This window comes from uncultured Faecalicoccus sp. (genome assembly GCF_944325745.1).
Lineage (GTDB): Bacteria > Bacillota_I > Bacilli_A > Erysipelotrichales > Erysipelotrichaceae > Faecalicoccus.
In genome coordinates, this window is record NZ_CALVBG010000001.1 from 1 (window position 1) to 57,671 (window position 57,671).

At 39.5% G+C, this 57,671-nt stretch carries 57 protein-coding genes and 1 other annotated feature (1 of these 58 running past the window's edge); of the genes, 11 read left to right on the forward strand and 46 right to left on the reverse strand.

Annotated elements, in window-relative coordinates; translation table 11 throughout:
* Positions 1-415: 415 nt before the first annotated feature.
* Genes Q0J48_RS00005 through Q0J48_RS00015 form a run of 3 tightly spaced genes read right to left on the reverse strand, consistent with a single transcriptional unit; the run spans position 416 to position 3,423 of the window.
* Positions 416-1,345: a hypothetical protein gene (locus Q0J48_RS00005; RefSeq protein WP_296240117.1), complete on the reverse strand. Its 930-nt coding sequence runs from the start codon at positions 1,343-1,345 to the stop codon at positions 416-418.
* An 18-nt stretch (positions 1,346-1,363) separates the two neighbouring features.
* Positions 1,364-2,110, reverse strand: a complete 747-nt coding sequence (locus Q0J48_RS00010) for a glutamine amidotransferase (protein WP_296240124.1) — start codon at positions 2,108-2,110, stop codon at positions 1,364-1,366.
* Positions 2,107-3,423, reverse strand: a complete 1,317-nt coding sequence (locus tag Q0J48_RS00015) for a Mur ligase family protein (protein ID WP_296240128.1) — start codon at positions 3,421-3,423, stop codon at positions 2,107-2,109. Before Q0J48_RS00015 ends, Q0J48_RS00010 begins: the two co-directional genes overlap by 4 nt.
* Positions 3,424-3,546: 123 nt before the next feature.
* On the opposite strand from Q0J48_RS00015, the gene purC reads away from it, so the two are divergent.
* Both purC and purB read left to right on the forward strand, forming a co-directional pair.
* Positions 3,547-4,260: a phosphoribosylaminoimidazolesuccinocarboxamide synthase gene (purC, locus tag Q0J48_RS00020; protein ID WP_296240135.1), complete on the forward strand. Its 714-nt coding sequence runs from the start codon at positions 3,547-3,549 to the stop codon at positions 4,258-4,260.
* A 2-nt stretch (positions 4,261-4,262) separates the two neighbouring features.
* Positions 4,263-5,693: an adenylosuccinate lyase gene (purB, locus tag Q0J48_RS00025; protein WP_296240141.1), complete on the forward strand. Its 1,431-nt coding sequence runs from the start codon at positions 4,263-4,265 to the stop codon at positions 5,691-5,693.
* A 20-nt stretch (positions 5,694-5,713) separates the two neighbouring features.
* On the opposite strand, the gene Q0J48_RS00030 is transcribed toward purB, so the two are convergent.
* The 16 genes from Q0J48_RS00030 to truB are packed head-to-tail and all read right to left on the reverse strand — an operon-like array spanning position 5,714 to position 20,010.
* Complete coding sequence (locus Q0J48_RS00030) at positions 5,714-6,337, reverse strand: SprT family zinc-dependent metalloprotease (protein ID WP_296240143.1); 624 nt, start codon at positions 6,335-6,337, stop codon at positions 5,714-5,716.
* Positions 6,325-7,173 (reverse strand): Mrp/NBP35 family ATP-binding protein, encoded by an 849-nt coding sequence (locus tag Q0J48_RS00035; RefSeq protein ID WP_296240148.1) that lies wholly within the window; start codon positions 7,171-7,173, stop codon positions 6,325-6,327. The genes Q0J48_RS00030 and Q0J48_RS00035 overlap by 13 nt, the downstream gene beginning before the upstream one ends.
* 4 nt (positions 7,174-7,177) lie before the next feature.
* Complete coding sequence (locus Q0J48_RS00040; protein ID WP_296240158.1) at positions 7,178-8,080, reverse strand: tyrosine recombinase; 903 nt, start codon at positions 8,078-8,080, stop codon at positions 7,178-7,180.
* Positions 8,081-8,092: 12 nt separating this feature from the next.
* A complete protein-coding gene (locus tag Q0J48_RS00045) occupies positions 8,093-8,743 on the reverse strand; it encodes a methyltransferase (RefSeq protein ID WP_296240163.1) in 651 nt (216 codons plus the stop codon).
* Entirely contained in the window at positions 8,736-9,908 is a 1,173-nt protein-coding gene (gene dinB / locus Q0J48_RS00050; RefSeq protein ID WP_296240164.1) for a DNA polymerase IV, read from the reverse strand. Before dinB ends, Q0J48_RS00045 begins: the two co-directional genes overlap by 8 nt.
* Complete coding sequence (locus Q0J48_RS00055) at positions 9,901-11,550, reverse strand: DNA repair protein RecN (RefSeq protein ID WP_296240165.1); 1,650 nt, start codon at positions 11,548-11,550, stop codon at positions 9,901-9,903. The genes dinB and Q0J48_RS00055 overlap by 8 nt, the downstream gene beginning before the upstream one ends.
* Positions 11,547-12,278, reverse strand: coding sequence for a TlyA family RNA methyltransferase (locus tag Q0J48_RS00060; RefSeq protein WP_296240173.1), 732 nt, complete (start codon positions 12,276-12,278; stop codon positions 11,547-11,549). Before Q0J48_RS00060 ends, Q0J48_RS00055 begins: the two co-directional genes overlap by 4 nt.
* Positions 12,265-14,124 (reverse strand): 1-deoxy-D-xylulose-5-phosphate synthase, encoded by a 1,860-nt coding sequence (gene dxs, locus Q0J48_RS00065; RefSeq protein WP_296240195.1) that lies wholly within the window; start codon positions 14,122-14,124, stop codon positions 12,265-12,267. The genes Q0J48_RS00060 and dxs overlap by 14 nt, the downstream gene beginning before the upstream one ends.
* Before the next feature lie 13 nt (positions 14,125-14,137).
* A complete protein-coding gene (locus Q0J48_RS00070) occupies positions 14,138-14,986 on the reverse strand; it encodes a polyprenyl synthetase family protein (RefSeq protein ID WP_296240200.1) in 849 nt (282 codons plus the stop codon).
* Positions 14,970-15,191, reverse strand: coding sequence for an exodeoxyribonuclease VII small subunit (gene xseB / locus Q0J48_RS00075; protein ID WP_296240205.1), 222 nt, complete (start codon positions 15,189-15,191; stop codon positions 14,970-14,972). Before xseB ends, Q0J48_RS00070 begins: the two co-directional genes overlap by 17 nt.
* Positions 15,173-16,522: an exodeoxyribonuclease VII large subunit gene (xseA, locus tag Q0J48_RS00080; protein WP_296240230.1), complete on the reverse strand. Its 1,350-nt coding sequence runs from the start codon at positions 16,520-16,522 to the stop codon at positions 15,173-15,175. Before xseA ends, xseB begins: the two co-directional genes overlap by 19 nt.
* Positions 16,519-16,896, reverse strand: a complete 378-nt coding sequence (gene nusB / locus Q0J48_RS00085; RefSeq protein WP_296240236.1) for a transcription antitermination factor NusB — start codon at positions 16,894-16,896, stop codon at positions 16,519-16,521. The genes xseA and nusB overlap by 4 nt, the downstream gene beginning before the upstream one ends.
* Positions 16,893-17,795 (reverse strand): 5'-nucleotidase, encoded by a 903-nt coding sequence (locus Q0J48_RS00090; RefSeq protein ID WP_296240248.1) that lies wholly within the window; start codon positions 17,793-17,795, stop codon positions 16,893-16,895. The genes nusB and Q0J48_RS00090 overlap by 4 nt, the downstream gene beginning before the upstream one ends.
* A gap of 39 nt (positions 17,796-17,834) precedes the next feature.
* Positions 17,835-18,167, reverse strand: coding sequence for an Asp23/Gls24 family envelope stress response protein (locus Q0J48_RS00095; RefSeq protein ID WP_296240269.1), 333 nt, complete (start codon positions 18,165-18,167; stop codon positions 17,835-17,837).
* 42 nt (positions 18,168-18,209) lie between these two features.
* Entirely contained in the window at positions 18,210-19,181 is a 972-nt protein-coding gene (ribF, locus tag Q0J48_RS00100; protein WP_296240276.1) for a riboflavin biosynthesis protein RibF, read from the reverse strand.
* 1 nt (position 19,182) lies between these two features.
* Positions 19,183-20,010, reverse strand: a complete 828-nt coding sequence (gene truB / locus Q0J48_RS00105) for a tRNA pseudouridine(55) synthase TruB (protein ID WP_296240285.1) — start codon at positions 20,008-20,010, stop codon at positions 19,183-19,185.
* An 81-nt stretch (positions 20,011-20,091) separates the two neighbouring features.
* Between truB and Q0J48_RS00110 the strand changes: the two genes are divergently transcribed.
* Positions 20,092-20,832: an ATP-binding protein gene (locus Q0J48_RS00110; RefSeq protein ID WP_296240289.1), complete on the forward strand. Its 741-nt coding sequence runs from the start codon at positions 20,092-20,094 to the stop codon at positions 20,830-20,832.
* Positions 20,833-20,843: 11 nt separating this feature from the next.
* Here Q0J48_RS00110 and Q0J48_RS00115 read toward each other — a convergent pair whose 3' ends face one another.
* The 12 genes from Q0J48_RS00115 to Q0J48_RS00170 form a co-directional block, all read right to left on the reverse strand.
* Positions 20,844-21,428, reverse strand: a complete 585-nt coding sequence (locus Q0J48_RS00115; RefSeq protein WP_296240291.1) for an HD domain-containing protein — start codon at positions 21,426-21,428, stop codon at positions 20,844-20,846.
* Positions 21,429-21,920: 492 nt separating this feature from the next.
* Entirely contained in the window at positions 21,921-23,666 is a 1,746-nt protein-coding gene (aspS, locus tag Q0J48_RS00120; RefSeq protein WP_296240295.1) for an aspartate--tRNA ligase, read from the reverse strand.
* A gap of 9 nt (positions 23,667-23,675) precedes the next feature.
* Positions 23,676-24,974, reverse strand: coding sequence for a histidine--tRNA ligase (hisS, locus tag Q0J48_RS00125; protein WP_296240301.1), 1,299 nt, complete (start codon positions 24,972-24,974; stop codon positions 23,676-23,678).
* A 34-nt stretch (positions 24,975-25,008) separates the two neighbouring features.
* Positions 25,009-25,198, reverse strand: a binding site (T-box leader).
* Positions 25,194-25,919, reverse strand: a complete 726-nt coding sequence (locus Q0J48_RS00130) for a YebC/PmpR family DNA-binding transcriptional regulator (protein WP_296240302.1) — start codon at positions 25,917-25,919, stop codon at positions 25,194-25,196. Its footprint overlaps the feature before it by 5 nt.
* Before the next feature lie 42 nt (positions 25,920-25,961).
* Positions 25,962-26,912 (reverse strand): PhoH family protein, encoded by a 951-nt coding sequence (locus Q0J48_RS00135; protein ID WP_296240305.1) that lies wholly within the window; start codon positions 26,910-26,912, stop codon positions 25,962-25,964.
* Between the two features lie 42 nt (positions 26,913-26,954).
* Entirely contained in the window at positions 26,955-27,134 is a 180-nt protein-coding gene (gene rpsU / locus Q0J48_RS00140) for a 30S ribosomal protein S21 (RefSeq protein ID WP_016318853.1), read from the reverse strand.
* Positions 27,135-27,230: 96 nt separating this feature from the next.
* The gene (locus Q0J48_RS00145; RefSeq protein WP_296240314.1) at positions 27,231-28,691 is read right to left on the reverse strand and encodes a UDP-N-acetylmuramoyl-L-alanyl-D-glutamate--2,6-diaminopimelate ligase; all 1,461 of its coding nucleotides are present in this window, start codon (positions 28,689-28,691) and stop codon (positions 27,231-27,233) included.
* Positions 28,682-29,980, reverse strand: coding sequence for a tRNA (N(6)-L-threonylcarbamoyladenosine(37)-C(2))-methylthiotransferase MtaB (mtaB, locus tag Q0J48_RS00150; RefSeq protein ID WP_296240318.1), 1,299 nt, complete (start codon positions 29,978-29,980; stop codon positions 28,682-28,684). Before mtaB ends, Q0J48_RS00145 begins: the two co-directional genes overlap by 10 nt.
* Entirely contained in the window at positions 29,981-30,709 is a 729-nt protein-coding gene (locus Q0J48_RS00155) for a 16S rRNA (uracil(1498)-N(3))-methyltransferase (protein WP_296240325.1), read from the reverse strand.
* Positions 30,706-31,434: a pseudouridine synthase gene (locus Q0J48_RS00160; protein ID WP_296240335.1), complete on the reverse strand. Its 729-nt coding sequence runs from the start codon at positions 31,432-31,434 to the stop codon at positions 30,706-30,708. The genes Q0J48_RS00155 and Q0J48_RS00160 overlap by 4 nt, the downstream gene beginning before the upstream one ends.
* Positions 31,434-31,982, reverse strand: a complete 549-nt coding sequence (scpB, locus tag Q0J48_RS00165) for an SMC-Scp complex subunit ScpB (RefSeq protein WP_296240350.1) — start codon at positions 31,980-31,982, stop codon at positions 31,434-31,436. Before scpB ends, Q0J48_RS00160 begins: the two co-directional genes overlap by 1 nt.
* Positions 31,979-32,713 (reverse strand): segregation/condensation protein A, encoded by a 735-nt coding sequence (locus Q0J48_RS00170; protein WP_296240364.1) that lies wholly within the window; start codon positions 32,711-32,713, stop codon positions 31,979-31,981. The genes scpB and Q0J48_RS00170 overlap by 4 nt, the downstream gene beginning before the upstream one ends.
* A 110-nt stretch (positions 32,714-32,823) precedes the next feature.
* Between Q0J48_RS00170 and Q0J48_RS00175 the strand changes: the two genes are divergently transcribed.
* The 5 genes from Q0J48_RS00175 to Q0J48_RS00195 all read left to right on the forward strand — a co-directional run bounded on the left by Q0J48_RS00175 (position 32,824) and on the right by Q0J48_RS00195 (position 37,181).
* Positions 32,824-33,543, forward strand: a complete 720-nt coding sequence (locus Q0J48_RS00175) for an N-acetylmuramoyl-L-alanine amidase (RefSeq protein ID WP_296240369.1) — start codon at positions 32,824-32,826, stop codon at positions 33,541-33,543.
* A 64-nt stretch (positions 33,544-33,607) separates the two neighbouring features.
* Entirely contained in the window at positions 33,608-34,126 is a 519-nt protein-coding gene (locus Q0J48_RS00180) for an NUDIX hydrolase (protein ID WP_296240377.1), read from the forward strand.
* Positions 34,123-35,343, forward strand: a complete 1,221-nt coding sequence (locus tag Q0J48_RS00185) for an ATP-grasp domain-containing protein (protein WP_296240385.1) — start codon at positions 34,123-34,125, stop codon at positions 35,341-35,343. Before Q0J48_RS00180 ends, Q0J48_RS00185 begins: the two co-directional genes overlap by 4 nt.
* Complete coding sequence (locus Q0J48_RS00190; protein WP_296240397.1) at positions 35,327-36,091, forward strand: alpha/beta hydrolase-fold protein; 765 nt, start codon at positions 35,327-35,329, stop codon at positions 36,089-36,091. The genes Q0J48_RS00185 and Q0J48_RS00190 overlap by 17 nt, the downstream gene beginning before the upstream one ends.
* Positions 36,084-37,181 carry a metallophosphoesterase gene (locus tag Q0J48_RS00195; protein ID WP_296240402.1) on the forward strand — a complete coding sequence of 366 codons (1,098 nt, stop codon included), beginning with the start codon at positions 36,084-36,086 and terminating at the stop codon, positions 37,179-37,181. The genes Q0J48_RS00190 and Q0J48_RS00195 overlap by 8 nt, the downstream gene beginning before the upstream one ends.
* On the opposite strand, the gene Q0J48_RS00200 is transcribed toward Q0J48_RS00195, so the two are convergent.
* The 7 genes from Q0J48_RS00200 to Q0J48_RS00230 all read right to left on the reverse strand — a co-directional run bounded on the left by Q0J48_RS00200 (position 37,178) and on the right by Q0J48_RS00230 (position 44,517).
* A complete protein-coding gene (locus Q0J48_RS00200; protein ID WP_296240404.1) occupies positions 37,178-38,215 on the reverse strand; it encodes an aminotransferase class V-fold PLP-dependent enzyme in 1,038 nt (345 codons plus the stop codon). The two genes, Q0J48_RS00195 and Q0J48_RS00200, sit on opposite strands and share 4 nt — an antisense overlap.
* 48 nt (positions 38,216-38,263) lie before the next feature.
* The gene (locus Q0J48_RS00205; RefSeq protein WP_296240405.1) at positions 38,264-39,817 is read right to left on the reverse strand and encodes an acyl CoA:acetate/3-ketoacid CoA transferase; all 1,554 of its coding nucleotides are present in this window, start codon (positions 39,815-39,817) and stop codon (positions 38,264-38,266) included.
* A gap of 11 nt (positions 39,818-39,828) precedes the next feature.
* On the reverse strand, positions 39,829-40,608 hold the full coding sequence (locus Q0J48_RS00210) for an enoyl-CoA hydratase-related protein (RefSeq protein ID WP_296240408.1): 780 nt from the start codon (positions 40,606-40,608) through the stop codon (positions 39,829-39,831).
* A 68-nt stretch (positions 40,609-40,676) separates the two neighbouring features.
* Positions 40,677-41,513, reverse strand: coding sequence for a 3-hydroxyacyl-CoA dehydrogenase NAD-binding domain-containing protein (locus Q0J48_RS00215; protein ID WP_296240409.1), 837 nt, complete (start codon positions 41,511-41,513; stop codon positions 40,677-40,679).
* Positions 41,514-41,527: 14 nt separating this feature from the next.
* Positions 41,528-42,556 (reverse strand): electron transfer flavoprotein subunit alpha/FixB family protein, encoded by a 1,029-nt coding sequence (locus tag Q0J48_RS00220; RefSeq protein ID WP_296240416.1) that lies wholly within the window; start codon positions 42,554-42,556, stop codon positions 41,528-41,530.
* A 13-nt stretch (positions 42,557-42,569) separates the two neighbouring features.
* Positions 42,570-43,361, reverse strand: a complete 792-nt coding sequence (locus tag Q0J48_RS00225; RefSeq protein WP_296240424.1) for an electron transfer flavoprotein subunit beta/FixA family protein — start codon at positions 43,359-43,361, stop codon at positions 42,570-42,572.
* Between the two features lie 16 nt (positions 43,362-43,377).
* Complete coding sequence (locus Q0J48_RS00230) at positions 43,378-44,517, reverse strand: acyl-CoA dehydrogenase (protein WP_296240431.1); 1,140 nt, start codon at positions 44,515-44,517, stop codon at positions 43,378-43,380.
* 287 nt (positions 44,518-44,804) lie between these two features.
* Here Q0J48_RS00230 and Q0J48_RS00235 point away from each other — a divergent pair, with 287 nt between their 5' ends.
* On the forward strand, positions 44,805-46,010 hold the full coding sequence (locus Q0J48_RS00235) for an acetyl-CoA C-acetyltransferase (protein WP_296240448.1): 1,206 nt from the start codon (positions 44,805-44,807) through the stop codon (positions 46,008-46,010).
* 38 nt (positions 46,011-46,048) lie between these two features.
* Here the strand turns inward: Q0J48_RS00235 and Q0J48_RS00240 are convergent, their stop codons facing one another.
* From Q0J48_RS00240 to Q0J48_RS00275, 8 genes are all read right to left on the reverse strand, one after another.
* Positions 46,049-47,125: a radical SAM protein gene (locus tag Q0J48_RS00240; protein ID WP_296240453.1), complete on the reverse strand. Its 1,077-nt coding sequence runs from the start codon at positions 47,123-47,125 to the stop codon at positions 46,049-46,051.
* 45 nt (positions 47,126-47,170) lie between these two features.
* On the reverse strand, positions 47,171-49,318 hold the full coding sequence (gnpA, locus tag Q0J48_RS00245; RefSeq protein WP_296240454.1) for a 1,3-beta-galactosyl-N-acetylhexosamine phosphorylase: 2,148 nt from the start codon (positions 49,316-49,318) through the stop codon (positions 47,171-47,173).
* Positions 49,315-50,799 (reverse strand): UDP-glucose--hexose-1-phosphate uridylyltransferase, encoded by a 1,485-nt coding sequence (locus Q0J48_RS00250; protein ID WP_296240455.1) that lies wholly within the window; start codon positions 50,797-50,799, stop codon positions 49,315-49,317. The genes gnpA and Q0J48_RS00250 overlap by 4 nt, the downstream gene beginning before the upstream one ends.
* Positions 50,800-50,809: 10 nt before the next feature.
* Positions 50,810-51,901 (reverse strand): sn-glycerol-3-phosphate ABC transporter ATP-binding protein UgpC, encoded by a 1,092-nt coding sequence (ugpC, locus tag Q0J48_RS00255; protein WP_296240460.1) that lies wholly within the window; start codon positions 51,899-51,901, stop codon positions 50,810-50,812.
* Between the two features lie 12 nt (positions 51,902-51,913).
* A complete protein-coding gene (locus Q0J48_RS00260; protein ID WP_296240468.1) occupies positions 51,914-52,087 on the reverse strand; it encodes a hypothetical protein in 174 nt (57 codons plus the stop codon).
* Positions 52,088-52,100: 13 nt separating this feature from the next.
* The gene (locus Q0J48_RS00265; RefSeq protein WP_296240475.1) at positions 52,101-52,976 is read right to left on the reverse strand and encodes a carbohydrate ABC transporter permease; all 876 of its coding nucleotides are present in this window, start codon (positions 52,974-52,976) and stop codon (positions 52,101-52,103) included.
* Positions 52,977-52,987: 11 nt separating this feature from the next.
* Positions 52,988-53,869 carry a carbohydrate ABC transporter permease gene (locus tag Q0J48_RS00270; RefSeq protein ID WP_296240489.1) on the reverse strand — a complete coding sequence of 294 codons (882 nt, stop codon included), beginning with the start codon at positions 53,867-53,869 and terminating at the stop codon, positions 52,988-52,990.
* Positions 53,870-53,945: 76 nt separating this feature from the next.
* Positions 53,946-55,298, reverse strand: a complete 1,353-nt coding sequence (locus Q0J48_RS00275) for a carbohydrate ABC transporter substrate-binding protein (RefSeq protein ID WP_296240491.1) — start codon at positions 55,296-55,298, stop codon at positions 53,946-53,948.
* A gap of 207 nt (positions 55,299-55,505) precedes the next feature.
* On the opposite strand from Q0J48_RS00275, the gene Q0J48_RS00280 reads away from it, so the two are divergent.
* Positions 55,506-56,960: an arylsulfatase gene (locus Q0J48_RS00280; protein ID WP_296240496.1), complete on the forward strand. Its 1,455-nt coding sequence runs from the start codon at positions 55,506-55,508 to the stop codon at positions 56,958-56,960.
* 144 nt (positions 56,961-57,104) lie between these two features.
* On the forward strand, positions 57,105-57,671 hold the 5' portion of the coding sequence (locus tag Q0J48_RS00285) for an acetyl-CoA C-acetyltransferase (protein WP_296240507.1). It continues 618 nt past the right edge of the window; 567 of the gene's 1,185 nt are visible here — the first part of the coding sequence; the start codon lies at positions 57,105-57,107; its stop codon lies off the right edge, out of view.

The window sequence follows — 57,671 nt, forward strand, 5'->3', positions numbered from 1 at the left end:
CGGGTGCTTTTATTTTATTATAAAAGGGTAAAAGAACCGAATGGTAAATAATAGAATATATTTACAGTTATGTTGTATAACGACACATCAAAGGATGACAACTATACAATTAAATGCCATTTACTTCGCATAATGTATATTATGTAATTTATATGATTCTTAAAATAAGCTGTAAAATACATGAATTCATATAGAGATATGTGATCGATAATTCGTATTAATCTATAATTCTTATATATTTAATCCCTATACAGTTTATTCTCTATTTATTTTCAATATGATTACTTTGTTCAGATCTTTTGTGTTTCTCTGATTTGCATTTATATGTATAAGTATCCATAAAAGTGATTCTCGATGCATTTCAGAGGATCTCCATAAATCGATTGATTTAAAAAAAGCATCACAAGAGATGCTTTTAGTCTGAATATGAAACTTCCATGGAATGTGTGATTCCAAAAGCTCTGGATACTAAATCTAGATCAAAACAATCTTTGGTTCCGCTTTTATAATTGATGGCAGCATTCTCAAATGTAAATCCCACATTACAATCTATGGATTGTTCAGGATCTAAATATTCAACAATGTACCCATAGGCTTGACCTGTAATCTCAGATGTTTTAGGTTCTAAACTATTTTTAGTAAAATCAATCTTTTTGATTTGATCTTCATTCATTTTAGAAAAATCACCTAATGATTCAAATTCAGCGAGGTCTAATCCTTTTAAAGTTGCTTGCGGTTCAAAATAAGGAACCGTTATTTGTTGTTCTGTTTTATTCGTGTACGTAATTATAAAATTAGACAATGTTGTTGTTCCATTTTCGAAAGTGGCATCGCACTGACTTGCATCAATATCAATTTTTAGAGCTTTGTCTTCATAAATTGTGAATTTAAGCTTATCCGATTCTTGAATATCGTGATTATCTGCTTTTCGGATATCAACACTTTCAAATGATACAAACTCATCTAAACCATTAAAGTAAAATCCCATATCTTCTTGATTTGAATTTGGGAATCCAATATATCCATAGATATATGCAGTTTGTTCTGGCAATACTGTCGAAATTGGCATGGATTCATGTTCATCAATCGGATTGATCTTATCATTTCCTTGGTCAGTGATCGAATAGATGACTTCATCTGTTGTATATGTTTCTTTTGAATCATTTGCAATCTTTGCCATATAGTAGTAATAGATCGAATTACTTTCGTCGTTTGTAATCGTCATAACATCCATTAATTCAAAGCTAACATCATCTGCAATCTCGATAGTCGGTTCTTTGGGTGTGCATCCGACAAAAACAAAACAACAAAATATAGCGCAAATGAATGAAATCATTTTTTTCATTTTATCTTCCATCCTTACTTATTTGACTTGAAAACGTTGTAATAAGACTTCCCTTGCTTTAGTTTCAAAAGGATTGTCAATAGGATCTAAATCAGAATACGAAAAAGATCGATTTCTTTTCTGCAAAGCTTTGGTAATGACAAAATCTGCAACTTCCGGATTTTTCGGTAATAAAGGTCCGTGCAGATATGTTCCCAAAATCTTTCCATCATAATATCCTTCATAGCCTGCATCAAAAGAATTTCCGCATCCTCTCAAGACTTTTCCCAAAGGAGAGTTCACATTCCTTGTTTGCCCGCCATGATTCTCAAAGCCGATGATCTTGGTCTCTAAATCATCTAATTTTGCATCAATAACAATATTGCCAATGCATCGTTTCCCTTGCTCTCCAGTATCCGTAAAATAGGGGTAAAATCCTAATCCGTTGATTTTTGATCCATCGGCAGCGATATAATATTGGCCAAATAATTGATATCCGCCGCAAATTAAGAGAATAAATGTATTTTCGTCCATGGCTTTTTGAAGATTGTCTTTTCTTGATAATAAGTCAGGAATCAAGCTGATCTGTTCTTTATCAGCGCCGCCTCCCAAGAAAATCAGATCATAAGTAGAGAGGTCTTTCTCTTCCTGGATCCCGCAAGTATCTAAGTTAAATTCAATGCCACGATCCTCGCATCTCTTTTTTAAGACCATCATATTCCCTTTATCACCATAAAGATCCATGATATCATGATACATCCAACATACATTTATGGAGTAATTCATAGACCCATCTCCTTTACAATAGTGCTTCTAGTAGGATACAGTGCCGTATATGTTGCGATGACATATGTTTTTAGCCTTGGTTTGAATGATGCTTGAAGGGCTTTGTCCAACGCTTCTACAACTTCAATATCTCCCTTATAGTTTTCATAATAAATACGCAAGGCCATATCATAGGCTCTGGTTCCGGTACATACGACTTTTTTTGTGGAATCTTTGCATATTTTCTCAAAGAAAGTATCATAGATCCAGCTGACATCCGTACCATCTTGTTCATGATCATTTAAGACAATACAGACAACTTTATCCTCATTGTCTTTATCTATGACTTTCATGACCTCATTGGCCCCTGTCGGATTTTTGACAAGATTCAAGATGCATTGAAGTCCATCTTTAGTAAAATGCTCATTGCGTCCTAAAGGTTGAGGAGCATTTTTGAAGACTTGGATCGCTGCATCAAGATCAAGCTGAAAGACTTCTTTTACCGCTAGAACGGCAGCGCAATTATACATGGAATACATTCCTTCATATGGAGATTGAATTTGTTTTCCCTGGTAATAAAATGTTTCCTTTTCCAAATCAATGTTTTGTAATGGATATTTGATTTCCGGTGTTTTAAAATCACAGTTCGTACAAGAAAAAGAGCCAATATGTGAATACTGATAATAATCGTAACGTAATTTATGACCACATACTGGGCAAAACTTCCCTTCACTGGCTTCGTTGGTCTTGGATTGAGAATATTGATTTTGATCAAGGCCAAAATAAGTACAATGTGCTTTAGGCGCTTTTAAAGAAAGGCGTACAACATTTGGATCATTTCCATTTAAAATCAATTCGCCTGAATAATCTGGCAATACATTTTCAATGGATTCGATCAATTGTTCCATTTCACGAGCACGATCTAATTGATCGCGAAAAAAATTATTGACCACAAAAGCTTTTACAGGAAGATAAGGTAAAATATGTCGAACATTGAGTTCGTCGACTTCCAAGACACAAACAGAACCTTTGATCGTTCCCGATAAGGATGAATTCTTTAATAATGCGGTGGTGATTCCCGCTTTCAAATTATCCCCTTTTCGATTGGTTACGACATGGTAGCCAGCGTTTTGAAAAAGATCAGCAATCATATTTGCCGTACTGGTTTTTCCGTTTGTTCCAGTAACCAGAATGACCGGCCCCTTAAAATGAAGCTTAGAAAGAATATTCGAATCCAGTTTCAGGCCAATCGAACCTGGCATCGAACCTCCCCGTCCGATGATCTTCAATAAACTGGCGCTTACTTTTGTTGCGAGTATAGAAAGAGTTTTCATAAAATTCACTCCTTAGGCTTCATTATACCTTATGAAAACAACTGAATCAATTTCAAGAAGGTTTCACATTGAATTGCTTCTATAGCTAAAGTATAATGATACTGTTATGGGAGGAATTTAGACATGAAACAAATGGACATGATTTATGAAGGTAAAGCAAAAAAGGTGTATGCAACCGATGATCCTAATTATGTGATCGTCGATTACAAAGATGATGCCACTGCTTTTAACGGGCAGAAAAAAGGTACGATCGTAGGAAAAGGTGCCATCAACAACCGCATGACGAACTATTTGATGAAGGTATTAGAAACAAAAGGTGTTCCAACACATTTTGAGGAAGAAATCGATGATCGCCGGACTGTTGTTAAAAAAGTGGATATCATTCCCTTGGAAGTCATTATCCGCAATAAAGCAGCTGGAAGTTTTTCAAAACGTTTAGGGATTGCGGAAGGTACGGAATTAAAATGCTCTACTTTAGAATTTAGTTATAAAGATGATGATTTAGGAGATCCACTGATCAATTCTTATATGGCTAGAGCCATTGGAGCTGCTACGCAAGAAGAAATCGATACAATCACGAAATATGCATTTACTGTTAATGAAGTTTTAAAAGAATTCTTTGCAGGAATTGGTATTGAATTGATTGATTTTAAACTTGAATTTGGAAAAACTTCAGATGGTACGATTGTATTAGCCGATGAAATCAGTCCAGATACATGTCGTTACTGGGATATCAAAACTGGAAAACACTTAGATAAAGATACGTTCCGTCGCGATCTGGGTGATCCAGAAGGTGCTTATCAGGAAGTCTTCAGACGAATGGGATTTGGTGAATAGTGATGAACGAATACTATCAGTCTCCCCTGTCTCAACGTTATGCTTCCAAAGAGATGCAGGCATTGTTTTCAAACGATAAAAAATTCAAAACTTGGAGAAGACTGTGGATCGCATTAGCACAGAGTGAACAAGAATTGGGTTTGGATATCACCGATGAACAAATCGAAGAATTGATTGCTCATAAGGACGAGATCAACTACGACGTTGCCAAGGAACGAGAAAAAATCGTTCGACATGATGTAATGTCGCATGTCTATGCTTACGGACAACAGTGTCCTAAAGCGAAAGGCATCATTCATCTGGGAGCCACTTCCTGCTATGTCGGAGATAATACCGATCTGATCATTATGCATGAAGCGCTGGAACTGGTACAAAAGAAAATCGTCAACGTTTTGGCTAAATTGAAAGACTTTGCACTGCAATATAAGGACATGCCTTGTCTGGCTTTTACACATTTTCAGCCTGCTCAGCCAACGACAGTAGGAAAACGAGCCAGTTTATGGGCCCAGGATCTCTATTTAGATTATTTAGAGATTGAACATCTATTGGCAAACAAAAAATTGCTCGGATGTAAAGGAACAACTGGAACGCAAGCCAGCTTTATGGAATTGTTTGAAGGCGATACCGATAAGGTCAAAGCACTGGATCAAAAGATTTGTGAAAAAATGGGATATCAATCCTACTTCCCTGTTTCCGGTCAAACTTACACCAGAAAGTATGACACTATGGTTTTACATACTTTGGTGGGAATTGCTCAAAGTGCCCACAAGTTCTCAAATGATATTCGTCTGCTTCAACATATGAAAGAAGTGGAAGAACCATTTGAAAAAGGCCAAATTGGTTCAAGTGCCATGGCTTATAAACGTAATCCGATGCGTTCGGAACGAATTGCCGCATTGTGTAACTATGTGATCTGTGATGCCTTGAACCCGGCAATCACTGCCAGCACGCAATGGTTTGAAAGAACACTGGATGATTCTGCCAACAAACGCATCAGTGTTGCCGAAGCTTTCCTGGCTATCGATGGTATTTTGGATCTGTATTTGAATATTACCGATGGCTTGGTTGTATATCCAAAAGTGATAGAAGCCGATCTTCAAAAGGAACTCCCTTTTATGGCCACAGAAAACATCATGATGGATGCGGTAAAAGCCGGCAAGGACCGACAGGAACTTCATGAACTGATTCGCCAGCATTCTATGGCTGCCGGAAGAGTTGTCAAAGAAGAAGGTAAACCAAACGATTTGATCGATCGCATCGCCAATGATGAAAATTTTGGTATGACCAAAGAACAGATCTTAAATATCATGGATCCGATTCAATTTGTTGGCCGTTCGGTTCAACAGACGGAAGAATTCTTCCAAGATTATATTGATCCTGTTTTATCAAAAGAAAAAGACGCTTTAGGTTTACACGCTGAAATCAACGTGTAAAAAGACCTAGCGTCTTTTTTTCATGATTCGATCTTTGGGATAGAGTATGAATTTAAGCGACGATGCACTTCACGATAAGATGGCATCCACTTCTCAACTTCTCTATAAAACTCTTTTTGATGATTTCGAATACGAGTGTGACAAAGTTCGTGAATCAGGATTGCATCAATACATTCCTGATCTGTAAAGATCAAATTCATATTCAAGCGAATACAATGCGTTTTAGGATGATAGCTTCCCCACTTAGTTTTATAGAAGCCTAGTTTCAATTGAATATCCGATATTTGCATCCATCTTGAAATCTCTTGAAAACGAGAAAAAAGATAGTCTTTTGTCAGTTTAATCAAGAAAGATTGAAAGATCTTTTGATCTTTTGGGATCCAAATTTGATGCCCTTTTACATCGATTCTATCTGGTGTAAAAATAATTTCAAACGGTTGTCCAAGAATGAAAATGGTATCTCCGCTCTTCAAATGAGATTCCGACTTTTGCAGTTTTGTTTGTATCCATGCTTGATTGTTTTCTACAAACTTTTTGATTTGCTTATCAGAAGTCCATAAAGGCGCTGTAACAACAATTTTTCCTTCTTTGACTCTGAGATACATCCGCTTGTTATTTTTGCGAATTACAACTATTTCTGACATTCCAGCTGTAAATCATCACACAAACTAGAAACAGTATCAGAAATCAAGGATTCCACGATATCTTTTTGGTTGTCATTGTATTCTGCATACTGATTGATGTCGCGAATCAGATCTAGCATAGGCAATGTGCAATAGATCTTTGTTTCATTTTCTTTAACGAACGAATCTAGATCACTTGTCTCATAAAAGTCAATTTTCTCCTGACAGTTAGGGCATTCCAAATAAGCCATATTTTCAATAACACCATAAACTTCGATATTCATTTGATGACACATATGGATCGCTTTGGAAACAATCATCGAAACCATCGGTTGCGGTGTGGATACCATCACGACACCGCTGACAGGCAATGACTGCATGATTGTCAAGGCTACATCCCCTGTTCCTGGAGGCATATCGATCAATAAAACATCTAAGTCTCCCCAAATCACATCTGTATAAAATTGCTTAACGACACCGGCGATGATCGGCCCTCTCCAGATGACAGGGTCGCTTTCATTTTTCATCATGAAATTTAAAGACATGATCTTGATATGATCTTCTGTTTCAATTGGGATAATGAAATTTTCTTTAGTCGCATACGCCTGCTCATGCTCTGCCGCAAATAAACGCGGAATGCTGGGACCTGTGATATCGGCATCCATGATACCGACTTTGAGACCTTTCTTTGCCAAGGATTTAGCTAACATAACGGTAATGGTCGATTTCCCTACACCGCCTTTTCCGGACATCACGGCAACAATTTTTTTAATGTGGTTATTGGGATTATTTTCAATTTGGCAGGATGATTGATCCTTTCCACAAGATCCTTGATTAGGACATCCTTCACATGACATAGTATTATTCCTCCTTTGATTCCTCTAGAAAATTAAAATACTGATCATAAGCTTTTGTCAATCTTTCGTTTTGAATATGCGTATAGATCTGTGTCGTTTGAATATCGGCATGACCTAACAGCTCCTGTACGACACGAAGGTCAGCATCGCCTTCCAAAAGATGAGTGGCGAAGCTATGGCGCAGACTGTGCGCTGAAATACGCGGATCTAACTGACATTCTTCAACTTTTCTCTTGATGAGTTGATGCACGTATTGTCTGGTTAAACGTCTTCCAAAACGATTGATAAAAAAATAAGGGGTACTTTTACGGAGCCATTGTGACCGTACCAGTTCCTGATAGTGTTTCATCTGCTGGATACAGCTTGAAGCTATGGGAACGATCCGTTCTTTATCCCCTTTTCCATGGACTTTGAGAATATGTTCCTGAAGACGAATCTGAACCGTTTTTAACTCACATAATTCACTGACTCGCAAACCGCACGTATACAATACCTCTAAGATCGTTTTTTCATAAATGGATTGATCACTTTGATCAAACGAGTCAAATAATCTTTGGATCTCAGCCTGTGTACAATAAGTCGGTAAATGTTTCTGTTTCTTGACTCCATGAACACTAAAAGCTGGATTTTGAATTTGCGGATGATTGGCAGAAGTAAATTCATGAAATCCATGAATACTGGAAAGCATACGATTGGCGCTGCTGGGCGCATGACTATCCAAATAAAACATCAAAAAATCTTCAACATCTCCCAACGTGATGGATTCCATTTTTTGAATCCCTTTCTCTTGAAGGTATTCTATATACGTTTTAAGATCTCGTCGGTAGCTGTTGAATGTATTGTTGGATCGATTTTCAACCACCCTAATTTCTAATAAATAATCATTGAAAGCTTCTGAAAGTTCCATGGTTTTATTCTATCACCGAATAATGATCGGTTGAAGCACTTTGCAATCGCAATTCGATTCCTTGATAGCTTCAATCAATACAGATTTCACAACATTTTGATCATAAGCAAATTGCAGCGTTTTGATCTGCATATGATGTTGATAAAGATTCTTGGCTATTTCGTTAAGACGATTAGGTCGATGGACGAAATAAAACCGTCCATTCGATTTTAACAGCCGCGAAACACACGAGATCAATTGTTGTAGAGTCAGATTGATCTCAATTCGTCCAAGCTGCCTTAAATCCATTTTAGTTTGTTCGTGTGTGCTTTGGATTGGAAAATAAGGCGGGTTTGAAATAATGACATCAAACGGCTCGTCTTTAAAGTCCAGGATCGAAGAGTGTACGATTCGAACGGGATGTTTAAAAGATGAAGCATTCTTTCTTGCCACTTCACAAGGTTCTTGTAAAATCTCAACCCCTACTAATTCTTTTACCTCTTGGCGATCGCAAATACTCAATAGAGCTGCGTTGTTACAGCCGACATCTAAAACGCGTTCCCCTTGTTTGATCTTCATAAAGTTCGCTAACAATTTAGAGTCCGTATTAAAATGAAAATGTTCAGGATGCTGATAGATTTGATTGTCAGGATCTATAAAATAATCTAATTGTAATTTACTCATTTCGATTCTCTTTCTTTAAAAGATCACTTGCCTTGAAAAAAGCTTTTTCCTGAAGTTGGCGATTCAATGTATCCAGAATTCTTTCGGTATCAGGGACTACTTCTTCAAAGATCGTTGGTTGCTGATGAACTTGCTCCTGATTTTTGATGGAACCCATATGGATCCCGATGTGACGATAGCCAATCGGTTCAAAATAAGTCTCTACTAAATTCTGTATTGCTTGATCCATGACAGGAAAACTGTTTGTATAAGTCCCTAGATTGGCAGAGCGTACAATGTTATGAAATTCAGTATCGCGTAATGACAAAGAAATCAGCTGTCCCATTTGCCCGTCGCGAATCATCTTTTGACTGAGTTCTTTTGTCAATAAACGCGCCTGATTAAGAACCTCATCCATAGTATAGAAATCACGCTCAAAAGTTCGCGATAAAGAAATACTCTTGCGAGAGCTGGACACCTCTAATTGATCAGAGCTCTTCCCGTGAACTTTCATCCATAACGCGTAGCCATTTTTCCCAAGAGCTTTAAAGATAAATTCTTTATTTTGATCATCCGCAAAATCACCGATCGTCAATATTCCCTTTTCTTTTAATAAGGGGATCGTCTTCTTCCCTAATCCAACGATTGCCTCTACAGGGAGCGGATATAATTTTGTCGGGATCTCTGATTTTCTAAGTACAGTGATGCCTTTTGGCTTTCGCATATCGGAAGCCATTTTGGCTAAAAATTTAGTCGGTGCGACGCCAATCGATACATTTAATCGGAGCTGATCGTAAAGATCATCTTGAATCTGAAAAGCTAGATCTAACGGACGTTTATACCGTTTGATAGTTTCTGTGACATCCATAAAGCCTTCATCGATACTGCACGGTTCGACCAAAGGAGTGTATTTTCTCAGAAGGTCAAAAAATTGAGAACTGACAGAGCGATAATAGGCGTAATCTCCTTGCACGATGACTAAGTCCGGGCATTTTTTCAAAGCCTCATACACCGGCATGGCCGAGTGCACCCCATATTCACGCGCGATGTAATTAGCAGTTGATAAAACACCACGTTTGGACAATGACCCGACGGCGACGGGTTTGGTCTTCAGAGAAGGATCTTTCAGCTCTTCGCAAGAAGCATAAAAGGCATTCAGATCCACATGAAATATAACTCTAGCCATGAATCTTTCCCTGGATCCTGTTCTTTAGATCTTGAGCCGCTTTGCGGGATGCTTCAGAGACGCCGCCGCTGGCCATCGTAGCCAATTCATCGATACATTGATCTGCATCTAACAAAACCACCTTGGTCGTCGTTTCATTCTCATCCGATGTTTTGATCACCGTATAGTGATCTTGTGCCCAGGCTGCTACACTGGCCAAATGTGTGATACATAATACTTGATATTTTTTCGAAAGAAATCGCATCTTTTCGCCCATTTTAAGAGCGACTTTACCGCTGACTCCCGTATCGATCTCATCAAAGATCAAAGTTTCAGTATAGGACTCTGTTTGAAAAACAACTTTCAGAGCAAACATCAAACGAGATAATTCTCCTCCGGATGCGGATTGTTTCAATGGTGAAAACGCCTGTCCAGGATTCATCGAAACAAGAAATTCAATTTGATCTGTGCCGTTAGCAGAATAAGGCTTGGAAGTACAACTTACTTTAAATCGGGCATGTTCCAACATCAAATCTTTAAAGTGAGTTTCCAAGGCTGAAGACAAGGAATCAAATGATTGTTTTCGCTTGTTTGACAAAGTTTGTGCAAGAGTCAGATATTGTTTTTCTTTAGTATTTAAATCCTTTTTTAGCTTTTCCAATAGATCTTCACGATGCAGGATCGCATCGATTTGATGCATCATTTCTTCTTTTCGCTGAACCATCGCATCTAAGGAGCCTCCATATTTACGGATCGCTTTTTTAAGTTTAAATTTTTTATCTTGAAGTTCATCTAATTGCTCGACACTTTGTAACAGATCTTCTTTGCGCTTTTCAATTTCGTCTTTCAATTCATCGAAAGCGTAATAAGTATCTTGGATCCATGAAGACTTTTCTTGGAGATTGCTATCATCTTGTAGATTTTTTCCTAATGAATAGAGGTTATCTAAAATTCCATTTTCCTGATTCAACAGCTGTAAACTTGCATAGAGTGAATCAATGGATCGCTGCGCATGAGAAGCTTCTTCAATTTGTTGATCGAGTTGATCAAATTCCTCTGGTGTCATGTAGAGTTCATCAATTTCATTACATTGTTCCGTTAAAAGATCCAATTGGTCAATATTTAACTCTTCTCCTTCGACTTTTTGATACAAAGTATATGCATCATCATAGGCGTAAAAGGCATCATTGACTTGATGACGCAATTCCAGAGCATCTGCATATTGGTCCAGCAGATCCATCTGGATTCGCGGATCCATCAAAGTATAGGTGTCCATTTGAGAATGAACATCGATCAATTTGGAACAAAGCTGTTTCACAAAGCTTAAGGTTGTTGCTTGTTGATTGATTCGAATGGAGCTCTTTTGGTTCGATTGAATGATTCTTTGAATAATCAGCTGATCTTCAATAAAAAATCCATTCTCTTCCAATTCTTTGACGATCGAATCATCCGGAAGAGTTAACACCATTTGTAAGATACAGCGATCTTTCCCTTTTCGAACGATGTTTCCTTGGATTCGTTCTCCCATTAAATAGCCGATGGCATCAATCAATAAACTTTTTCCCGCTCCCGTTTCTCCGGTAATGACAGACATGCCTTTTGAAAAATCAATCATGGCTGAATCAAATAAAATATAGTCTTTGACATATAACTGTTCAATCACGATAGACCCCTCCTTTTGTCTGCATACAGCATGAATTCCTGATTCCCGCTTCGTCCTTTTATCGGACATTCAGTAATCTGTATTTTTTCATAATATTGAAACATGAAATGTTGAATATCTGTTAAGATCGCCTCTTGAATCTTCTTATTTTTTAATACCCCTTTGGCATTTAAATACTGAGGACCACATTCAAACTGAGGCTTGATCAAGATGGCACAATGACGGATTTCCATTTGATCCAAAACGGGTTTTAAGATTGTTTTGCATGAAATAAAGCTGACATCCATGCATAAAAAATCAATGGAATCTTCAAACCAACGAGGTTCAATATAGCGACCGTTTCGACCTTCCATTTTGATCACACGATGATCTGCCTCCAGAATTGGATCCAGTTGGAAATGTCCCACATCTAAACTATATACTTTTGATGCATTCCATTCCAAACAGACTTGAGTAAATCCGCCCGTGCTGGCTCCTACATCTAGAACAATCTGATGATCTAAACGCACTTGATTTTCTTCCAGGCACGCTTTGAGTTTATAAGCTCCTCGAGAGACATATGTGTCCTTAAGATCCACTTCAATTTGATCTTCCGGGTCAACTAAAGTACTCGGTTTGCGTATTGTTTTTCCATTGACTTTAACTTTTCCCTCTTTGATCAGGTCTTGTGCTTTAGCTCTGGAAGAAACTTCATCAGCGAGTAAGATATCCAATCTATTTTTGGTCATGATTCTCGATTTCCTCAAACAAACTTTCAAGATCAATATGCTCTTTTTTGCGAAGAGAACGAATCGGACCATGTTGTACATAGTGGTCGCCGATACCAAGAATATGGATATTCTCTTCGATTCCATTTTTAAACTCTAAAATCGCACTTGATAAACCGCCGATACGAACATCTGTTTCGTAAACATAAATAGGAAGATTCAAGGCAAATAACTCTTTACACATTTCCTGGTCGATTGGTTTAAAAAAGCGGGCATTGACTACGATCATAGATAAATTATTTTCCTGGATCGTATGAATGATACGATCCACATCTGGACCATAACTGATAATGATTGCTTTGGGATCCGAGCCTATATCAAAGCGCTGCCAGGATCCGACAGGAATCAAATGAAATTCCATGTTGTCATTCACAACCGCCTGTCCTCTCGGGTATCGTATACAGAATGGATGTCTTGTAGAAAATGCCGTATATAAAAGGTCGTATGCTTCCTGTGCATCTTTTGGCTGCGACAGGATCAAATTCGGAATAGATCGTAAAAAAGAAATATCAAAAACGCCTTGATGCGTTTCGCCGTCGTCTCCCACTAAGCCTGCACGGTCAATCCCTACAACCACCGGAAGATCCATTCTTCCCAAGTCGTGATTCATTTGATCATAAGCCCGTTGAAGAAAGGATGAATATACACTCACAAAAGGACGAAGGCCGCCTAAAGCCATCGCTCCGGCCATTGTGATTGCATGCTCTTCTGCGATCCCGCAATCAAAAAAGCGCTGAGGATAGAGTTTGGCAAACTTGAGCAGTTTGCTTCCCTGGGCCATGGCTGGTGTGATCGCGACGATATCTTTATTGGACTTTGCCAAATCGATCAAAGCATCGCTGATGATGCTTGACCATGTCTTTTCATTGACCGGCAATTTCATCAGTGGCTGTCCGGTTTTAATGTTAAACGGAGAAACACCATGCCACTGGCCGATTTTATCTTGCTCGGCATAGCGATAGCCCTTCCCTTTTTTTGTTCTTACATGGACTACGATAGGCCCGTCATGCTCTTTGGCCGCTTCGAACACTTTGATCAAAGCAGGGATGTTATGTCCATCCACCGGACCTAAATAGTCTAAGTTGAATTCCTGGAACAATGGAGCATCAATCAAGCCCGATTTGATCCGATCGCGAATCGTAGAGAAAACTTTCAAAGTCTCATCGCCCATTTTATTATGAGGAAGAGTGACTTTGATATCATTTTTCACCGAACGATACAAGTGGCTTGATCGGATAGAGGTGATACGTTTTTCAACACCGCCGCGATTTTTCGAGATCGACATCGCATTGTCATTGAAAATGATGATCATTTTTCTTTTTTGGGCACCAATATCATTGAGTGCTTCTAAGCTCATACCACCGGCCAAAGCTCCATCTCCAATGACGGCAATGACTTCATAGTCTTCATTTTGTACATCTCTTGCGATCGCATAACCAAGAGCTGCACTTAACGAGGTAGAAGAATGTCCTGCTTCCCAACAATCATGAGGACTTTCTGAGCGTTTTTGGTAACCAGATAATCCATTTAGTTTTCGCAAAGTACCAAATTGTGTTGAACGTCCCGTTAAGATCTTATGCACATAGGATTGATGACCCACGTCAAAAATCATTTTATCTTTTGGTGAAGAAAAGACATAATGCATAGCGATTGTCGTCTCAACGATACCAAGATTACTGGAAAGATGCCCCCCTGTTTTTGAAATGGTCTGAATCAAAAAAAGGCGAATATCTTGTGCAAGTTCATCAAGTTGTTTCATGGAAAGTTTTTTTATCTGTGAAGGATCTTTGATATCGTATATCTGCATAATACTTCTCCTATCAATACTGTCGTTGAATCAAATAGTTCAAGATTTCTTGGAAAGAATCATGCTTTCCGGGAATCCGATTCAACCGATCCGTAATCTCCTGTTCTAGATCTTCAACCAGTTTGTTTGCTTTTTCAAGACCTAAAAGAGAGACGGCCGTTGCTTTATCATTTTTTTCATCACTGGTTGATTTCCCTAAAATCTCGCTGGTTTGCGTTTGATCTAAAATATCATCCTGGATTTGAAACTGAATGCCTAATAAAATTCCAATTTCATTCCATTCCGTTATATATTGTTCTTGTTGATTCAAAATACAGGCACACCGCATCGGTAAACTTAACAACATGCCGGTTTTGTAGATTTCAATTCGTTTTAAATCATCGAAGGTTGTCAGAGGATGATTTTCAGCCTGGATATCAAGATCTTGCCCTAAGATCATTCCGTTGATCCCGGCACAATCACTTAAAGATTTCACCAGCTTAACTTTTTGAAGATCTGAAGCATCTGATTCCAGAACGATTTCAAAGGCTTTGGTCAATAAAGCATCTCCCGCAAGGACGGCCGTTGCTTCTGTGAAAGCTTTGTGACACGTAGGATGGCCGCGGCGAAGATCATCATCATCCATGCAGGGAAGATCATCGTGGATCAATGAATAAGTATGGATCATTTCAATGGCTCCGGCACATGAAAATCCACAATGAGGATCCATTCCTGCATCCTGCAAAAGCGCCAGTAAGATCATCGGACGAATTCTCTTGCCCCCATTCATCAAGGAATATTCCATGGCATCTCTTGTTTTGCTTGGAATATCTTTACGAAGAGTGCTCTGGAGAAATTCTTCAAACTCATTTTTCAATGTCATCACTTGTTTCCTCCTGAACTTCCATTAACTGATTGACTTTCGTTTCGAAAGCTTCTAACTGCTTGGAACACTGCTTTGACAATTTTAATCCCTCTTCGAATAGATCCATCGCCGTCTCTAATTCAAGATCCTGGTCATTGAGCTGGTTGACGATCTCATCCAGACGTTTCATTGCTTCCTGGAATTTTAGTTGTTTTTCAGCCATGTTTTTTCCTCCTTCGATAGAACAAGTGCATCAAATGATCCTTTCTCCAAAACTACTTTGACAGGATCGTTGATTTCTAATTCTTTGATATCATGTACTGGTTTTCCCTCTTTTAAAGCGACGCTATAACCTCGCTCAAGGATCTTTAAAGGACTGCATGCATCTAATAAAAGCATGGTTTGAGAAAACCGCTGTTTCTGTTGGGTCTGAACCTTTAGAATCATTTCCTTCAATTGATTCGTTTTATGAGAATGATCAATTGTTTTCAAATGAAGAGAATGTTTGATTCGTTGAAAAAGATCTTGATCTGTTTTTAACAGTTGTGCTTTATATTGCTGCAGGCGGTATCGACTATGATCCAAAGCTTCCTGTGCATGATCGAGACGGATCTTTTTTTCATATACCCATGATAAGGGATCTCTTAAATAAGGGTGGTTTTGAAGATATTTCAATTGAGACATCTGATTCTGTAAAAGTGTTTGAATGCGATTCTCAATTTGTGTTTGAGAAGATCGAATTTTTTGAGCAATCTCGACCTGGTCCGGTGTCACCCATTGGGCAGCGGCCGTCGGTGTCACAGCACGATGATCACAAACTAAATCGCAAAGAGTGGTATCGACTTCGTGGCCTACTCCGCTGACTGTATATGTTTTACACTCATACAATGTTTTTACTAAATTTTCGTCGTTGAAACAAAACAGATCCTCAAAACTGCCTCCCCCACGAATGATCAACAAGGCATCATAGTTTTTTTGATCTGCTTTTTGGATGGCACGAATCAAACTTTTGGGAGCTAGCTTACCTTGAACATAACTGGGATAGAGATCAATCTGTAACATAGGCCAACGACGCTGGAACGTTTTGAGTGCATCTTGTAAAGCAGCCCCTTCTTTAGCTGTTATAATTGCGATCTTATCAAACCATTCCGGTTTATTTTTTTTATGATCGTCCAAAAAATAACCGGCATCTTTTAACTTTTTATATCTTTTCTGATACTCAAGATACAGAGCACCCAGACCATCTTGGCGGATATTGCGGACATAGAGCTGCAATGATCCTCGCGGCTCATAAACATTGACGCTTGCCTGTACTTGAACTGACATCCCCTCTTCTAAAGAAAAATCCAAATGGCGGACATAAGAAGAAAACATCACGCAGTTCATTTCGCCCTTATCATCTTTTAACGAAAAGTAATAATGACCGGAGCGATGTTTGGTCAAGTTACTGATTTCCCCCTGGATCCAAACACGTGAAAAATCAAATGTTTCCGTAAGGATGACTTTGATTCTTTGAAGTACACTGGAGACCGCAACGACCCGTTCTTGACTCATAATCGATCTAATACTCCATTAATTAATTTATAGCTGGAATCATCACAATATTTTTTAGCCAGTGTGACGGCTTCGTTGATCACAACAGCACGAGCCGTTTGGACTTGTTTTAATTCTTGGTAGGCAATCAATAAAATCGATTGTTCAAGAAGACTCAAACGATCAAAGGACCAATCATCTCTTAAATTTTGATTGATCTGTTCAATATAGGCATCTTTATTTCGCACGAGGTCGATCGTCAACGTGTATAAAAACTCATCGACTTCATTTTGTCCTTGTGTTAAGTCATACACAGCCCGTCGGATATCTTTTCCTAAAAGTAGATTTTGATATATGCTTTTCATCGCGATTTCGCGTTGTTCATGTCGATTCATTTCGGTTCCTGTCCTTTCTTATAAGGTACTCGTGCACTCGGAACTACCTGGCTGGCACCAAGTCCATGAATATCCTGATCATCAAAAAATATATTTGCTCCAAAGCTTTTTAAAACTTCTGTTTTCCCTGCCCCTTGCAAGAAAAAGACTTCATCCACGTCGATATTCCATTTACGCAGCGTTTTCAGGACTCGTTTTCCGGTATTTTTATCACGGGATGTAACAATGGCAGTACGAATCAAATGCAGATCCTTTGTGTTTTGCTGCAAATTACTCAAACAGAAGAGAAATTTAGCTAATGGGCCTTTTTTTAACGCCACATCTTCGTTGACCAATTCATTTTCAACAAACGCATCTAAACCTTTCTGCTTAAAAATCCGTTCGCTTTCTGGCGAAAATAACACGGCATCCGCATCAAAAGCAATGCGTATCTGATCGGCCGGCTGATCATAAATACGATCCGTATTATATACCAATCCAGCAGCAAATCCACTGTTGATGGCTTGGTTTACATCATCTTCATTACACGATAAGAATAAGTCTACACCAAAAGCATCGAGATATCGGGAGATGGTTTCGCCTCCACTCATTGCCATACGATTGATATCCAATCCGTAATGATCCAAGGAATGAATGATCCGCAGTGATGTTTCAGCCGAATTTCGAGACATAACGATCACTTCCACTAATTTCTTATTTGTAATCGTATTGATCGATAGGAGATTTTGTACAAGGGTAAAACCAGTCCCTGGTTCTAGGATCTCATTTTCATGCGAGAGTTGATAATCGCGATATGCTTCTAAACCATCTTGTTCAAAGACGTTATTGGCATCTTCTAAATTAAATAAAGCACGGCTGGATATTCCTACTACTAAATAGTCATCAAATGAAACAGGCATATGTATTCTCCTTTTAAAAAAAAGGAATCCGAAGATTCCTTAAAAGATAAATCCAACGACTTGAATCTCAATAGATTCAGGTTTGAATCCGGTCATATAAGAAATGCTTTCAAAGATCTTGTGTTGAAGATTGGCGCAAACATCCGATACGTTTGCCTTATAATTCACCTGAACCGGAACAACCATGGTTAACTGATTATCCTGGATCTGTGCGGATAGTGTATTTGAATTTCGAAGTCGAGTGTTTTCAACAAGTTTTACATTTTCATCTTCTTCGATCACATTTAATGCAATCGATGAGAAAACACTCTTATTGAGCTTCACTGTTCCCAATTGACTTTGATTTTCTAAAGTAATATATTCCTGTGCCATATATGTCACCCTCGTTTCTTTTATCATTATAACAAAAAGAGACTATTCCATAAAGAGATTTTTATTCCAAAGCTGAGCCGTAGTTAAAATCAGATCGGCGTGTTCTTGTAATTGATTTTTGGTTGAGAGAATATCTTTTTGTAATTGTGATTTCAAAGCCGGAACACCACTAAAGCGCATTTCATCTCGGATTCGATCCACAAAATACAAGCGAAGCTTTTGATCATAGAGATCTTTGTTAAGATCAATCAAATGCGCTTCGATGGTCATCTTATGGTTTTTAAATGTAGGATTTTTTCCGATGTTGATCATGGCGGGATACAATACTGATTGCCACTCTGCTAATCCGCTGTATACCCCTTCTTTGGGAATCAAATATTCTTGAGTCAATCGAAGATTAGCTGTAGGAAAATTTAATAATGAAGATCCGCGATGATAGCCGTGTTCTACTATGCCTTCTAAACTGTAACAAGCGCCTAACATTTGGCCGGCATGCAATACCCACCCTTGCAGAAGACTATTTTCGATCCTTGTGCTTGAGATCTTACCGTTTTTGTCCTGGATCTTATCGATGACTTTTACTGAGAAATAGGACTGTTGTTTCAACGTCTCCACATTGCCTTGATTTCTGGAAGCATAGGCAAAATCAAACCCGCAGATCAAATGACTTATATGGAGTTGATGTAACAGCGTATGAAAATCATTGACCGATAAAGATGCAAACTCTTTTGTAAAATGTAATATGATCATCCGATCCAAACCCATAGCTTCAACAATATGGATCTTATCTTGCAAAGGCAGAATATGATAGATTTTTCGATCGGGATGAAAGATGGTCCATGGATCGGGGTCAAATGTAATCAAAGAACTGGGAAGTTTTCGCTTAGAAGCTTGCTTGATCGTCTCTTCAATCAAAGCTTGGTGACCTCGATGCAATCCATCAAAAAAACCGATGCATGCAACCGAATCGGATAGAGATGGTAATTGAGTATGATCAATTCTATAGATGTCCATATTACCACAACCCCCTTTTGCTGCGATACAAACCAGAAGCATCTTTTTGATAGATGGACAGCGGATCTTGATCATGCGTCAATAACACAAGATCTGAGTCAGTGTCCAGCGCTAAAGGTTTGCCGTGATACACATTTTGAGGATCTTTGATTTCAATACATGGCAAATGGTCTAACAGTGACAAAATAGAATAAAAATGAGGATTGGTTTTAATCTGTTCTAATGTTTGTGCATCGTCCAGATCAAAGCGTCCAACAGATGTTCGAACAAGGCTCTTCATACAGCCAAGGTTATTGGTTTTTTTCGCAAATTCATCACAGATCGAGCGGACATAAGTCCCGGAAGAACAATGAACCTCAAAAAGGAGCTTTTCCGGATCCAGCGGCTGAATAGAATAGATATTGATATTTTGATAGATAGGTTCGATTTTCTGCCCGGCTCTTTGATATTCCATGAGTTTTTTTCCGTTGATTTTTTTGGCGGACGTCATCGGGACCAATTGTTGATGTTCTCCCAAAAAGGTTTCTAAAACAGCTTCAAAATCAAAATTCCAATCAATAGGCTTTTGTTCCAAGATCTGACCATGAACATCCATCGTATCCGTTGAATATCCTAGGGCGATTTCTGCCTGATAGGTTTTATCTGTATCTTTTAAGAATTGTAAAATCTTACATGCCTTCCCCACCAGGACAATCAACACACCGGTAGCCATAGGATCCAGCGTACCGGTATGGCCTACTTTTTTGGTATGAAAAATTCTTCGGATCTGATTCACGACATCATGACTGGTCATTCCAGCCGGTTTATTGACGATCAAAACTCCATCCATGTCATCACCAGGATTATTTTACTTTTTTTTGAAAACCTTGGCAACTGCTATATAATACCTAACAGGAGCAAAGGAGAAGATATGAAAATACAACCCATTCTCAGAGCGATTCGCAATGCGGATCAGGATTTTGAAATGATTGAAGACGGTGATCGAATTGCGGTGGCGCTCAGCGGCGGAAAAGACAGCATGCTTCTGTTTTTAGCGTTGTCGGTCTATCAGAAGTTTTCCAAACATTCGTTTGAGTTATGTGCGATCCATGTTGATGTCGGATTTGAAGATACTGTTAATCAAACGATGATCGATTTTGCGAAACAGCACGACCTCGAATTATATATCGAAAAAACTAAAATTTATGATATCTTAAAACAACATCCGACATCAAAGGGACGATTGCCTTGTTCCCTTTGTTCAACTTTGAAAAAAGGCGTTCTGTTTGAAAAGGCAAAGGCTTTATCCTGCAATAAGATTGCTTTGGGCCATCATCAGGATGACGCAATCGAAACTCTATTTATGAACATGATCCACGGATCAAAAATCGCAACCTTCCAGCCCGTACAATATATGTCGCGCATGGACATGTCCATGATCCGTCCTTTGATCTATTGTAAAGAATCTCAGATCATTCATGTTTGTCAGGTCAACAGGATCCCTAGTGCAAAGAAGATCTGTCCTAATGACGGAATAACGATGAGACAGGAAATGAAAGAAATGTTAGAGAAGATCTATGATTCATATCCTCAAGCCAGAGACAATTTTCTAACGGCTTTATCAAATGAACAACAAGTTTCTCTCTGGCATAAGAAAAAGCACAAAGCGTAATGTTTTGTGCTTTATTTTTGTTTTGAATCACAATAATAAGTCGCTTCCATGTCTGCCGTGCTCAAGGCAAAGGCTAACGGAAAATGTTCAAAGGTATATCCTACATTTCGACTGGAATCTTCATTAGAGAATCCCATATGATATCGAATGGCGAAAGCTTCCTCACGCGACAATTTCATATAGGGTGTGATCATATATACACTTTTTTCTCCATGACCATACGGCATAGGATCATCAAATTCATAATAAGGAACTTGCACCCATGTCCCGTTTACTTTCTTATTTCTTTGTTCTTGACGATACACATTGATCTTGCAGACATCGTGCAAGAGAGCGACCAACGCAATCGTTTCCTGCGAATAATTCATCTGATACTGCTCTTTGACGCGATCGCGGCTTAAATAATCTTGGAGACAATAATAAACATTTAGACTATGTTCGACTAATCCGCCGGCATAATTTCCGTGAAAACGCGTACTGGCCGGAGCGGTAAAAAAATCCGATTTGGAAGAGCAAAGATACTCTAAAAAAGCGGAAGCTCCTTCTCTTTTGATCTGATCTGTATAGATTTGAATAAACTCATCTTTTTTATTCATAACATTCCTCATCATTATGATCAAATAATATCTTTCGTATGCATCGAATCGCTATCAAGAAAAACAAGACCCAGGAGGTCATCTGCAAAAGTGCTAAAAGAAAAAAATAGGGATCAATGAACATACAGGATAGAATTGCTTTCATAAACAACACCTTTCTTTCAAATATACTATAGAAAAGGTTTTGACATTATTTATGTCGGTATTCAAATCCCCTGTTATAAATCCCCTTATTTTTGTGAAAAAAAGACCCCAAGGAGCAGAGATCTTTCCCTGTGTGTACAGGTGGGTGACCTGTGTTAAGTCTTAGGATCCCCACGCGTAGCGGGTCTTCAACACAAAATAACAACATCCGGTCTCCCTTATCTCAAAGTGTAGGAAAAATGTAATGTCCTTGGGCAATTTCATCATAACTAAGATTTATCAAGAATACAAGACTTGACATTTAAATCACGCTATGTCTATCGAAAAAAGGACTGTGTCAAACAGTCCTTATTTTACATCGGAAATCACGATATGAAGCTCATCCAATTGTGCCTGATCGACTGGTGTCGGAGCTTTGGACATTGGACATTTCGCATTGGCATTTTTTGGGAACGCGATCACATCACGAATCGAATCGCTTTCGCTTAAAATCATAGCGATGCGATCCAATCCAAATGCCAATCCGCCATGAGGCGGAGTTCCATACTGGAAGGCATCGATAAAGAATCCAAATTTATCTTTAATTTGCTGCTCAGTAAAGTCTAACAATTCAAAGATCTTTTCTTGAAGATGATTGTCGTAAATACGAAGACTTCCTCCCCCAAGTTCATAACCATTTAACACAATGTCATAGGCATTGGCACGTACTTTTTCGACATCCGTATCCAATAAAGGAATATCCTCCTGCATTGGCTGCGTAAAAGGATGATGACTTGCCTGATATCTTCCTAATTCTTCAGAGTATTCAAACATAGGAAATTCCGTAACCCAAAGGAATGAAAATTCGTCTTTATGTTTTAAACCAAGTTGACTACCGATTTCATTTCTCAATGCGCCAAGAACAGTACACGTTCTTAACCATTGATCACTGACGATAAACAGACAGTCGTTTTCTTTTAATTGTAAATGTTCATAGAGCGCTTTGACTTCCTCATCTTTCAAGAATTTGCGTGCAGAACCTGTTAAATCGGAATCTAAGGCTTTTAAAACCACTAATCCCTTTGCACCGTTTTTCTTGGCTAAGGCAGTGAACGCATCGATTTGTTTTCGAGAGATATGAGCAAAATCAGGAACTACGATCCCTTTAATACTTCCGTTGGCATCGATCACGGAACGGAAAACTTGAAATTCAGTATTTTCAAATAATGCAGTCAATTCCTGAAGTTCCATTCCAAAACGATTATCCGGCTTATCACTACCATAGCGATTCATCGCTTCATGGTAGGTCAACCGCAAAAACGGCGCCTGCACATCGATGCCCTTTACTTCTTTCATGAGTTTGACCATCATCTCTTCCATCATAGAAATGATTTCATCTTCGCTTAAGAAACTCGTTTCAATATCGACCTGTGTAAAATCGGTTTGGCGATCCGCTCTCAGATCCTCATCTCTGAAGCAGCGAGCGAACTGATAATAACGTTCAAAACCGCTAATCATCAATAATTGTTTATAAAGCTGAGGAGATTGTGGTAAAGCATAGAAACTGCCCGGATGTACACGCGATGGAACCAGGTAGTCACGCGCCCCTTCTGGGGTGCTCTTTCCTAACATTGGTGTTTCAATTTCGATAAATCCATGATGATCTAAAAAATCGCGTAGACTGCGTGTGATTTGATGGCGCATCATCAATTTTTTCTGCATAACCGGTCTTCTTAGATCCAAATAACGATATTCCAGACGAGTATCTTCTAATGCGTCTGTTTCGTCCGCAATGATCAAAGGCGTTGTTTTCGCCGTGTTTACGATTTCAAAGGACGAGACTTCGATTTCAATCTCACCTGTTGCTAAATCAGGATTTTTATCTTTTCGTTCGATCACTTTCCCATGAACATGCAGCAGATATTCATTACGCACCGGTTTGATCTGTTCACTGAACTGTTCATTGAAAAGAAGCTGACAGATCCCTGTACGATCGCGTAAATCGATAAAATTTAATTGTCCAAAGTTTCGTTTTTTTGCGACCCATCCAATCAAGGAAACTTCTTGTCCAACATGTTCGAGACGCAATTCTCCATTATAATGTGTTCTTTCCATAAATAATTCTTAATCCTCCTGATGATGATGTTCTGATTCCATGCGCTCATCCAAATATGCAATCAAATTTTCATTATCGATTGTAATCTGTTCTTTGTTTTGCAAATTTTTGATGGTGATTGTGTTCGTTGTTTTTTCATTGTCGCCAATCAATAAAGCATAATGAGCATGGGATCGATCGGCTGCCTTAAACTGCCCTTTAAAGCCTTTTCCTGTCATATCCATTTCACAGCGATAACCATAAGCACGTAGTTCGATCAAAGTTTGGAATGCATAACTGCGGGCACTTTCATCTAAACACATCACATAAACATCCAGATCTGGTTTCTTTTCCAGTTCAATGCCTTCCGCTTCTAACGCAATCAAAAGTCGTTCCATCCCTAACGCCCAGCCAATTCCGCTCATCTCCTGGGGTCCACCGTAATATGGGATCAAATTGTCATAACGTCCACCAGCTAAAACTGTTGACTGAGCGCCCATCTCCGGATTTAAGGAAATGATTTCAAACACGGTATGTGTGTAATAATCAAGACCACGAACCAGGCCGGCATCCACTTCATATGGGATTTCCAGTTCATCAAGCAGTGAGAGAACGGTTTGAAAATACTCCTGGCTCGATGCATTGAGATATTCCGAGATCTTAGGAACATTTTGCATGCATGGATGATCCCGATCGACTTTACAATCTAAGATCCTTAAAGGATTTTGTTCATATCGGCGTTTACAATCGGCACAAAGATCATCCAAATAAGGCGCAAAATAAGCTTTTAAAGCTTCACGATAGTCCTTTCTTGATTCTTCGTCTCCTAAGGTGTTGATACAAACTTTTAGGTCTTGCAGGCCTAAAGCTTTTAAGATCGAATACGCTAAAACGATCGTTTCAACATCCGTATAGGGACTTTTGTTGCCTAAACATTCAACACCAAATTGATTGAACAAACGCAATCTTCCCTTTTGAGGACGTTCATGACGGGCCATCATGCCCATATAGAATAATTTGACAGGAAGATCAGGGTTCGCATACATTTTATTCTCCACAAAAGATCGAACGACACCGGCAGTTCCTTCAGGACGAATCGTTAACGATGTTTTTGAATTCTCCGGATTAAAAGTGTACATTTCTTTATTGACCATATCGCTGGAGTCGTTTTCTCTTTTAAATACATTGGTATGTTCAAAAATAGGTGTGCGAATCTCATCATAGTTATAGAGATAACAAAATTCACGTAATGTTCTTTCAATGCTTTGCCAGGCGTAACTGTCTTCCGGTAATAAATCCTGACAGCCACGAGGGATTTGATATGCCATAATTTCCTCCTTATTAAGCAAAAAAACGCCCTTATATAAGGACGTTTTCACGCGGTACCACCTTACTTCATGTTCTAGGAACATGCACTCATGTCTTAACGCGACAAACGGTCAGCTTTTAACTGACTTCTCCAAAGTGTCTTCTTGTTTTCCGCTAGATCTTTCCACCAGCCAGATCTTCTCTATAAGCTTCTAAACAAGCCTGTCTTCTTCAACGAATTAATTTAAATTATCTACATTGTGATAGACATTTTGAACATCGTCAACATCATCCAGTAATGTAACCAGTCGTTTGAACAAATCGAGATCTTCCCCTTCTAAAGAAACCGTTTCATTGGGAACCATCTTATCTTCCAGCACTTCAAACTTAACACCCGGGATCAATGCTTCGATTGCTTCCTTGGCATCATCAAGTTGCGTAGGCTCGACAGTGATGGTCATATAGCCTTCTTCGATTTCAATTTCTTTAAGGTCGATGTCTTTTTCGATCAGGCAATCCATCATCGCTTCTTCATCATCATATTGAATCACGAAAACCCCTAAATGTTCATACCCGAAACTAACGGATCCGCCTACACCTAATTTTGCATGGCTCTTATTAAAGCAGGCACGAAGATTCGCAATGGTACGATTTGGATTATCCGTCAAGCAGTCAATAATGATCGTGCTTCCTCCACCAGACCCGAAGCCTTCATAGCGAGCACTTGAATAATTTTCATCAGCACTTGATTTTGCCTTGTCAATTGCACGCTTAATAACATCAGCGGGGACATTGTTGGCTTTCGCACGTTCGATTGCCTTTTTCAATGTCTGATTCATATCTGGATTTGGATCCCCATTTTTAGCAGCTACCAAGATTTCTTTTGAATATCGAGAATAGATCTTGGCTTTTTGATTTGCGGTCTTCTGCATTGCCGCAGCACGTACTTCAAAATGTCTTCCCATTTATTTCACCTCAAATTCCTTTCTAGTATAGCTTAGAGCTCTCTATTTTTCAATCTCTGCATATCGCTCAATGATTTTTTGCACGAGCGGATGACGAACCACATCTGCATTCTGCATATGCACGATTCCAATTTGATCGATATCCGTTAAGATCTGAGTTGCTTGTAACAAACCGGAATCTTCTTTGCGGATCAAATCTATCTGAGTGATATCTCCGTTGACGATCAGTTGTGCTTCATTGCCCATTCGTGTTAAAAACATCTTCATCTGTGATTTTGTAGTATTTTGAGCTTCATCTAAAATAACAATTGCTTTGTTTAAAGTTCGACCTCGCATAAAGGCTAAGGGTGCAATTTCAATGACTTGTTTTTCAATCAGTTTTTCAACCGTTTCAACACCAAGCATATCGTATAATGCATCATAAAGCGGGCGCAGGTAAGGATCTACTTTTTCCTTCATATCTCCTGGTAAAAAACCTAAAGATTCGCCAGCTTCCACCGCAGGACGAGTTAAAATGATCTTTTCGATTTTATGCTCTTTTAATGCATTGACGGCATGGCAAACAGCTAAGTAAGTTTTCCCTGTCCCGGCTACACCCGTAGCGAATATGATATTGTAATGTCGAAAGGCTTCACATAAAATAGCCTGCCCTAGCGTTTTAGGATAAATGACTTTTCCAGATTTGGTCTTTGCGACCATTTGAAGATGAGAAGGTTTAAATTGATTTAATTTCTCATCCTTGGCCAATCGACATAGATAAGAGATGTCTTGGCGTGAGAGCGTTCGATGGCGATCGATCAATTGAAAACAAGCTTGAACGACTTGCTGGATCAGTTCAAACTGCTCAGACTCAAACTTCAGCATTTGATCTCGTAAAATGAAGTCACATTTAAAAAATTTTTTTAATTCGGATAAGTTTTCATCTTCAAACCCAATAAACTGTTGAATAGATTCAAAACTTTTATCGCTCAAATCGATTGTGTGAAAAGTCATGATTCCTCCTTAAACACAAAAAGAATCTGCAAATGCAGATCCTTATTTTCCTCTACGTGCCTTACGTGCAGCTTCTGATTTCAACTTTCTGCGTACACCTGGTTTTACGTAAAATTCTCTTTTTCGGGCCTCAGCAAGGGTGCCGTTTCGAGAAACCTGACGCTTGAATCTTCTTAATGCATCATCAAGCTGTTCGTTCTCTTTAAGAACTACCTTTGGCATCAAATAACCTCCCTTCCTGAGTTAATAACCATTCGAATTATAGCAAACCCATTCTTCGATTTCAAGTTTGAAAGGCCGATTTGGCCAAGAAAATCGTTAAGAGTCGATGTTTTCGGCATATCCGGCCGCTTTTAAACATTCCACAGCACAAATGTTGTCCCCTACCCAAGGGACTCTTCCGCTCTCGTGGTACATAAAAGGTTCATCCCCTTTTCCCAAGATCAATACAACATCCCCTTTGGATGCATTATCAATTGCCTGGCGAATTGCTTCATAGCGGTCTTCCACAAAGAGATTCGGTTTATTTTGAATTCCTTCTTTGATTTGATCTGCGATATCTTTGGGATTTTCATCACGAGGATCATCTTCCGTTAATATGATCAGATCGGCATATTGATCCGCCAATTCACCAAATACTTTTCGTTTGGCGATATCACGTTTTCCTGCCGAACCAAAGACAGTGATCACACGCCCTTTATCCGCAGCCACCTGGCGACCATAGCGAAGCATTTGTTCCATTCCATCCGGCGTATGGGCAAAATCAACCACCACATGGAATGGCTGCCCACATTCGATTTGTTCCATTCGTCCATCGATTTGCGGAATCTTTGTACAAGACTGAAGAATGACAGGCAAACTCATGCCCGTTTCATGTAAGGCAGCGATACAAGCTAAAAGATTATAGACATTATATCGCGCAACTAAACTTGTCTTAACAGGATATTTTTGTCCTTTGTATGCGAGATCAAACGTTGTCGATTTCGCATTTTCATGAATATTGATGGCCCGGTAATCGCAATTCTGATCAATACCGTAAGAAACAACACGAGCGCGGGAACATTCTTTTAAATCTTCGTAGCGATCATCATCGATATTTAAGATCGAAATCCCATCTTCTTTGACCAGCTGTTTAAACAAAATGGATTTTGCCTCAAAATAATTTTCCATCGTTCCGTGAAAATCGAGGTGGTCGTAAGTCAGATTGGTAAAGATCGCAACATCAAAACGAATCCCATCAACACGATGTTGAGACAATCCATGACTGCTGACCTCCAGAGCACAAGATTTCATTCCGGCGCGCACCATATCGCTGAGCTTTCTTTGAAGAAACAACGCATCCGGCGTAGTCAAGTCAGGAGCAATCCGAACCTTGCCATATTCGATTGCTATGGTGCCGATATAACCGCAAGGTTCTTTAAGATCACGAATATATTTGATGATATTTGCACAAGAACTCTTTCCGTTTGTTCCTGTAATTCCATACATAGTCATCTTATCCGATGGTTTTGAATAAAATAATCGTGCACATTGGTTCATGCATGTCGTTACATCCTCAACTTGGATATAGATGACTCCGGGGATCTTATCGATAATCTCCTTGGAATGAACGATAGCAATCGCACCTTTTTCAATCGCTTGCGGAATAAAATCGTGACCATCAAAAGTCATTCCTGATAAACAGAAATACATATCTCCTTTTTTTACTTTCCGGGAATCAAAACAAAGTCCCGTAATATTGACTGTGGGAGCATTTTTAAATAGCTTACTTAATCGCATGAAAATCCTTCTTTCTGATTGACGATATAAACATTGTTTTCAATTCGATCCCATCGACATTGAATGCGACCGAACAGCGGTTTGTCTGAAATAATCTGTACCGGATGATATTGAGAGGAATATCCATGATAGACTCCGGGTGGATCTTGTTTTTCTATCAAGACATCCAAGGTTGAAAAACGCTGCATGTCGTTATAGCGAAGACAAGAAGAGAGTTCTAATAATTGAGAAACTCTTTGTTTCGCAATCGAGCCATGGACCTCACCTTTCATGGTACTCGCTTTGGTTCCGTTTCTTTTCGAATACGGGAAAACGTGCATAAAAGAAAAACGACATTTTTCCATGTTCTTTAATGTGGTTTGGAATTCTTCATCACTTTCTTGTACAAATCCGCAGATCACATCCGTTGAAATGGAGATATCGGGGATCTCTTTGCGAATGTGTTCTAATCTAGCGATAAATTCTTCGATCGTATAAGGCCGATTCATTCGTTTCAACGTCTCATTACATCCCGACTGTACAGGAATATGTAGATGATGACAAAGACGCTTATGATGTTTCATCAAATCAATCAAGGTATCGTCAACTTCAGTGATCTCAATACTGGAAATACGAAAATAGACTTCTTCGTCAACCTTTTCAAGCAGGACTTTTAATAAATCACTTAATGATTTTCCTTGATCAAAATATCGTCCAGTATGGATCCCTGTCAACACGATCTCGCGATGTCCTTTTTTCGCAAGTTCTTGAGCGATGGAAACCGCGTGTTCGAATTTTAATGACCGCTGAGGACCGCGAGCATACGGAATCGCACAATACGTACAAAATTGATTACATCCATCTTCGATTTTCAAAAAAGCGCGATGTTTAGATTCAAAAACATGAATGGGCATTTCTTCGAACTGGGTAAAATCTGAAATGTCATCAACGAGATCTTTTGTTTGATGTTCTTGAATCAGCGATTCAATCAAAAAGACGAGTTGATTTTTATATTTAGCCCCAATGATGAGATCTGCTTTTAGGTCTTCTCGTTGTTTAGGCGTGGCATTTTGTACATAACAGCCGACCACAACGATCAAGGCATTGGGATTTCGCTTTTTTAAAGCATGGATTTTCTGACGAGATTTAGAAGCTGCCGTATTTGTGACCGTACACGTATTGATAATGCATAGATCGGCAGGTTCATCCGGATTGACGACGATAAATCCGTGCTCCTGGAGTTGTTGAGCATAGTAATTCGATTCGTATGCATTAACTTTACATCCCAATGTCGTAATCGAAACCCGCATTTATTGTTCCTCCTTTGACAAAGAATGTTGATAATCAATGCAAGATAAAGCATAAAAGGCGGCTGTCTCAGCGCGTAAGATCCTTTTGCCTAATGTGACAGGGATAAAATGATCATCTTCTAAAATATCGATCTCATTCACATCAAAGCCCCCTTCCGGCCCGATTACGATCGTAATGCTGCCGGGGTCTTTTTTTAAAAAATGCGAGAGATGATAAGCGGGATCATTTTGTTTTTCGTAACAAACCAAATTACAATCTTGCTGATAGTTGTGCAAAGATTCAATATTTTGTATCGCTTCTAATTCAACGAGATCATTGCGGTTGCATTGTTTACACGCATCGAAAATAATCTGCTGCCATCGTTCCATTTTTTTGTCCATTTTTTTCGGGTCAATTCGAATAATGCTGAAAGCAGAAGTGAAAGGAACGATCTTCGTTACACCTAATTCACAAGCTTTTTGAAGAATCAATTCAAAACGATCCTGTTTGATCAAAGACGTACACAGCGTAATGTGCTTAGCACTTCGCGGAACTTCTATCTCATCAAAAACATAGAGATACGGTTTATCTAAAGGATGTGCCAGAAAAGTACCGCCCTTTTTGCTGACAACGCGAATGGTCTCTTTTTTTTGGATGCGCAGAACATCAAAAAGATGGTGTGCTTGTTTAGGATCTAACGAAATCGGCGCATGAAGCATACATGGATCTTCTACAAAAACTTGTTTCATTTGCATCCTCCTTGCATACTTAAATTCATTAACTTCTTAACTTCAAAAGGTTTTAGACGACGATATTCACCCGGTTTTAAATCATCCGCACTGATAAAAGCGAAACGCGTTCTGTGTAAACGGCGAACATGATGCCCTAGAGCTTCCATCATTTTTTTCACTTGATGATTTTTTCCTTCATAGATTGTCAATTCAAAGCGACATCTTTGCAGAACCGGATCCGTTTCTAACAGATGGACCCGGCAAGGCTGATAATCGGCTTCTTTGGTATGGAGCCCCTTTCGAAGATCGCGAATATCCTGGTCCGATAGAATTCCCTGAAGATTGACAAGGTATGTCTTAGGCAGATGATATCTTGGATGGATCATTTGATTGGTGAACTGTCCGTCATTGGTCAAAAACAATACGCCGCTGGTATCGTAATCCAAACGTCCTACCGGATAGATTCGTTCCTTGACAGAGATATAGTCTAATACGGTTTTGCGATTATATTGATCTTTGCTGGTGGTAACACAGCCTTTTGGTTTGTTGATGACATAATAGATTTTTTCTTCTTTTTCAATCCGTTTTCCATCCACTTGAATGTCATCTTGCGGACGAACCTTGGTTCCTAAAATATCAACGATTTTCCCATTGACCTTCACTCTTCCCTGCAAGATCAGTTCTTCGGCTTTACGGCGCGAACAATATCCGGATTGTGCGATGATTTTTTGTAAACGTTCCACTACGCATCATCCTCCTTGAATAATTCATCTTCTTGGGCAATGGTGGGAAGATCTGGCAATTCTGCCAAGGTCTGGAGTTGAAAAGCATCTAAAAAGGCATCTGTAACACAATAGAGCAAGGGTTTCCCCACCGCATCCAAGCGATCTTTGGCATCTACTAAACCACGTGCCTGCAGTTTTTTCAACATCATTTCACAATTTACGCCGCGAATCTCTTCTATTTCTACACGTGTGATCGGCTGCTTATAAGCGATGATTGCTAAAGTTTCCAGAGCAGCCTGAGAAAGTGTCGGAGTTTTTATCGATTCAAAAAGCTTTTGTCCATAAGGATATACACTTTCTTTTGTGACAAATTTGTAACGGCTGGCGTATTCAACCAGTTCAAATCCGTGTTCCTGGTCCTGATATTCTTGTTTTAATTGGTCAAGGATGTCATTGAGGGTCGAATCTGAATCACAATCAACAGCTTGTTTGATTTGTTGAAAAGAAAGACCTTCTTCTCCGCTTAAAAAAATCAAACCTTCAACGATTGATTTGTACTCTTTCATAAAGTGTCATCCTTTCTAAGAACGATCTTATCATCGTCAGTTAAAGTAAATGTCAGCTTTTTTTGGTAGATCAAATCCAACACTGCCAAAAAAGTCACGATCAACATGTGAAGATCTGTGCAGTCGTCACAGAGATCATCAAAAAAGATGGGCCCCTGTAAAGCTTGGATCCGTGGCAAGATCATAGCGCGCCGATCTTCTAAAGACATTTCTTTGATCGTAACCTTGGTCTCATAAGGTTCCAACAGGATCTTGCGCTGTATCACCCGATTCATGGCTTTCATCAATTCATAAGGTGACTGCAAGGATAATTGATCTTGCTGTATCGGGATCGACCATTGCGAAGCCATAGAAGCTTGCGGCCGAGTATAGTGTAATTGACGTTTTTCATAAGAATCTTTAAGCTCCATCGTTACTTCTTTAAACTTCTGGTATTCCAACAACCTTGATACCAAACGATTTCGCTCTACTTCTTCATAATCATCATCCACTACGACTTCTTCTCTTGGCAGAAGTTTTCGACTTTTATATTCAATTAAACTGCTGAGTTCAATCAGATATTCACTTGCGACTTCCAGATGCATATCTTCCATTTGATGGATGTAATGAATATATTGATCCGCTAGTATGAGCATATCTAGATCAAAGAGATCCAACTTGTTTTCTTTGATCAGATGCAGCATTAAATCCAACGGTCCTTCAAACTGATCGATTGTGATTTTAAATTCCATATTATCACCGTTTTAAAGTATACCAAATTTTAGTGAAACAAGAAAGAATTGAGAGGATGCGCAAACATAAGATTTATGATATGATGATACCACTTCAAGGGGGTGACGGAATGAAAAGAGCATTATGGTTTTTAATCGTTGCTTTATTTATGGCTTTGATCGTTCAGCCAAATCTTTCTTCCAGTCAAGATCCTCAACTGCGAACCCCGACAAATACGACTTCACAAGCTCGCACAAACGATAATATCGACATAGGTTTGTCTAAATCGCAAGCTACGATATGCTTGGATGCAGCGAACGGCGGAAATGACACCGGATATGTGATCAATGATGAAACCATGGAAAAAGATCTTAACCTTGCCTTGGTTTTAAAGATCGGCGAGTATTTGTCCCAAGCCGATTATCATGTTGTATATACCAGATCGGATGATACGACAATTCAAGAAACAAGTGACAACAGCTCAGAGAACCCAAGAGTTCAAATCGCAAAACAAAACGAGGCTGACTATTTGATCAGTATCCAGATGGCAGATGATGTGGATACAACGATCAAAGGATATTCATTTTTTACTCATCCCAACGCGGATCTGATCGATCTTGCCAATGCGATCAACGATAAATTGATGGCAATCAACTATTCCCGCTTTGACGGACTGGATAGTGATCATTATGATAACTTCTCTATTTTACAAGATTCGGATCTTCCCTCTTTATTGATACAGATCGGATATCTAACAAATGAACAAGATGTGCAAAATCTAACCGATGAACACTTTCAGGACATGATTGCCCGCGCCATTTCTGAGGCAATTTTAGCACAAATTAACTAAGGCTCTCTTTTCGAGAGCCTTAACTTTTGGTATAATGAAAATCAATGAAAGAAGATGTAAGCTCATGGAAGAAAAGATAATTTACAAGGGATTGATCTTCACTTTGAATCAAAAAACCGTAAAGATAAAAGGCAAAGATTATCTTCGAGACATTATTCGTCATCCAGGTGGTGTGGGCGTTTTAGTGATCATCGACCAAAAAATTCTGTTGGTTCAACAAATGAGACCTGCCATCGATCAAATGACCTTAGAGATCCCTGCCGGAAAACTGGAGTATGGAGAAGATCCTCTAAAAGCCGGTTTGCGAGAACTCAATGAAGAAGCAGGCTATACATGCAAAGAGTTACAGCTGATTCAATCTTTTGTCTCGACGCCTGGCTTTTGTGATGAAAGAATCTGGATCTATGAGGCGATCGATCCTATCCCCGTAAAACAACGACTGACCATGGATGAAGATGAAGAAATCGAATGTCAATGGATCCCCATTCATGAAGCTTACGAGATGACAAGAAACGGAAAGATCATCGACGCCAAGACGATCATGGCGATCGATCATGCGATCTTAAAGGAGAAAAAAGTATGAATTTTGTATTGATATCCCCCAACTACCCGGATAATTATTGGCTCTTTTGCCGGGGATTAAAAAAGTATGGTGCAACGGTTCTTGCGATCGTGGATACTGCCTATGAAAATTTGAATCCGAATTTGATTCAAAACATTGATGAATGTTATGTTGTCAATAATTTCAACAATTATGATGAAATGATTCGAGCTGTCGGCTATTTTACTTTTAAATATGGAAAAATCGACTGGATCGAATCCAATAATGAAGCTTGGTTATCTTTAGATGCTCGCTTGCGGGATGATTTTAATGTGACCACAGGATTTGATTTGAAGACAATCACAGAATACCAAAGCAAAGCAGCCATGAAAAAATACTACGAGGATGCCGGCATTCCTACCGCAAGATATTATCTGGTGGAAAGTGAGAAGAAAGCTCTCGAATTTGCTCATAAGATCGGCTATCCCCTTGTATTAAAACCAGATCATGGAGTGGGCGCTTCTTTTACCTATACGATCAAAAATGATGAGGATTTAAAAAAGTATCTTCATGTGGCCCCGAAGGTGCAGATGATCTTAGAAGAATACATTGAAGGTGATGTGTTTACACTAGATGGCATTTGCGATGCTCAGGGAACGATTCGTTACTTAAATTCTCTAGAATATGTAGGCAACTGTATGGACAGCGTCCAATATCAACAATCGATCGGAGCTTATACAGCTTTTACGATCAGTGATGAATATCGAGATATTGCCCAGCGTACGATCCATGCCTTTCATTTAAAAAATCGTTTCTTTCATTGTGAATTTTTCCGATTAAGCAAAGAGAAAAAAGGGTTAGGCAAAAAAGGTACGGTTATAGGATTGGAAGTCAACTTCCGCCCTCCGGGAGGTTTTGCCCCGGATCTGATGAATTATGCCGGATCTTTAGATGTATATGACATCTGGGCCCAGGTTTTGATCACTCAACAAGGTGATTATATGAATATTGCCAGAGAATCTGCAGGTTTTGCCGGTCGCAGAAATTCAATCTCGTATAAATATCGTGTTAAAGAATTGGAACAAATGTTCAAGGACCAATGGTTGAGTACGATCTACTTGCCGGAAGCATATGCCGCAACGATGGGAGATGTTACGATCTCTGCGCGTTTTAAGACCCCGGAAGAAAGAAGTGCCTTTTTCAAGGCCGCTTTTCAGGAAACATTAGGAAAGGATCAGAACAGTGATCTTAAAGTTTGACAGAATCATGACGCAATTCCATGAACAGCGTACGATTCATATGTATCTTCCCGATGACTATCTCTATTCACAAAAAAGATACCCTGTCCTTTATATGTTCGATGGACATAATCTATTCAATGACGAAGATGCAACCTATGGAAAATCATGGAATCTAGCCAATCAGATTCTTTGGAACCAAAAAGAATTGATCGTCGTCGGACAAGAATGCAGTCATCATGACAACGATCGTCTCTATGAATACAGTCCTTATCCATTTGCAGATGAAGAATTACAAGCAATGGGTGAAGGCTATGGAGAAGCCACGATGGATTTCTTCATCCATGAATTGAAACCTTACATCGATCACCATTTCCCGACTCTTTCACAAAGAGAAACAACTTGGATCGGAGGCTCAAGCTGCGGAGGGGCCATGGCACTTTATGCGGGAATGCGCCATAACGATGTATATTCTCGTTCATTGGTTCTATCCCCTTATGTGATCCCCACTTCAGAATATTTTCTTTTAGAAGCGGATCATACCGATTTTGTCGGTCCATCTTCCTTCTATTTCTCCTGGGGTGCTTTAGAAGGATCTACCAAGCATGCTTTTATTCAGGAAACTAAGATTGTTACGGAAATCGCAAATCGTCTATTAAAAAAAGGAGCGCATATCCAGTTTAATGTAAAACCAGAAGGCGCTCATACCGAAAGTGACTGGGAACAAGAGGCTCCCCTGTTTCTGGATTTTTTATTCCAATATGAATAGAAAACCCATCATCAAGCATCTAGATCCATGGAAATCCAAAAGGACGATCGTCATCAGCGACATCCATGGCAATCTGGATGCTTATTTAAAATTATTAGACGAATGCGATTATCAAGCCGGAACAGACCGCTTGTTATTGTTGGGAGATCTCATTGAAAAAGGTCCTAAAAATCTTGAAACGTTACAAACGATCATCCAACAAACCAAACAGGGTGAAGTCCATGCATTGATGGGAAATTGCGACTTTACGATCAAAAACGCTTTCCTTTCCTATCGCCTGGACTTTTTAAAACAAATCTTACTGATTCGAAAAAAATCCATATTACACGAAATGGCTTCTGCAATCGGAATGGAATTTCATCCGGATACCGATATGGAAGAGTTCTGTCAGAGTTTACGTCGTCAATATTATGAAGAATTGGCGTTTTGTAACGACCTGCCTCATATTCTGGAAACGGATTCTATGATCTTTACGCATGCCGGAATCTTGAACGAACAGAATTATGGAGATGATTTTCGAATTCCTATGACCACTCCGCTTTTTTTAGAGTCTGCACCAAGATTTATAAAAACAGTCATTTGTGGTCATATGCCGGTGACTGAATATCAGCGACATATTGCGCATTTTGATCCGTTATATTCTGCTGAAAAAAATATATACTGCATTGATGGCGGCAATATCGTTAAAAAAGGTGGACAATTAAATGCTTTGATATTCCAAAATCACTATGTAGAAATTAAGCGCTGTGATCTATTAGAGAAAGCGACCGTTACAGAAGAAGTTCCCTATCATACTCAGATTCCCTTCTTTATGACTTGGAATCATGGTCAAGTTGAATTATTAAAAAAAGAAAAACTGCAGTCGTATGTCTATTCACCATATATCAACCGGTCTTTTTGGGTGGATAATTCCTTTTTACAAGTACGACATGGTCAACTGTATGCGACTGACTATACAAATTATCAAATTCCTCTGCGAGTCAATGATGAAGTAAAAATTGTTCGCGAATATCAAGACCGGGTTCAAATCAAAAAAGACGGTGTTCTAGGATGGTGTTATCAATCTCAGCTAAAAAAGCACTCGATTTAGTCTTCGAGTGCTTTTGCTTGTTTTAAATATTCGATCAATTGATCAAGATCTTCCTGGGTAGTTGTCCAACTGGTCACAAAGCGAATCGCAATGTTTTGATCTTGTTTTTCCCAAACCTCAAAGTCGACCGCTGATGATAAAAAATCATATTCTTTTTTCGTGACGATTGGAAAGATTTGGTTGGTATCACTTTTCATTAAAAACGGATACTTCAATTCCGATAAAGCATCTTGTAATTTTTGTGCCATGGAATTCGCATGCTGAGCGACACGATAGAAGGAATCATTTTCAAATAAACCTTTAAATTGAATTCCTAAAAGCCAGCCTTTGGCCATCATTGCCCCATTTTGTTTCATGCAGAAACGAAAGTAAGGTTTTAACGCGTCATTACAGATCACAACAGCTTCTCCCATCAAAGCTCCATTCTTTGTTCCGCCAATGTAAAAAACATCGCACCAATTTGCCAAATCATTTAGCGTATAATCAACACCCGACATTAAAGCTGTGCCCAATCGCGCCCCATCCATATACAAATAAAGATTTAATTCCTTACAAACCGCAACAATGGCTTCCATTTCGCTTCGAGAGTAGACCGTTCCAAATTCTGTCGAATTCGAAATATATACCATTTTAGGATAGACTAAATGCTCATAAGTCAACATATGTTCATCAAACGCTTTGCGAATCAATGCAGGCGTCAGCTTTCCATCGACATTGGGAACAGTGATGACTTTATGGCCTGTTGATTCGATAGCCCCCGTTTCGTGGGTAGCAATATGTCCGGTATCACAAGAAATCACTGCTTCAAATGGGCGTAAGATAGAGGAAATAACCGTTTTATTGGTTAAAGTACCTCCGGAGATAAAATGAATATCGACATCATAATCGGGCATTTTTGACTGGATCATCGATCTTGCCTGCGAACACAATTCATCTTCTCCATAACCTACAAAGCTATTTAAGTTGGTACAATTTAACAGCTCCATGATTTCTGGAATACAACCTTGTCCATAATCGTTTCTAAAAAATAACATGTCATCCGCTCCTTTTCAAAAAGGAGTACTGTGCAGTACTCCTAAACTTTACTTTTTAAGTCCCATCGGCTGATCTTCGAAAATGCGAGCGTCCATCAGTTTTAAATCCGGTGCAATTGCCGGTTTAAATTCCATCTGTCCCAAGACATCTTTTTCAAGATCAACACCTGGAGCAATTTCGGTCAATGTCAAAACCCCATCTAACAGTTCGAAAACGGCACGTTCTGTGATGTAAAGAACTTTTTGTCCCGTCTGCGCTGCATATTCAGCCGCAAAGGTAATCTGTTCGACCTCATTTTTAAACTTTTTGATTTGTCCTTCTTGGAGAATCTCAAGTTTGCCATTGCCGATCTTTTCTTTTAGACCTTTGGCAGTAAAGGTACCACAATAGACAACAACAGGAGCTGTCTGCGTGATATTGATAAATCCACCGCAACCGGCAATCTTCGGACCAAATCGAGAAACGTTGATATTTCCGTGGCGATCGCATTCTGCCAAACCTAAGAATGCCTGATCCAGCCCGCCGCCATCATAGAAATCAAACTGATATGGCTGATCGATCATCGCATCTGGGTTCGTACAAGCTCCAAATGCAGTGCCGCTCATAGGAACGCCGCCGATTCCTCCAGTTTCAACAGTCAGTTTCAATCCAGGAAGTCCTTCTTCATTGGCTACGTTTGCGATTCCTTCTGGCATACCGATTCCCAGGTTGATGATTGCGCTTGGATCAAGTTCCATAGCAGCTCTTCGACAAACCACTTTACGAGCATTCAATGGCATCGGTTCAATGGAATCGACAGGGACTCGCACTTCTCCAGAGTAAGAAGGATTGTATTCTTGTGAATAAGTTTGCCAATGATTTTCAGGTTTGCCAATAACAAGGGCATCCACATAGATTCCTGGAATCTTTACATCTCGTGCGGACAGCGTACCATTCTGTACGATTTCCTTCACCTGAACAATAACTTTTCCACCGGAATTTTTCGCAGCCTGCGCAATGGATAAGGAATCAAGTGTTCCCGCTTCTTGTGTCATGACGACATTTCCATCTTCATCGGCGTATGTTCCACGAAGTAAAGCAACATTGACCGGGAAAGATTTGTAACGTAACCATTCTTCCCCATCCATTTCAATGAGTTCAACAAGATCTTCCGCTTGTCTTGTCTTTTCGTTCATTTTTGCGCCTTCCAAGCGAGGATCCACAAAAGTTTTTAAACCGATTTTTGTGATGACTCCAGGGCGATGTCCGGCAATTTCACGGAATAATAACGAAATGGTTCCTAATGGCAGGTTATACCCTTCTACTTTATTTTCAAAAACAAGTTTTTGGAATGTAGGAATCAAACCCCAGTGGCCTACAACGATTCGTTTTAATAATCCTTCATGCCCAAGATGATTCGCTCCTAATTTGTCCGTTCCGTCACCCATTCCAGCTGAGAACATTACAGTTAGATCGCGCGGATGGCCGGTATTTAAGAAACTGTTTTCAACGGCAATACTCAATTCCTGAGGATGCCCCATTCCAATAAATCCACTGATTCCCACTGTATCTCCATCTTTGATCATGGAGACAGCTTCTTCAGCTGATAATATTTTTGCCATGCGAAACCCTCCTATTTATTTTTAAATTCTTTTTCTTTTACCTTATTGACAAAACATTCCATTCCGTATGTCTGATCTTCGGTAGCGAAACAATCCGAGAAACGTTTTACCTCGATCTGGATGCCTCCATCAATGTCAGTCTGAAGACCTTCGTTGATTGCTTTTTTTGCCAGGCTAACAGCAATTGGTGCATTTTTCGCAATACCGTTGGCCATTTTTAAAACAGTTGGCATCAAATCTTCTGAAGGTACAACAGAGTTGACTAAGCCAATCGCCAATGCTTTGTCTGCTTTGATATTGCGTGCAGTAAAAATCATTTCTTTTGCGATTCCAGCAGGTACCAGACGAGCTAAACGTTGTGTACCGCCAAATCCAGGTGTAATACCCAATCCGACTTCAGGCTGGCCGAAAACAGCATTTTCGCTGGCAATACGAATATCACAGCTCATCGCTAATTCACAACCGCCGCCTAAAGCGAAACCATTGACTGCTGCGATCACTGGGCAATGCATTGTTTCGATCATACGGAAGATCTTGTTTCCATATGCACCATATTCGGCAGCTTCTTCTACATTCTTATCCTTCATTTCGGCAATATCTGCACCTGCTACAAAGCTCTTAGAACCTGCTCCAGTAATGATGGCACAATAGGTATCGGCATCATTTTCAACGGTTTGAACAGCCTCTTCCAAGTCTTTTAAAACCGCTGTGCTCAAAGCATTCAACGCTTTTTCACGATTGATCGTAATAATAGAGACATGTCCCTGTTTTTCTAAAATAACATTTTCCATGGTTATATCCTTTCTTTTTAAAAAAGGCGAAACTGGAACGTTCCGCCTCAATTTCATCGATTTATCGATTAATATTTGTAGAAACCTTCTCCTGTTTTACGTCCTAATTTACCGGCACGTACCATTTTACGCAACAAAGTACTTGCACGATATTTAGAATCGCCTGTTTCATGATACAGTACATCCATGATAGCTTCTACGATATCCAAACCAATCAAGTCTCCTAATGCCAGAGGACCCATCGGATGGTTAGCTCCTAATTGCATAGCTGTATCGATATCGCTAGCCGAAGCAATTCCTTCCTGAAGAATGAAAGTTGCTTCATTGATCATAGGTACCAAGATACGGTTGACTACGAATCCTGGACCTTCATTCACTTCAACAGGAGTCTTTCCAATGGCTTTAGAAATTTCGATAACTTTGTCTTTTACTTCGGCAGGTGTATTTGCTCCTGAAATCACTTCAACGAGTTTCATACGATCTGCAGGGTTAAAGAAATGCATACCGATCACAGGATGTTTAACTCCGTTAGCAATTTCTGTGATACTCAAGCTAGAAGTGTTCGAACCGAAGATGCAGTCGTCTTTAACGATTTCATCTAATTTTGTGAACAGTTCTTTTTTCACGTTCATCACTTCCAAAACAGCTTCTACGATCAGATCTGCATCTGCCAAATCTTCGTATACCCCAGCTTTTAAGTTTGCTTTAGCCTGATTGGCAGCTTCTTCTGTAATCTTTCCACGAGAAACTAATTTGTCTTTAGAAGCAAAGATCTTATTGACACCATTCTGTGCCCATTCCAATTTCACATCAACGACAGTAACTTGGTTTCCAGCGCTCGCAAATGCATTTGCGATCCCCTGTCCCATTGTACCGGCGCCAACTACACCAACTTTTAATGTCATAGTGAATATCCTCCTTAAGCAGCTTTTGCTTTTTTGATTTCTTCAACTAATAATGGCAGTACTTCGTTTACATCTCCCACAAATCCCATGTTGGCAATTGTGAAGATCTCTGCCTGAGGATCACGGTTGATCGCAATGATCATATCGGATTTTTCCATACCGGCAACGTGCTGAACAGCACCAGAAATACCGCAGGCAATATAAAGAGATGGACGTACGGTTTTACCAGTTTGTCCTACCTGTAAACTCTTGTCCATATAGCCATCTTCAACAACGGCACGAGTTGCACAAACAACGCCGTCTAATTCTTTAGCACAAGCTTGTAAAACATCCAGACATCCTTCGGCACCACGACCAGCTCCTACAAGGATATTTGCTTTTGTGATGTCTACTCCTTCGATGATTTTTTCAACAACTTTTTCGATTGTTACCTGTGGTTCTGTGCTTTCCCACTTAGGAGCAAATGTTACCACTTCTCCTGTACGAGCGGCATCAGCTGGAGCCATATCAAATACTTTTGGACGAATCGTGGCCATCTGAGGACGAGTGTCTGGGCAAACGATCGTACCAAACAAGTTACCGCCAAATGTAGGACGAGTAACTAATAACAATGCTTCTCCGTCTTTCGCTTTTTCTGTATCGATCTCGATCTTAGTGGCATCGGCTGTTAACCCGGCATTGATACGTGCAGCAACACGTGGTGCCAAGTCACGACCTAATACAGTCGCTCCTGTCAAGAAAGAATCTGGTTTGAATTCTTTGATGATCTGAGTCAATGCATCCGCATAGAACTGTGTTGAGTAATCTTTTAATAATTCATCATCAACAACGATGACTTTATCTGCACCGTGAGTAATCACTTCCTGTGCTTTATCTGTAATGTTAGAACCTAACAGAACACCGACTACCTGATATCCCATTTCAGGAATGCTGGCAACAAGTTTTCTTGCTTCAGAGATCAATTCATAACCCACTTCTGCAATGGTTCCGTTTTTTTGTTCTACAAATACATAAATGTCTTTGTATCCTTCAAATTTTGCCATGTTGTTCTCCTTCCTACTTTGTGATCAATTGCTTTTCTTTCAAAGTATGAGCAATTAATTCAGCAGCTTCTTGTGCAGGCATATCATAAGTCTTTGTTTCTGCACTAACATCTTTTGTAAATGTTGCATGAACTTTTGTAGGAGAACCTGCAAGACCTACTACAGAAAGGTCAAGATCCAAATCATCAAAAGTCATGATGTGTACTGGTTTATCAAAAGAATCCACAATATCATTACAGTTCATGTAACGAGGATTGTTCATGCCTGACAAAGTAGTCAATACACAAGGCATCGTTGATGTTAAGATCTGTTCTTCTTCTTCCAAAGATTTTTTAACAGTGATCTTTTCTGGAGTTACGTCAATGATCTCATCAACATAAGTGATCTGTGGAAGACCAAGGCGTTCAGCTGTTTGAGGTCCAACCTGAGCAGTATCTCCATCGATAGCCTGACGTCCGGCAATGATCAAATCAAAACCGATCTTCTTTAAAGCGGCAGCCAGTGTACGACTTGTAGCACATGTATCCGCACCACCTAAACGACGGTCAGTGATCAAATAAGCATCGTCTGCCCCACGAGCGATTGTTTCCTGCAACATACCTTTTGCTTGAGGAGGGCCCATCGATACAACCGAGATCTTGATATCTGGATTTGCATCTTTTAATTGTAAAGCGGCTTCTAACCCAGCTAAATCATCAGGGTTGATGATACTAGGAACGCCATCACGTACCAATGTACCAGTGTTCTTATCAACAGTGATCTCAGTAGAATCTGGTACTTGTTTTACTAGAACGACAATTTTCATATTCAACGATTCCTTTCTATCGTAATACCGCACCGGAAATTACCATACGTTGTACTTCTGAAGTACCTTCGTAGATCTCAGTGATCTTGGCATCACGGAACATTCTTTCAACAGGCAGATCACGAGTATATCCGTAACCACCCATCAGCTGGATAGCTTTTGTAGTGACTTCCATTGCAACTTCCGCTGCAAATAATTTTGCTTCGGCAGCCAATACTGTATATGGTTCCCCATTTTCTTTAGCCATGGCAGCACGATAAACTAACATACGAGCAGCATCTGTCTTACATTGCATGTCAGCCAGCTGGAATTGCGTATTCTGGAATTTAGAGATTGGACGTCCGAACTGTTTACGAGCTTTAACGTAAGGAACTACTTCATCAATCGCTCCCTGTGCAATACCTAAAGCCTGTGCAGCGATACCGATACGACCGCCATCCAATGTCTGCATGGCAATCTTGAATCCCTGTCCTTCTTTTCCTAATAAATTTTCAACTGGGATCTCAACATTATTAAAGATCAACTCACTGGTAGCTGAACCACGGATTCCCAATTTCTTTTCATGAAGACCAAAAGTAAATCCAGGCATTCCTTTTTCAACGATGAATGCAGAGATACCATGTGTACCTTTTGATTTGTCAGTCATCGCGAAGATGATATAAACATCAGCTTCTCCTGCATTTGTGATAAAGATCTTAGTTCCGTTCAAAACGTAATGATCTCCCTTTAATACAGCAGTTGTCTGTTGACCGGCTGCATCAGTACCTGCGTTAGGTTCTGTTAAACCGAAAGCAGCTAATTTCTTACCAGTGCAAAGATCTGGAAGATATTTTTGTTTCTGTGCATCGGTTCCAAACTGAGCAATTGGCCAAGTTCCTAAAGATGTGTGTGCACTCAGCACAACACCTGTTGTTGCACAAGTTTTAGAAAGCTCTTCTACCGCTAAGATATAGCTTAAGTAGTCAGCTCCGGCACCGCCATATTCACGAGAATAAGGGATACCCAGCATTTTCGCTTGACGCATAACTTCTACGTTTTCTTTTGGGAAACGTTCGCTTTCGTCAACATCAGCTGCGTTTTCTTTTACTTCGTTTTGCGCAACTTCTCTGAACAACTTCTGCATCATTTTCTGTTGTTCTGTCAAATTGAAATCCATAGATGAAGTTCTCCTTTCTTTTCCTGAACCATTCGATTTCTGGATATCGTGAGCATGAAAACGTTATAAAAAAATTCTCATACACTGTTATTTTACTGACATTGATATCTTCCGTCAATAAGTTTGTGCAAAAATTAACAAGTTATTTTTTATAAAAATTTCACTAGTATTTTGTTCAAATTTTATGTAAACAAATGCTCAAATTGAACAAATTTTCCTGTGTTGACAAATGTATATTTTATGACTTATTCTATCCCTATAAACTCATTGAGTAGAAAGGTGAAATTATGAGAAAAGCTTATATTGTTGCCGCAAAACGAAGTGCCATCGGAACTTTTATGGGTTCCTTGACTGATGTGGATGTGGCAGATTTTGGTGCTACGGTCTTAAAAGAAACAATAGCGCAGGCAAAAATCGATCCCAAAGATCTGGATGAAGTCTTGATTGGAAACGTGATTGCCGCTGGATTGGGTCAGAATATTGCCCGTCATGTTGCCTTCAACGCAGGTATTCCCGTTGAAGTTTGCGCTCAGTCCATCAATATGCTTTGCGGATCCGGATTGAAAGCAGTCATGGAAGCTTGTCTGAGAATCCAGGCTAATTTTGGGGACTTGTATGTTGCCGGCGGTGTCGAATCAATGACGCGTGCCCCATTCTTAACCCCATATACCATTCGTAAAGGGATTAAGAACGGAAATATGACCATGGTCGATTCCATGTTATATGATGGATTGACCGATGCAATGTACGGCATTCATATGGGTGTTACAGCCGATAACATCGCAAAAAAATACAATATTTCCAGAGAAGCGCAAGATGAATTTGCATTGGCTTCTCAACAGAAAGCTTTAGCCGCCATTGAATCAGGTCGATTCAAAGATGAAATCGTGCCTATCAACTACAAAACACGAAAAGGTGAAATGATCTTTGATACGGATGAACATCCACGCCAAACAAGCATGGAAAAACTCGCAAAACTTCGTCCTGCCTTCTCTCAAGACGGTACTGTTACAGCTGGAAATGCATCTGGAATCAACGACGGAGCCAGCTTTACGATCGTCGCCAGCGAAGATGCCGTTAAGAAATACAATTTGAAACCAATTGCCGAAGTTATCGGATTTGGACAAGGCGGTGTAGACCCTCGTGTGATGGGCCTTGGACCAACGCCTGCAATCTTGAACGCATTAAAATACGCAAACAAAAAAATCGAGGACATGGAACTGATTGAGTTAAATGAAGCCTTTGCAGCTCAATCCTTAGGTGTGATCCACGAATTAGAAGAAGCAACTGGGATGGATCGCGAAGCATTCCTTAAGAAGACAAATGTCAATGGAGGTGCCATTGCGCTGGGACACCCGGTAGGTGCATCTGGAAACCGAATCTTGGTTACTCTATTGTATGAAATGAAAAAACGCAATCTAAAAACAGGTCTTGCTTCCCTTTGCATTGGCGGAGGACAAGGTGCTGCCGTTATCGTTAATATGTGCGAATAACAACAAAATAAGCCATTTCAAATCTAAGAAATGGCTTTTTATATTGTCTTTGCGATATGCAACAGCGTTTGGAATGATTCATCCAGAAAATCCCGTAACCCACAATATTTTTGATCAAAATAAATCATATGGCATCGCCGACAGTTTTGATGGCAATACTCAATATAAGAACAGGTCAAACAAGCCTTGCTTGAATAAGATTCGCGGTGAAGAAAAGACTGTGCTTTGGGAGAGTTTTGAATTGATTCAATGGAATCGTCTTTGATGTTTCCGCAACGCCATTGGTCAAAGGCATAAAAATCACAAGGATAGACACTTCCGTCCGATTCGATAATATTTTGAAAAGTGCACTGCCCCATCATGCCGCATTGAAACGGTGTCCTTCCCTGCAGCAATAAGATCCAATTATCAAAAAATGAAATGCTGAAGTAATTTCCTTTTTGAAACTCTTTGAACCAGAGACGAAACAATACTTTGTAAAATTGAGCAAATTGTTTTGGTTTTAACGAATAAGGACTCGTTTCAGTCCCTAAAGGCGGTAAACAAGGAATCAGCTGAACATAACGAAAATCTAATTCTTTGATCCACCGAAAATACTGAACAGGATGTTTGGATAAAGTTGAGGTCAATACCGTTAAGATATTGAAACGAATTTGATGTTTTTTTAACATCCCAATATTCTTGAGGATCGTTGTGTAGCTCTTCTTTTGTCCGATAGGACGGAAATAATCATGATATTCCTGCGGACCATCCAGAGATAATCCGACCAAAACATCATGCCGCTTAAAGAAGTCACACCAACGATCATCGATCACAAGTCCGTTTGTTTGAAAAGAATAATGAATTCTCGCCTTCGGATTTCGATTTTGTACTTCTTTTACAAACTGTTCATAAAAGGATAAACCCGCTAGCGTCGGTTCTCCTCCCTGAAAAGCGAAAGTTACATCATCATAAGGTAAACTTTGATCGATCAAAGCTCGCATCGTTTCTAATGACAGAATGTTTGAAGGAATCGCTTGTTCTTGATAAGAATGAACATCTTTATAAAAACAATATTTACAATCCATATTACATGCCGCAGAAACAGGCTTGATCAAAAACTGTATTGATTTCATGAATCTATTATAAAAAAAAAGAGTGCAATTTGCACTCTTATCCGATTAATCCATATCAAACCATTGAATTCCGCAAGCTGGAACGTCAACTTCAAATGAACTTCCATCACCTTTATAGATCATAGATTTCTGTGGTTCATAAGTATTGTTGACAACGCAGAAGCTGTTTGTCGATGGATATACATTGACATCTAAATTATAGTTATCACTATACCATTTCTTCAAATCATCTTCTTTGTGAGCTGCGTAATAAATCGCACGATACAATAAGCGTGTGTTCTCAAAACTGAATGGAAGACCATTGATGTATACAGAACGGCCTTTTCCATACTCGTTGCACGCAAGGTTTACATGAAGATCTTTATCACGGATGACTGTCGTTTCAGGCAGTGCATAAACATTGTTGATGCATTCGCCCCAGTCTTCATGTTCTAACTGTTCCACGATAAAGTGATCGTGACTATCCCAATTGTACTTATCAGTATGGAGGGTGAAGCCTAATTCTTCATCGACTCCTAAGACATCGTACAGGGTGAAATACTTTCCATTCTTCGCGCAGGCAGTTGGCTCTCCAACACCGATGAATCCCCCGCCTTGATCGACATATCGGCGTAAAGTGGAAATGATCGTTTCATCAAACTCTTCTCCTCCGCTGAAACTTGTGTATGCCGAACCTACATTGATCAAAACATCGACATCGTTCAATGTATCAGGATCTTTTCGGATATCATCGAAACTAATAAAGCGAACATGGAATGGGAATCCGCTCAGCGCTTCCATAACCCCGGTATAGGAATAGATCTGTTTGTACCAGATCGCATGATGCACTAAATGCGTTCCCCATCGTCTTAATTCACCCCAACTATTTAATACACCCACCGTCATATGAGTATATGGTTCTTGTTGGTTGATATGTGAATATAATTCACGGAATTCGTCACATACTTTTTCAATATAATCAATGAACTCTGGGAATTTTAAAGCCAGTTTTAAATAACCTCCATATCCGATACGGTCCACCGGACTTCTTAAAATAGCACGTCGGGCAGTGACCCAGTTGATTTTCGCTTCTTGTAACGGATCTCCTCCGTCATAGAAAGTATCCGGGAAGAAGTATGGAAGGAATCGTCCTTCCGTATATTTGACCCCTTCAATATCAGAAATTAAACGCAAGGTAGTACCAGAGCCCACGGAACCAACAACCGCATCAAGCCCGATCGAACTGAAATACTTACCATATGGTTCTGTTCCGATCCAGTGATCACCCAAGAACATCATTGCTTCTTTGCCATATTCATGACAAATATCAACAAATTTCTTGGCAAGTTTACAAACTTCACGCTGCTGGAAATCCATGAAGTCCAAGTATTCCTTTGTCGGTACACAGAATGTCGAGTTATTGAAACCTTTGTTGATGATATACTCCGGTCGGAAAGGATACCCTACTTCCTCTTCAAATTGTTTCAAGATATAAGGAGAAACGGAGGCGCTATATCCAAACCAGTCGACGTATTTTTCACGAGCTTTTTCATCAAATTGTAAAGTAAATTGATGGAAGAAAGTCGTGAAGCGAACAACGTTGACATCCGTTCTTTCCTGACAGAAACGACGGAATTTGTCCAATACATATTTTTGTGTTTTAGGCTGACGCACATCGTAAGTCATCTGATGTTCTTCGCCTTCCCATTCATTGGTCAAGCTATTGTACATGTGAACCGGATCCCAGATCACAAACGCCAAGAAACTTACTGTATATGCATGGTACGGAATCGTATTATGAATCGTCACTTCACGAGTTTCTTCATCATAATCCCAATCCGATATCACAGTATCTGTCGTTCGATCAATCACTTCCCACCAGCGGTGAATATCGTCGATCGTATTCGGTTTTAACTGATCTGCATAGAAATGTTTCATAATACAGATCTTCAATTCAGTCGATTTAGCCGTGATAAAATCACTCATCAAATACATTTGTTGGATTTCATCCGGATTTGCTTTGGCCCATTCGTTGTCTTTACGAGTGGTGTAATAGGTTGCGTATTGTTTGATGTCCATATTACGCAATTCTTCCGGCATGTCCGTGCCGTCACAATCGCGAATTGCATCCGCTTTCCAACGATTGATCACATCGATCGTCTCATCGATCACATCCACATCCGTCGGTACGGTTACTCTTCCTTTATTGATCATTTAAATGTCCCCTTTACTGTTTCAATCAGTTTCAAAAAAGCTTCGTTTCCTATTTCGTCTAAGGAGAATATTCCACAATGACGAAGTCCTTCCACAAACACAGTTGCGATTTCTTGCTGCAAGTTTATCATAACTGTATCTTCCTTCCAATCGTATTTTGATTGGATCGTATCTAGCCATTTCTTGTGAGATTCAATAGACTCTGTGTATTTGTCATACAACAAATAGTCTCGCATATCATTCATTTCTTGTTTCAATCGAGCCGGTAGAACGGCAAGTCCCATGACCTCGATCAAACCAATATTCTCTTTTTTGATATGATGAACCTCTTCATGAGGATGAAAAATACCCAACGGATGTTCTTCATCTGTACGATTGTTTCGAAAAACAAGATCCAATTCATATTGACCATTACGACACCGGGCAATACTTGTGATCGTATTGTGCGGCTGGTTTTGCGTATGCGCTAAGACGCCGATTGACGGATCACTATAATCTCTCCAAACTTGCAGAATATGAGCTGCCAGATCAATCAGTTCGTCTGTTGATGAAGAGGATAATCGCAATACACTCAAAGGCCAATATAAACGCGATGCCTTAACACCATTCTCAAAATCAAACGTTTGGTAAGTTTTAGCATCTGCCATAGCAAAATTATAATTTCCTCCCTGAAAATGATCATGCGACAAGATTGATCCCCCTACGATAGGAAGATCTGCATTCGACCCAATAAAGTAATGAGGAAATTGTTTCACAAAATCAAATAAACGGATGAAAGTCTCACGACAAGTTTTCATCGGTGTATGAGATTTTGATAGAACGATACAATGTTCGTTGTAGTACACATAAGGTGAATATTGTAGATACCACGTGTCGTTGTCTAATGTTACAGGAATCACACGGTGATTGCTGCGGCCGTCACAGTTTGCATTTCCATGATATCCTTCACATTCTTTACAAAGTACACATTGTGGATAACTTGTTGAAACGACTGACTTAGCCTTCGCGATATCACGAGGATCTTTTTCCGGCTTGGAAAGATTGATCGTGATATCCATCGTACCATATTCGGTTTTAGCCTTATAAGAAATATTTTTATCAATACGGTCTTTTCGAATGTAATTATCGGCAACACTCATATGATAGAAATAGGAAGTTGCCTTTTGAGGGTCCTGTTTGCATTTATCATAAAATGTCTCAATCAAATCAGAAGGTCGTTTGACAAAACAATTCATGATTTCACTGTCAAAAGCATCCCGATTCCGCAAAGTATCTTCAATGATTCCTTTTTTAACCGCATAGTCACATAAAGGAGAAAGAAGATCGCTGACATAATGATATGAGATCCGATCATTAGTTGGCTCCCAGCTCTCTTCTTTCAACAAGGACAAAACTCGATTTCTTGCATAGATACGATCATAAGACGTGATCAATTCCTGATCAATGGCATAGTCAAGCAATGTCTCTAGAACAGCTCTCATACAGCTATCCTTAAATAATTCGATTTTCAGTTTCAGGATCGAAGAAGTGGATCTTGCTGAGATCCATGGTTAATTCAATATCTTCATGCCCTTTAACTTCTTGACGAGAAGGAATCTTAGCATTCAGCGGCTCTCCATTATAAGTGCCATGAAGGATATACTCATGCCCTACAAGTTCTGCAACATCGATATGATAAGTAAAAAGTCCGGAAGGATACGTTTCCGCAACGATTCCTTCAGAATGCATATCTTCTGGACGAATACCTAAGACAACTTTCTTTCCGTTATAAGCTTCCATTTTTTCATGGAACATTTTTGGAACATCGATCACATGATCACCTGAAGTAAATTGATGATCCTGGTAAGTTCCGTGAATAAAGTTCGTAGCTGGAGCTCCTAAGAATCCCGCAACAAACATATTTGCCGGATTGTTATAGATTTCTTTTGGAGTACCGATCTGCTGAATGTATCCAGCTTTCATAACGACGATACGATCCGCCATCGTCATAGCTTCTGTCTGGTCATGGGTTACATAAATAGAAGTCGCACCGATTCTTTCATGTAATTTGATGATCTCACTGCGCATCTGCACACGAAGTTTCGCATCCAAGTTTGACAACGGTTCATCCATCAAGAATACTTTTGCGTTACGAACGATAGCACGGCCTAAGGCAACACGCTGACGCTGTCCCCCGGATAACGCTTTTGGTTTACGATCCAAATAAGGTTCAATTTCCAAAATACGAGCGGCTTCCTTAACACGTTTATCTATTTCTTCTTTTGGTGTCTTTCGAAGCTGAAGGCCAAATGCCATATTGTCGTATACACTCATATGTGGATACAATGCATAAGATTGGAATACCATGGCGATATCACGATCTTTTGGCTCGATATCGTTCATCAATTTTCCGTCAATATAAAATTCACCGGCTGTAATATCTTCCAAACCGGCAATCATACGAAGAGTCGTCGATTTACCGCATCCAGAAGGTCCAACGAAAACAATAAATTCTTTATCTTTGATCTCAAGGTTAAAATCAAAAACAGCCTGAACATTATTGTCATATACTTTATCAATATGTCTTAAAGACAATTCTGCCATATTCTGTTCCTCCTATTTATATTTTCTATTGTACAGATAGATCAGAACCATAATTCCGATGACACCAACGATTTGGATCATCAAGTAAGGAATTCCTACCGTTTTCTGACCATAGATGACTAAGCCAACACAGATAAAAAACGCAATAAATTTTAAGATTGTCTTAAAAATATTACTTTCATACATAACTGTTCCCTCCTTAGTCTTTCAAGCCACCAAGGCTCATACCTTGTGTCAATTTTTTCTGTACAATGATATACAGAATCAAGGTTGGAACCATGGCAATTACCAAACCAGCATACATCGTACCATAATCCGCTGCAGAACGCTGCGCCTGCATCAAGTTACGAAGGCCCACCGACAATGTCGCATGTTCTGTCTCCAGTAACGTAAAGGCAACCATATATTCATTCCAATATGCCAAGAACTGGAACAAGATGACGGTAATGATACTTGGGCGAGCCATAGGAATCATGATCTTAGTCATTGTCTTAAAGTAACCACATCCATCGATCAAAGCGGCTTCCTCATAAGCTTTCGGCAATGATTGGAAATATCCTGATAACAGATAAACTGTAAATGGTAAACTGGTGGAAGCATAGACAATCGCCAATATCAACTTGTTGTCAACCAGGAAATGGGTCACTCCCAACATATTATCAATATTAAACAGATTCATATAAATCGGTAAAACGATGTAGTTCATGTTGATAAACAAACCCGCCATGAATAACAAGTTCATGAATTTTTTACCTTTAAACTTGAATCGCGCCAGTACATAGGAGCAAGGCAAGGCAACAACCAATAAGATCGCTAAGGCCATCGCAACGACAATGACTGTATTGAGCAGATAATCGCCCATTCTTGCCTTTTCAAAAGCTTTTACATAGTTGCCCCATTGGAGTACTTCAGGCCATGCCCAAGGATTAGCAGCATTTAATTCAAGCTGCGTTTTTAAACTTGCGAGGAATACCCAAGCAATCGGAACAACAATCGTAATTGCAAATACGATCATTACAAAGTAAATAAAGATCTTATACCATGCATGAGGTGATAAATTTTTCATTTTTTTCATAAATACACCTCCTAGAACTGCAATGGATCACGTTTCGTTACTCTATTTAAAGCACCCGCCATAGAGAATGCCAAAATAAACGTGATTACACCAATCGCCATACCATAACCAAGGTTGCCAGAGAATGCCTTAGAATACATATAGTTCAACATGACTTGAGTTCCAAACTGTCCGTTGGTATTGACCTGTACAAATAAGAAACTCAAGTTGATCGTTGAAATTACGAAGAATGTCAACGTTTGACGAATATTATCCCAAATACAAGGCAATGTGATCATAAAAAACTGTTTGAATTTTCCAGCACCTTCCAAAGAAGCCGCTTCATACAAGTTTTCTGGAATAGAAGTCATACTGGCCATATACATTACCATATAATAACCGATTGCTTGCCATACCAGTGCACCAATGATCGAGAAGATAATGATCTCCGGATCCCCCATCCATTGACGAGTTAAAGAATCCAATCCAATGGAAGATAATAGAGTATTCAACAGACCATTACTTGGTGCATAGATTGCCGAGAAGATCCCCGCAATGATAACGATATTCAAAATATTTGGAATATAGAAAATAACACGGAATAAGTTTTTTCCCTTGAATTCTTCTCTTGTCAACAAAGTTGCGAAGAAGATTGCCAATACAATCGTAAACATAGTGATGACCACAATGATCAAGATCTGATTTTGAATCGATTCAAGGAAAATGGAGTCATTGAATAAAGTTTTGAAGTTCTTTAATCCAATAAACGTCTCATCACCTACAAAGCTTGATTTTTGATACAGAGAATATCGGAATACCTGAATGGTAGGGATTACAATAAACAGAGTAACGAGAATCAGAGCAGGTGCCAGACATGCAGCAACAAAGCGCGATTGTGCTTTCTTTTTTGTCATTTTGTCCTCCTTATCTCTCTAGTCTAAATAAAGCGGTGAAAGAATCACCGCTTTATAGTTTCATATCACTGTTTTTTTATTCTGCAGACAGAGGATTTTCACGTAATGTTGTCCAAAGTTCTGTCAGTGATTCTTGCCATGTATCAACAGTAACGCCTTCTTTACCACTTGCGATTTCTTCGATAGGACCATAGATTGTTCCTTTGAAGTCAACATCTGGAACAGCTGTTGCATCATAAGCGGCATATGTACCGGATACAGCTTTTACACCTTCCATGTTATAAACATCAAACAGACCTTTTAACTGTTCGTCAGCTAATAAGCTAGCAGAATCTTTTCTTGGTGAAACGATATTGTGAGATGCGAAAATCTGAGCGGCATCTTCAGAGTATAAGAACTTGATAAACGCTTTTGCGTCATCAGCATTTGCAGCTTCTGCAGGGATCCAAACAGTTTCAGTCATTGTAGTAACTACGCGATCTCCACCTTCTTCAAATGCAGGTAAAGGCATTACACCCCAAGAGAATCCTTCAGGAGTCGTTTCAGCCATTTCGGCAACGATCCAAGATCCGTTTGGCATAAATACGGCTTTACCATCGATCATAGACTGCTGGTTAACAGTAAATCCACCATCAACGTTAGCGTTCGCTACTGTGTCTTTTTCAAGATATTCAGGACCAACTAATTTAGCGATCGTTTCAAGAATCAGTTTTCCTTCATCGGAATCCCAAGTTCCTTCACCGTATTTCAATGCGTTCTGGAAGTATTCTTCTCCACCAGCCTGGTATAACATACCTAACAATGTGTTATCGAAGTAACCTCTGATTGGATAAGTAAACAAGTATTTGTTTGCATCTTCAGAATGAACTTGGTCACCTAAAGCAAACATTTCATCCCAAGTTGTAGGAAGTTCTTCATCACTTAATTCCGCTTTGTTGTAGTATAAACCAGCTGGTGTATACATAATTGGAGCTAAGTAGCTCTTTCCATCGCCAAAATATTCAGCTGTTGGTGAAGTAATAGAAGTATCAATTTCATCTGCTACTTCTTCCATTACATCACTGATATCCATTACTTTATTGCTGTTCAGCATAGATTCAGTGTAGTTAGATGCCTGTCCCAAGTTGTAGTAAACAAGGTCTGCATACTTACCAGAAGCGTTGTCTTTCTGCATTTCCTGGTCGATTTCTTTACTCCAACGGATCTGAACATCAACATCAGGATTTGCTTCTTCGAAAGCAGCAGCTGCTTCTTCCAAGAATTCTGTACCGTTTCCGCCTTCGAAAGCATCAAACGCTAAAATACGCTGACCATCTTCGTTAGTAGGAACTTCGGCTTCTGCAGTATCAGAGCTTCCTCCTGAGCTACAACCAGTAACAAGTGTAGCCATAGCCAGAGCTACAGCCCCAGCTCTATAAAATTTGTTCATATTATCCTCCTCCTCTAATAATTAGAACTTCATTTGATTTCAGTATAAAGAAATGTAAGCGCTTTTACTACACGATTCTTGTTAGTTTTTTTAGAGATATTGCTTTTTCGCAAAAAACGACAAAATCATGAAATGTCAAGTAAAATATGCTATACTACAAAAAGTATATAAAACACTTATAGATCATGACTGAAGGAGGATCTCATAATGAAAAAGAAACCGAATATCGTTTTGCTCATGTGTGATCAATTTCGCGGGGATTGTTTATCCATCGCCAATCATCCAGATGTACAGACTCCCTATTTAGATTCCATTGGGAATGACGGAACGGTCTTTGATCATGCTTATAGCGCCACTCCCAGCTGTATACCTGCACGCGCTGCCATATTTACCGGGCGAAGTCAGGAAGGTCACGGTCGTGTCGGATATGAAGATGGGATCGACTGGAATTACACGCATTATTTAGCAGAAGAATTCTCAAATGCTTCCTATCAGACAGAATGTATCGGGAAAATGCACGTGCATCCGCCAAGACTCACATGTGGTTTTGATCACATTCGTCTGCACGATGGGTTTTTACATAATCTAAGACAAGACTCAATTCCCCATTGGATGCACCAAGAAGTCTGTGATGATTATTTATATGATCTAAAAAATAAAAAAGGTCTGCAAGCGGATGTAACCGCATCAGGATTGGAATGCAATTCATGGGTCACTCATCCTTGGATCTATGAAGAAACACTGCACCCTACGAATTGGGTCAGTGATGAAAGTCTTCGCTTTTTAGATACAAGAGATCGTACAAAACCGTTTTTTATGATGTCATCCTTCTTGCGGCCGCATCCCCCTTTTGATCCGCCGCAATCGTATTATGATTTATATAAGGATAAAGACTTGCGCGCTCCGGCAAAAGGCGATTGGGACGATTTAGCACAGACTCAAAAACATCATTTCGAGCCCAACTCGATTTATGGTAAAGATGATGATCGCGTCCAGCACGATGTCATGGCTGGTTATTATGCTTGCATCACGCATGTTGATCATCAGATTGGCCGCATCTTATTTAAGCTGCAGGAACAAGGTGTCTTAGAAGATACGATCGTACTGTTTGTCAGTGACCATGGCGAAATGTTATTCGATCATAGTCTATGGCGAAAAGTATTCCCTTATCAAGGAAGCGTCCATATCCCGTTCTTGATGCGTATTGGAAAGAATATCTTACCTAAGCAGAAAAAAGTGATCCATGAAGTCGTAGAATTAAGGGATATCATGCCTACCCTGCTTGATCTTTGCGGGTTGCCCATTCCGGATACAGTGGACGGAAACTCCTTGGTTCCTCTTTTGACCGAAGAAAAAGATTCACTTCGGGATTACATTCATGGTGAGCACAGTTTCCACTCCGGTCTGTCGAATCATTATATCGTAACCAGACAATACAAATACATTTGGTATAGTGAAACAGGCATGGAACAGTTCTTTGATTTAGAAAAAGATCCCCAGGAAACGCATAATGCGATTCAGGATCCTGCCTATCAAAGCACAATTGAATCTTTACGAGAGGCTTTGATCAAAGAATTAGCTGACCGTCCTGAAGGATATAGCGATGGAAAACAACTGATCGTCGGAAAGACACCTGTGAATATGATCAAATATCGACCTTAGAGGGCTCATTCAGCCCTTTTTCTTTTGTCCAAAAACACAAAAAATTTACTTGTGAAAAAATTATTTTGTTCATTGATTTTCCCACCTTCCTATGATAAAGTCAAAGGTGGTAAGAAATACCTTAAACAAAATGGAGGAAAAGTCATGAGTAAAAAAATCGTATTAGCTGGTGCCTGCCGTACAGCCATTGGGAAAATGGGTGGTGCTTTAAGCAATACACCGGCTGCTGACTTAGGAGCTATCGTAATCAAAGAAGCTCTTAATCGTGCTGGTGTAAAACCGGAACAAGTTGACGAAGTTTTGATGGGATGTGTTATTCAAGCTGCACAAGGACAAAACGTTGCCCGCCAGGCATCGATCAAAGCTGGTTTACCAATTGAAGTTCCTGCAGTCACTTTGAATGTTGTTTGTGGATCTGGTTTGAACTGTGTGAATCAGGCTGCCGCAATGATCAAAGCTGGTCAAGCGGATATCGTCGTTGCAGGTGGAATGGAAAATATGTCTATGGCTCCATTCGCATTGAATAAAGCTCGTTTTGGTTACCGTATGAACAATGGTGTATTGGTGGATACGATGATCAACGATGCATTGACGGATGCCTTCAATCATTATCATATGATGATCACTGCCGAAAACATCTGCGATCAGTGGGGATTGACTCGTGAAGAATTGGATGCATTCTCTGCAAATTCTCAGCAAAAATGTGAAAAA

Bases quoted from the DNA above. Each gene is read 5' to 3' on its own strand.
- Q0J48_RS00005 (WP_296240117.1), bottom strand. From the start codon at position 1,345: ATGAAAAAAATGATTTCATTCATTTGCGCTATATTTTGTTGTTTTGTT.
- Q0J48_RS00010 (WP_296240124.1), bottom strand. From the start codon at position 2,110: ATGAATTACTCCATAAATGTATGTTGGATGTATCATGATATCATGGAT.
- Q0J48_RS00015 (WP_296240128.1), bottom strand. From the start codon at position 3,423: ATGAAAACTCTTTCTATACTCGCAACAAAAGTAAGCGCCAGTTTATTG.
- purC (WP_296240135.1), top strand. From the start codon at position 3,547: ATGAAACAAATGGACATGATTTATGAAGGTAAAGCAAAAAAGGTGTAT.
- purB (WP_296240141.1), top strand. From the start codon at position 4,263: ATGAACGAATACTATCAGTCTCCCCTGTCTCAACGTTATGCTTCCAAA.
- Q0J48_RS00030 (WP_296240143.1), bottom strand. From the start codon at position 6,337: ATGTCAGAAATAGTTGTAATTCGCAAAAATAACAAGCGGATGTATCTC.
- Q0J48_RS00035 (WP_296240148.1), bottom strand. From the start codon at position 7,173: ATGTCATGTGAAGGATGTCCTAATCAAGGATCTTGTGGAAAGGATCAA.
- Q0J48_RS00040 (WP_296240158.1), bottom strand. From the start codon at position 8,080: ATGGAACTTTCAGAAGCTTTCAATGATTATTTATTAGAAATTAGGGTG.
- Q0J48_RS00045 (WP_296240163.1), bottom strand. From the start codon at position 8,743: ATGAGTAAATTACAATTAGATTATTTTATAGATCCTGACAATCAAATC.
- dinB (WP_296240164.1), bottom strand. From the start codon at position 9,908: ATGGCTAGAGTTATATTTCATGTGGATCTGAATGCCTTTTATGCTTCT.
- Q0J48_RS00060 (WP_296240173.1), bottom strand. From the start codon at position 12,278: ATGACCAAAAATAGATTGGATATCTTACTCGCTGATGAAGTTTCTTCC.
- dxs (WP_296240195.1), bottom strand. From the start codon at position 14,124: ATGCAGATATACGATATCAAAGATCCTTCACAGATAAAAAAACTTTCC.
- Q0J48_RS00070 (WP_296240200.1), bottom strand. From the start codon at position 14,986: ATGACATTGAAAAATGAGTTTGAAGAATTTCTCCAGAGCACTCTTCGT.
- xseB (WP_296240205.1), bottom strand. From the start codon at position 15,191: ATGGCTGAAAAACAACTAAAATTCCAGGAAGCAATGAAACGTCTGGAT.
- xseA (WP_296240230.1), bottom strand. From the start codon at position 16,522: ATGAGTCAAGAACGGGTCGTTGCGGTCTCCAGTGTACTTCAAAGAATC.
- nusB (WP_296240236.1), bottom strand. From the start codon at position 16,896: ATGAATCGACATGAACAACGCGAAATCGCGATGAAAAGCATATATCAA.
- Q0J48_RS00090 (WP_296240248.1), bottom strand. From the start codon at position 17,795: ATGCCTGTTTCATTTGATGACTATTTAGTAGTAGGAATATCCAGCCGT.
- Q0J48_RS00095 (WP_296240269.1), bottom strand. From the start codon at position 18,167: ATGGCACAGGAATATATTACTTTAGAAAATCAAAGTCAATTGGGAACA.
- ribF (WP_296240276.1), bottom strand. From the start codon at position 19,181: ATGGACATCTATAGAATTGATCATACTCAATTACCATCTCTATCCGAT.
- truB (WP_296240285.1), bottom strand. From the start codon at position 20,010: ATGGATGGAGTTTTGATCGTCAATAAACCGGCTGGAATGACCAGTCAT.
- Q0J48_RS00110 (WP_296240289.1), top strand. From the start codon at position 20,092: ATGAAAATACAACCCATTCTCAGAGCGATTCGCAATGCGGATCAGGAT.
- Q0J48_RS00115 (WP_296240291.1), bottom strand. From the start codon at position 21,428: ATGAATAAAAAAGATGAGTTTATTCAAATCTATACAGATCAGATCAAA.
- aspS (WP_296240295.1), bottom strand. From the start codon at position 23,666: ATGGAAAGAACACATTATAATGGAGAATTGCGTCTCGAACATGTTGGA.
- hisS (WP_296240301.1), bottom strand. From the start codon at position 24,974: ATGGCATATCAAATCCCTCGTGGCTGTCAGGATTTATTACCGGAAGAC.
- Q0J48_RS00130 (WP_296240302.1), bottom strand. From the start codon at position 25,919: ATGGGAAGACATTTTGAAGTACGTGCTGCGGCAATGCAGAAGACCGCA.
- Q0J48_RS00135 (WP_296240305.1), bottom strand. From the start codon at position 26,912: ATGACTTTTCACACAATCGATTTGAGCGATAAAAGTTTTGAATCTATT.
- rpsU (WP_016318853.1), bottom strand. From the start codon at position 27,134: ATGCCAAAGGTAGTTCTTAAAGAGAACGAACAGCTTGATGATGCATTA.
- Q0J48_RS00145 (WP_296240314.1), bottom strand. From the start codon at position 28,691: ATGCGATTAAGTAAGCTATTTAAAAATGCTCCCACAGTCAATATTACG.
- mtaB (WP_296240318.1), bottom strand. From the start codon at position 29,980: ATGCGGGTTTCGATTACGACATTGGGATGTAAAGTTAATGCATACGAA.
- Q0J48_RS00155 (WP_296240325.1), bottom strand. From the start codon at position 30,709: ATGAAACAAGTTTTTGTAGAAGATCCATGTATGCTTCATGCGCCGATT.
- scpB (WP_296240350.1), bottom strand. From the start codon at position 31,982: ATGAAAGAGTACAAATCAATCGTTGAAGGTTTGATTTTTTTAAGCGGA.
- Q0J48_RS00170 (WP_296240364.1), bottom strand. From the start codon at position 32,713: ATGGAATTTAAAATCACAATCGATCAGTTTGAAGGACCGTTGGATTTA.
- Q0J48_RS00175 (WP_296240369.1), top strand. From the start codon at position 32,824: ATGAAAAGAGCATTATGGTTTTTAATCGTTGCTTTATTTATGGCTTTG.
- Q0J48_RS00180 (WP_296240377.1), top strand. From the start codon at position 33,608: ATGGAAGAAAAGATAATTTACAAGGGATTGATCTTCACTTTGAATCAA.
- Q0J48_RS00185 (WP_296240385.1), top strand. From the start codon at position 34,123: ATGAATTTTGTATTGATATCCCCCAACTACCCGGATAATTATTGGCTC.
- Q0J48_RS00195 (WP_296240402.1), top strand. From the start codon at position 36,084: ATGAATAGAAAACCCATCATCAAGCATCTAGATCCATGGAAATCCAAA.
- Q0J48_RS00200 (WP_296240404.1), bottom strand. From the start codon at position 38,215: ATGTTATTTTTTAGAAACGATTATGGACAAGGTTGTATTCCAGAAATC.
- Q0J48_RS00205 (WP_296240405.1), bottom strand. From the start codon at position 39,817: ATGGCAAAAATATTATCAGCTGAAGAAGCTGTCTCCATGATCAAAGAT.
- Q0J48_RS00210 (WP_296240408.1), bottom strand. From the start codon at position 40,608: ATGGAAAATGTTATTTTAGAAAAACAGGGACATGTCTCTATTATTACG.
- Q0J48_RS00215 (WP_296240409.1), bottom strand. From the start codon at position 41,513: ATGACATTAAAAGTTGGTGTAGTTGGCGCCGGTACAATGGGACAGGGG.
- Q0J48_RS00220 (WP_296240416.1), bottom strand. From the start codon at position 42,556: ATGGCAAAATTTGAAGGATACAAAGACATTTATGTATTTGTAGAACAA.
- Q0J48_RS00225 (WP_296240424.1), bottom strand. From the start codon at position 43,361: ATGAAAATTGTCGTTCTAGTAAAACAAGTACCAGATTCTACTGAGATC.
- Q0J48_RS00230 (WP_296240431.1), bottom strand. From the start codon at position 44,517: ATGGATTTCAATTTGACAGAACAACAGAAAATGATGCAGAAGTTGTTC.
- Q0J48_RS00235 (WP_296240448.1), top strand. From the start codon at position 44,805: ATGAGAAAAGCTTATATTGTTGCCGCAAAACGAAGTGCCATCGGAACT.
- Q0J48_RS00240 (WP_296240453.1), bottom strand. From the start codon at position 47,125: ATGAAATCAATACAGTTTTTGATCAAGCCTGTTTCTGCGGCATGTAAT.
- gnpA (WP_296240454.1), bottom strand. From the start codon at position 49,318: ATGATCAATAAAGGAAGAGTAACCGTACCGACGGATGTGGATGTGATC.
- Q0J48_RS00250 (WP_296240455.1), bottom strand. From the start codon at position 50,799: ATGAGAGCTGTTCTAGAGACATTGCTTGACTATGCCATTGATCAGGAA.
- ugpC (WP_296240460.1), bottom strand. From the start codon at position 51,901: ATGGCAGAATTGTCTTTAAGACATATTGATAAAGTATATGACAATAAT.
- Q0J48_RS00260 (WP_296240468.1), bottom strand. From the start codon at position 52,087: ATGTATGAAAGTAATATTTTTAAGACAATCTTAAAATTTATTGCGTTT.
- Q0J48_RS00265 (WP_296240475.1), bottom strand. From the start codon at position 52,976: ATGAAAAAAATGAAAAATTTATCACCTCATGCATGGTATAAGATCTTT.
- Q0J48_RS00270 (WP_296240489.1), bottom strand. From the start codon at position 53,869: ATGACAAAAAAGAAAGCACAATCGCGCTTTGTTGCTGCATGTCTGGCA.
- Q0J48_RS00275 (WP_296240491.1), bottom strand. From the start codon at position 55,298: ATGAACAAATTTTATAGAGCTGGGGCTGTAGCTCTGGCTATGGCTACA.
- Q0J48_RS00280 (WP_296240496.1), top strand. From the start codon at position 55,506: ATGAAAAAGAAACCGAATATCGTTTTGCTCATGTGTGATCAATTTCGC.